The following is a 56,765-nucleotide window of genomic DNA, read 5'->3' as shown; positions in this document are numbered from 1 at the left end:
AGACCTTCGAGTCGACCTGCGCCGATCTGATCGCCGGCCAGGGCGGTCGGCTGATCAAGACGCTGGGCGACGAGATCCTGTTCGTCTCCGAGGATCCGGTCACCGCCGCCGAGATCGCGCTCAGCCTGGTGGAGACGCTCACCGAGGACGACTCCATCCCGGCGCTGCGGGTCGGCATGGCGTTCGGCACCGTCACCTCCCGGATGGGCGACGTCTTCGGCACCACGGTCAACCTGGCCAGTCGGCTCACCTCGATCGCGCAGCGGGACGCGGTGCTGATCGACGGCGAGTTCGCCGCCGCGCTGGAGCAGGCCGGGGCGGCCACCAGCGGCGCGACGGACGGCACCGGATCCGCCCAGTCGCAGCTGGCCGAGGCACTGGCGGCCGCCTCCGGGGCGCCGCTCGGCGTGGTCGGTCCGCAGCAGCCGGGTCCCGGCCGGACCCGCTTCCACCTGCAGGCGATGTGGCGCCGCCCGGTCCGCGGGCTCGGCCTGGTCGAGCCGTGGCTGCTGACCCGTTGGATCAGGTCGGCGGCGGGGTAGCGGCGCCGGGCCGCAACCGCTCTGGCAGTCTGCTGGATTTCGGGCCGATTTCGATCAATTCGCCCTACTCTGGTCCCGTGATGGCGGACCTGGAACACCCCGACAGTGCCCCCGCTCAGGTGACGGCGAGTGGGCTCGACCGGCGCCTGCAGGCGGTGGTGGAGCTGGCCCAGGACATGGCCGGGGCGCAGAGCGCGCTGGAGGCCGTGCGGGCCGCCGCCGTCCGGGCCACCGCTGCGCTGGACGCCACCATGGCCGCCGTCTCGGTCTGGGACCGCGAGTCGGGGCGGCTGCGGGTGCTGGTCAACCACGGCGCGCTGGCGGCCGGCGAGGAGGAGATCCCAGAGGACGAGTCCTATCCGGTCGCGGACTTCCCGGAGATCGTCACCTACCTCGACGAGCACTGGACGACCGGCCGGCTGCCCCGGGCCTGGGTGCAGACCGCCGAGACTGCTGAGACTCCCGAGGGGGCGCCCGTCGGGAAGGCCGGCTTCGGCGCCGACGCGCACCCGGCCGCCGCCGCGTTCGCCCGGGCCCGCGCCGCCGGGCTGCGCCGGCGCGGCCGCTCCTGCTGCCTGGTCGCGCCGATCGTGCTGCACGGGCAGGCCTGGGGCGAGCTGTACCTGGCGCGCACCGCCGAGCTGCCGGTCTTCACCGAGGCCGACACGCAGTACGCGACCCTGCTGGCCGCGCAGATCTCGGCCGGCCTGGCGCAGACCGAGCGGCTGGCCGACCTGCGCCGGCTGGCCTTCACCGATCCGCTGACCGGCCTGGCCAACCGGCGCGCGGTGGACGCCCAGCTGGAGGCCGCGCTGGCCGTCCACAACCAGGACGGCTCGGTGGTCTCGCTGGTCGTCTGCGATGTCAACGGCCTCAAGCGGATCAACGACCGGCACGGTCACGAGATGGGTGACCGGCTGCTGCAGCGGTTCGCCAACCAGCTCTCGATGGCCGGTGCCAAGTTGCCCGGCTCGCTCGCCGCCCGGCTCGGCGGGGACGAGTTCTGCCTGCTGGCGCAGGGCCAGAAGGCCGACGAGGTGGTCGCGGTGGCCGAGGAGCTGTGCACCCGCGCGCTGCAGCTGGCCGATGGCGAGGGGGTGGCCTGCGGGGTCGCCTCGACCGGGGACGCGATCGGCCCGGTCTCCACCCCCGACCGGCTGTTCCGGCTGGCCGACGCCGCGCAGTACCGGGCCAAGGCGGCGCGCGCCGCGCATCCGGTGGTGGCCGGGCGCAGCCACGGCCCGGGGCTGGCCCCCGACCCGACGGTGCTGCTGGCCGACTCGGCGGAGCAGCGGCGCACGGACGGGCGCTGGCGCCCGGGGGCCGGCCCGGTGCGCGGGCCGCACGGCGACCGGCGGCGGTTCCGCGGCGCCGCGCACAGCGCCGACCCGGGCCAGCTGCTCACCGCGGTGCTGGCCGCGCTGGACGAGGAGGGCGGGCCGCGCACCCTGCATCCGGCCGACACGCTGGGCCGGCTGGCCGCCGTCGCCGAGACGGCGGCCCGGCTGCTGGACGCGGTGGCCTGGTGGATCTCCTACGTACCGCCGGGCTCCCGGCGGATGCACACCGCCCAGCACGCGGTGTTCCGGCTGACCAGCGGCCCGGGCACCGAGGGCGAGCACTCGGTCTCCCCATCGGCGGCCCGGCGGGCGGAGAGCCAGGGGGTCCCCCCGGCCGGAGGTTGGGGGAGGGCCCGGATCGAGGCCCCGGACGCGGTCTTCGACCTGGACCACTACCCGCTCACCCGGCGGGCGGTGGGCGGCGGCAGCTTCGCGCTGCGCACCGGGGCGGCGGGCAACGACCCGGCGGAGGAGGCGGTGCTGGTGGTCGGCGGCTACCGGGGGATGGCGGCCGCGGGCGGGGCGAACGCGGCGGGCGGCTGGCTGGTGGAGCTGTTCGCCGACGACGCCACGCTGCCGCTGGGTCAGATCGCGCCCGCGCTGCGGGCGCTGGTGGCGGTGGCGCTGGCGGGGCCGTGTTCGCCGCCGCCGTCCTGACCGGGTCCGCGCGGACAGTCCTGACAACCCGGATCGTTGCACAAGACCCGGTTGTCATATCTTCATTCAGCTGATCTGATAGTGCATATGGATATGCACAGTGCTCCGGCCGCCGACGCGCCGCTTGTTCAGGTCGGCAAGGCCGACGTCACCGCCGAGGACGTGCTCGCCGTGGCACGCGGCAACGCCCGGATCGAGCTGGGCCCCGACGCCCTCGCCGAGATGGCCGCCTCCCGGGCCCGGATCGACGCGCTGGCCGCCGAGCCGCGCCCGGTCTACGGGGTCTCCACCGGCTTCGGCGCGCTCGCCGTCCGCCACATCAGCCCCGAGCTGCGGGCCCAGCTGCAGCGTTCGCTGGTCCGCTCGCACGCGGCCGGCATGGGCCCGGTGGTGGAGCGCGAGGTCACCCGCGCGCTGATGTTCCTGCGCCTGAAGACCCTGGCCTCCGGTCGCACCGGGGTGCGCCCGCTGGTCGCCGAGACCATGGCCGCGATCCTGAACGCCGGGATCACCCCGGTCGTCCACGAGTACGGCTCGCTCGGCTGTTCCGGCGACCTCGCCCCGCTGTCGCACTGCGCCCTGGTGCTGATGGGCGAGGGCCTGGCCTACGGCCCGGACGGCGCCGAGCGCCCGGCCGGCGAGCTGCTCGCCGAGGCTGGCATCACCCCGGTCGAGCTGCTGGAGAAGGAGGGCCTGGCCCTCATCAACGGCACCGACGGCATGCTCGGCATGCTGGTGATGGCGATCGCCGACCTCTCCCGGCTGTTCACCACCGCCGACATCACCGCCGCGATGACCATGGAGGCGCTGCTCGGCACCGAGAAGGTGCTGGCGCCCGAGCTGCACGCGCCGATCCGCCCGCACCCGGGCCAGGCGCTCAGCGCCGCCAACATGCTCGCCGTGGTGCAGGGCTCCGGGCTGACCGGCCACCACCAGGACGACGCCCCGCGGGTGCAGGACGCCTACTCGATCCGCTGCGCCCCGCAGGTGGCCGGCGCCGGCCGGGACACCCTGGCGCACGCCCGCACGGTGGCCGGGCGCGAGCTGGCCGCCTCGGTCGACAACCCGGTGGTGCTGCCCGACGGCCGGGTGGAGTCCAACGGCAACTTCCACGGCGCCCCGGTCGCCTATGTGCTGGACTTCCTGGCCATCGCCGCCGCCGACCTGGGCTCGATCGCCGAGCGCCGCACCGACCGGCTGCTGGACAAGGCCCGCTCGCACGGCCTGCCGGCCTTCCTGGCCGACGACCCGGGCGTGGACTCCGGTCTGATGATCGCCCAGTACACCCAGGCCGCGCTGGTCAGCGAGAACAAGCGGCTCGCCAACCCGGCCTCGGTGGACTCCATCCCGTCCTCGGCGATGCAGGAGGACCACGTCTCGATGGGCTGGTCCGCGGCCCGCAAGCTCCGCCAGGCGGTGGACAACCTGGGCCGGATCCTGGCCGTCGAGCTGACCGCCGCCGCCCGGGCGCTGGAGATCCGCACCACCGACTCCGACGCGCACCTCGCGCCCGGCACCGCCGCCGCGCTGGCCGCCGCCCGCGCGGCCGGGGTCGGCGGGGCCGGCCGGGACCGCTTCCTGGCGCCGGACCTGGCCGCCGCCGAGGCCCTGGTCGCCTCCGGCGAGCTGGTCCGCGCCGTCGAGACGGTCACCGGGCCGCTGGCCTGAGCCCCGGGCAGCCGCGCGGAACGGGAGCCGTTCAAGCCCACTCGCTCCGCGCGGCGCCGCCCCGGCGCTCCTCGCGCTCCAGCCGGTGGCCGAGCGAGGCCGCCAGGTTGACCCCGACGATCCCGGCCCAGGCGATCACCAGGCCCATGCCGTTCATCACGGCCATGCCGATCCCGGTCAGCGGGACCGCCAGCACCAGCGAGAAGTACGGCAGCTTGGAACCGCCGCCGGGCCGGAACCGGCGGCGCGGCTCCACATCGGCCGGCCTCTCGGCCAGCCGCTCGGCGACGCGCTGCTCGACCCGGGCGTCCAGCCGGGCGTCGACCCGGGCCAGGAACGAGTCGATCAGCTCGGACTCGTACTCCGGGCCCAGCTCGCGGCGGGCCTCCAGGGCGGCGTCGAGGTCACGGCGGACCTCGGAAGGCTGAGACTGCATGCCACCAGGCTGGCGTCCGGACAGCCGGGCGGTCCAGCCGGAACGGAGTCTCCCAGGGGTAAATCAGGGTCATCCCTGAGGGCACCCCGCCGTCGGGCTCGTCCCGGTATACGAGAACATCATTGCCGTCCGAGTATCCGCTCCTGCACAGTCGACCGGACACCCGCCGCCCGAAGGGACCCACACCATGACCGAGTCGTCCCTGGGCCCGTCCGCCCGACTCCTCGAACTGTTCGACGGCCACCGTCTGACGCCCACTCAGCGCCGGATCGCACACGCCCTGGTCCGGCACGCCGCCGAGGCGCCGTTCCTGTCCAGCGTGGAGGTGGCCGAGCTGGCCGGGGTCAGCCAGCCCTCGGTCACCCGGTTCGCGGTGGCGCTCGGCTACGACGGCTACCCGGCGCTGCGCCGGCGGCTGCGCGAGCTCGGCGGCGAGCCGGCCCCGCCGGAGACCCCCACGGAGGCGGTGCGCAACGAGCACCAGCAGGCGGTGCTCGCCGAGATCGCCCATCTGCGCCGGCTCGCCGAACTCCTCGCCGACCCGGAGCCGATCGTGCGCGCCGCCCGGCTGCTGGCCGCCTCCCGGCCGCTGCCGGTGCTCGGCCTGCGGGCCGCCTCCGCCCAGGCGCGCGGCTTCGCCTACTTCGCGGCCAAGGTGCACCCCGACATCCGGCTGCTCGACGAGGGCGGCTCGATGCTCGCCGACCGGATCGAGCAGGCCGTCGCGGCCGGCGCCAGCGCGCTGCTCTGCTTCGCGCTGCCCCGCTACCCGCGCGAGCTGATGGACGCGCTCGTGGTGGCCAGGGACTGCGGGCTGACCGTGCTCACCGTGGCCGACAGCGCCTTCGCGCCGGTGGCCAGGCTCTCCGACCTGATGCTGCCCGCCGAGGTGGGCACCGGCCTGGTCTTCGACACCGCCTGTGCGCCCATGGTGCTCGGGCGGGTGCTGCTGCAGACGATGTGCGACGAACTGCCGGGCGCCGAAGCCCGGTTGGAGGCGATCGAGCAGTCCGCGGCGGCCCGAGGACTGTTCCTGGAGTAAACCGGGCATCCCCTCGGGGGAACCAACGGGGGGTGTCGCCGTGCGGGTGATCCATGAAATGAGGCAGGTCGGCCGACTCGCCTCCGGCGCCCTGGAATGGGCCTGCCCCACCTGCGGCCGACGGGTCGCGCTGGCCGAGCCACCCGCGCCCGCGCTCACCGTGCTGGACCCGGGCGACGAGACCGCCGTCCACATCGGCCTGACCACCCCCGGCCGCGCCACCGCCAACCCCGGCGAGCCCTACGGCCTGGGCCCCGTCCAGGAGATCCCCCGCCCGCCCTCCCTCCCCATGCTCCCCGCCGACCCGCCCGACACGGCCGCCGCCGACCGCGCCTGGCTGGCCGAGATCGGCATCGACTGGGGTGGCGGGGAAGCGGCTTGACGGAGCGTCAGGATTCACGCCTGCCGGTTGGGGGAAAGCAGTCCTGATCGAATCCGCCAGACCCTGGCCGACCCCGGGCTGATTGGATATATTCAGACTGCTCAATCCTGAATGAATCCATCCGCAAGGAGGCCGCCATGGCGGAGCAGCAGATCAGCGGTGCGCGCGAGGTGCGTGCGGCGCGCGGGACGGGCCTGACCGCCCAGGGGTGGCAGCAGGAGGCCGCCCTGCGGATGCTCATGAACAACCTCGATCCCGAGGTCGCCGAGCACCCGTCGAAGCTCGTCGTCTACGGCGGCACCGGCAAGGCGGCGCGGGACTGGCGGTCCTTCGACGCGATGGTGAAGACCCTGCGCGGGCTGAAGCAGGACGAGACCATGCTGGTGCAGTCCGGCCGCCCGGTCGGCGTGATGCAGACCCACGAGTGGGCGCCGCGGGTGATCCTCGCCAACTCCAACCTGGTCGGCGACTGGGCCAACTGGGAGGAGTTCCGCCGCCTGGAGAGCCTCGGGCTCACCATGTACGGCCAGATGACCGCCGGCTCCTGGATCTACATCGGCACCCAGGGCATCCTGCAGGGCACCTACGAGACCTTCGCGGCCGTCGCCAACAAGCGCTTCAACGGGACCCTCGAAGGCACCATCACCCTCACCGCCGGCCTCGGCGGCATGGGCGGCGCCCAGCCGCTGGCCGTCACCATGAACGGCGGCGTGGCGATCTGCATCGACTGCGACCCGTCCCGGATCTCCCGCCGGATCGAGCACCGCTACCTGGACGTCGAGGCGAACAGCCTGGAGCACGCCCTGGAGCTGGCCACCGCCGCCCGGGACAAGAAGCAGCCGCTCTCCATCGGCCTGCTGGGCAACGCCGCCGAGCTGTTCCCGCAGCTGCTCGCGATGGACGCGCCGATCGACATCGTCACCGACCAGACCAGCGCCCACGACCCGCTGGCCTACCTGCCGCTCGGCGTCGCGTTCGACGACATGGCCGACTACGCGGCGAGCAAGCCGGCCGAGTTCACCCAGCGCTCGCGCGAGTCGATGGCCAAGCACGTGGAGGCGATGGTCGGCTTCATGGACCGCGGCGCCGAGGTCTTCGACTACGGCAACTCGATCCGCGGCGAGGCCCAACTGGCCGGCTACGACCGCGCGTTCGCCTTCCCCGGGTTCGTCCCGGCGTACATCCGCCCGCTGTTCTGCGAGGGCAAGGGCCCGTTCCGCTGGGCCGCGCTCTCCGGCGACCCGCAGGACATCCACAAGACCGACAAGGCCGTGCTCGACCTGTTCCCGGAGAACGAGTCGCTGCACCGCTGGATCAAGATGGCCCAGGAGAAGGTGCACTTCCAGGGCCTGCCGGCGCGGATCTGCTGGCTCGGCTACGGCGAGCGCGACAAGGCCGGCGAGCGGTTCAACGACATGGTGGCCGGCGGCGAGCTGTCCGCCCCGATCGTGATCGGCCGCGACCACCTGGACTGCGGCTCGGTCGCCTCCCCGTACCGCGAGACCGAGGCCATGCTGGACGGCTCCGACGCGATCGCCGACTGGCCGCTGCTCAACGCCATGGTCAACGTGGCCTCCGGCGCCTCCTGGGTGTCGATCCACCACGGCGGCGGCGTCGGCATCGGCCGCTCGATCCACGCCGGCCAGGTCACGGTGGCCGACGGCACCCCGCTGGCCGGCGAGAAGATCCGCCGGGTGCTCACCAACGACCCGGGCATGGGCGTGATCCGGCACGTGGACGCCGGCTACGACCGCGCGTCCGAGGTCGCCGCCGAGCGCGGCGTTCGCGTGCCGATGGGCGAGCTGTGACGCTGCCGAGCTTCGAGGAGATGTGGGCGGAGCTGCTCCCCGTGGGCCGCTCCGCCGCCTCCGGCGGCTACCGCCGGCACGCCTGGAACACCGCCGACGCCGAGTGCCGGGCCTGGTTCGAGCAGCAGGCCCGGGCCCGCGGCCTGCACTACGAGCTGGACCGCAACGGCAACCAGTGGGCCTGGCTGGGCGACCCGCAGGGCGAGGGGGCGATCGTCACCGGGTCCCACCTGGACTCGGTGCCGGACGGCGGCGCCTTCGACGGCCCGCTCGGCGTGGTCTCGTCGTTCGCCGCCCTGGACCGACTGCGCGAGCGCGAGGCGCGGTTCACCAAGCCGCTGGCGATCGTCAACTTCGGCGACGAGGAGGGCGCCCGGTTCGGGGTGGCCTGCGTCGGCTCCCGGCTGGCCGCCGGCGTGCTCACCCCCGAGCAGGCCTTCGAGCTGCGCGACGCCGACGGGGTCCGGCTGCCGGACGCCATGGAGCGGGCCGGTCAGGACCCCACCGCGATCGGCGCCGACCCGGCGCGGCTCGGTCGGATCGGCGCCTTCGTGGAGCTCCACGTCGAGCAGGGCCGCTACCTGGCCGAGGACCAGTCGGTCGGCGTCGCGTCCGCGATCTGGCCGCACGGCCGCTGGCGGTTCGACTTCCACGGCGAGGCCAACCACGCCGGTACCACCCGGCTGGACGACCGGCACGACCCGATGCTCACCTACGCCAACACGGTGCTCTCGGCCCGCAAGAAGGCCCGGCTGGCCGGCGCGCTGGCCACCTTCGGCAAGATCTCGGTGGAGCCCAACGGCACCAACGCGATCGCCTCCCTGGTGCGCGGCTGGCTGGACTCCCGGGCCGCCGACGAGGCCACCCTCACCGAGCTGGTCGAGCAGATCCACCAGGCGGCCGCCGAGCGCGGCGAGCGGGACGGGGTCAAGGTCGAGCTGGTCCGCGAGTCCTACACCCCCGTGGTGGAGTTCGACGGGCCGCTGCGCGACCGGCTGGCCCGCACCCTGCACGGCGCCCCGGTGCTGCCCACCGGCGCGGGACACGACGCCGGAATCCTGGCATCCGCCGTTCCGACCGCCATGCTGTTCGTACGTAACCCGAGCGGCGTGTCGCACTCGCCGGCCGAGCACGCCGAACTCGCCGACTGCCTGGCGGGTGTGTCGGCGCTGGCGGACGTACTGGAGGACCTGGCATGTCAGTAGTGAAGACGTACTGGGCCGAGCACGCCTGGCTGCCGCACGTCAACGGACCGGTGGTGGAGCCGGACGTGCTGGTCGAGGTGGCCGCCGACGGCCGGATCGCCCGGGTGGTGCCGGACAGCGGGCCCTGCCCGCCCGGCGCCGTCCGGCTGGCCGGCCTGCTGGTGCCCGGCCAGGCCAACGCCCACTCGCACGCCTTCCACCGGGCGCTGCGCGGCACCGTTCAGGTGGGCTCCGGCACCTTCTGGACCTGGCGCGACACCATGTACCGGTTCGCCGCCGCGCTCGACCCGGACAGCTACCTGGAGCTGGCCGCCGCGGTCTACGCCGAGATGGCGCTGGCCGGGATCACCGCCGTCGGCGAGTTCCACTACCTGCACCACGCCCCGGGCGGCGCCCGCTACGCCGACCCGAACGCGATGGGCGAGGCGCTGATCGAGGCCGCCGCCCGGGCCGGCATCCGGATCACCCTGCTGGACACCTGCTACCTCTCGGCCGGCTTCGGCGCCGAACTGACCAAGCCCCAGCTGCGGTTCGGCGACGGCGACGCGAACGCCTGGGCCGAGCGGGCCACCGCGCTGAAGCCCCGGGAGCACGCCCGGATCGGCGCGGCCATCCACTCGGTGCGCGCCGTGCCGGCCGAGCAGCTGGGCACCGTCGCGCACTGGGCCGCGATGCGCAAGGCCCCGCTGCACGTCCACCTGTCCGAGCAGACCGCCGAGAACGACGCCTGCCTCACCGCGCACGGCGTCACCCCGACCCGGCTGCTCGCCGACCACGGGGTGCTCGGCCCGCGCACCAGCGCGGTGCACGCCACCCACCTCTCCGAGGAGGACATCAAGCTGCTGTCCGACTCCTCCACGGTGATCTGCATGTGCCCGACCACCGAGCGGGACCTCGCCGACGGCATCGGCCCGGCCCGCCAACTGGCCAGCGCCGGCTGCCCGGTGACCCTGGGTAGTGACAGCCACGCGGTGATCGACCCGTTCGAGGAGGCCCGGGCGCTGGAGCTCAACGAGCGGCTGCGCAGCCGCACCCGCGGGCACTGGACCGCCAACGCGCTGCTGCGGGCCGGCACCGAGGACGGGCACGCCTCGCTCGGCTGGCCCGAGGCCGGGCGGATCGAGGCCGGGGCGCTGGCCGACTTCACGGTGCTCGCACTGGACTCGGTGCGCACCACCGGCCCCACCCCGCGGCTCGGCGTCGAGACCGCCGTGTTCGCCGCCACGGCCTCCGACGTGCGGCATGTGGTGGTCGGCGGCCGGCAGATCGTCATCGACGGGGTGCACGCCCTGGTGCCCGACGTCGCGTCGGCACTGCAGACCTCCATCTCCGCCCTGAAGGTGTCATGACCAGCACGCTCATCACCAACATCGGCACCCTGGTCACCAACGACCCGTCACATCCCGGGCTGCTCGGCCTCGTCGAGGACGCCGCCGTGGTGCTGGACGGCTCGGTGGTCACCTGGACCGGACCCGCCGCGGACGCGCCCGCCGCCGACCAGCGGTTCGACGCGGCCGGCCGGGCCCTGCTGCCCGGCTTCGTGGACTCGCACGCCCACCTGGTCTTCGCCGGGGACCGCACCGCCGAGTTCAACGCCCGGATGTCCGGCCAGGCCTACACCGCGGGCGGCATCCGCACCACGGTGGCCGCCACCCGGGCGGCGACCGACGCCGAACTGGACGCCAACGTGGCCCGGTTCGTTGCCGAGGCGCTGCGCCAGGGCACCACCACCGTGGAGTGCAAGTCGGGTTACGGCCTGACCGTGGCCGACGAGGCCCGGGCGCTGCGGATCGCCGGGGCGCACACCCCGGAGACCACCTACCTCGGCGCCCACGTGGTGGCACCGGAGTTCGCCGACGACCCGGCGGGCTACGTCGACCTGGTCACCGGGGAGATGCTGGACGCCTGCGCCCCGCACGCCCGCTGGGTGGACGTCTTCTGCGAGCGCGGCGCCTTCGACGGCGACCAGGCGCGGGCGGTCCTGACCGCCGGGATGGAGCGCGGGCTGATCCCCCGGGTGCACGCCAACCAGCTCACCCACGGGCCGGGCGTGCAGCTGGCGGTGGAGCTGGGCGCCGCCTCGGCGGACCACTGCACGCACCTGACGGACGCGGACGTCGCCGCACTGGCCGACTCGACCACGGTGGCCACGCTGCTGCCCGGTGCCGAGTTCTCCACCCGGGCGCCCTACCCCGACGCCCGCCGGCTGCTCGACGCCGGTGCCACCGTGGCGCTGTCCACCGACTGCAACCCGGGCTCCAGCTTCACCAGCTCGATGGCCTTCTGCATCGCGGTGGCCGTGCGCGAGATGGGCATGACCCCGGACGAGGCCGTGCACGCCGCCACCGCCGGCGGCGCCCGCGCCCTGCGCCGCACCGACGTCGGCCGGATCGCCCCCGGCGCCCGCGCCGACCTGCTGCTCCTGGACGCCCCCTCCCCGGTCCACCTCGCCTACCGCCCCGGCGTCCCCCTCACCGCCGCCGTCTGGCGCGCGGGGGTCCGGGAGGTGTGACCCACCAGCGCAACGGCCGAGGGCCGGCACTCCTTGCTGGAGTGCCGGCCCTCGGCCGTGTGGCGGCGCGGTGCGTCAGTGCACGTCGCCCATGAGCCGGATGACCTTCTTGCGGTACATCACCAGGGCCACACCGGCGATCAGGGCGGCGACGCCCTGGATCGCGAAGTACCAGGTGGAGCCGGTGGCGTCGCCGAGGCCCAGCTGGAGGATGGCGGCCACGCAGTCACCGGCGGTGACGGCGAGGAACCAGACACCCATCATCTGGCTGGCGTACTTGGCCGGGGCCAGCTTGGTGGTGACGGAGAGGCCGACCGGGGAGAGGGTCAGCTCACCGACGGTCTGGACCAGGTAGACCAGGGCCAGCCAGAGCGGCGAGACCTTGACGCCACCGGTGGCGGCGGCCATCGCCAGCATCATCACGATGAACGAGGCGCCGATCATCAGCAGGCCGACGGCGAACTTCATCGTGGTGCTGGGGTTCTTGGCCCGGCGGGACAGCCAGACCCAGAGCCAGGCGAAGACCGGGGCCAGCGCCATGATGTACAGCGGGTTCAGCGACTGGAACCAGCTGGACGGGAAGTGGTAGCCGAGGATCGACAGGTTGGTGCTGTCGTCGGCGAAGACGCTCAGCGTGGAGCCGGACTGGTCGTAGATCATCCAGAACACGGCGGCGACCACGAAGAACCAGATGTAGCCGCTGATCTTCGACTGCTCGGCGGAGGTCAGGTCCTTGTCCCGCTTGAAGCGGGCGAAGACGGCCACCGGGATCGCGATGCCGGCGATGGACAGCGGCCAGACCGCCCAGTTGATGGTGAAGTGGCCGGTCGCCACGACGACGCCGTAGAAGACCGCGGCCAGCAGCAGCCAGAAGGCGCCCTTGCGCAGCAGCGCGCTCTTCTCGGCGGCGGTGATCGGCGAGCCGATCTCGTCGCTCTTCGCGCTCAGGTGGCGGCTGCCCAGCAGGTACTGGCCCAGGCCCAGCGCCATGCCGATACCGGCCAGGGCGAAGCCCAGGTGCCAGTTGACGCTCTGGCCGACGGTGCCGATGACCAGCGGGGCGGCGAAGGCACCGAGGTTGATGCCCATGTAGAAGATGGTGAAGCCGCCGTCCCGGCGCGGGTCGTTGGGCCCGTCGTAGAGGTGGCCGACCATGGTGGAGATGTTGGCCTTCAGCAGGCCGGAGCCGACCGCGATGAAGACCAGGCCGACGAAGAAGCTGGCCTCGACCGGAACGGCCAGCAGGAAGTGGCCGATCATGATGATCGTGCCGCCCAGCGCCACGGTCTTGCGGGCGCCGAGGAGGCGGTCGGCGATCCAGCCGCCCGGCAGGGCGAGCAGGTACACCATGGCGTTGTAGACGCTGTAGATCGCGGTCGCCAGGGCGACCTTCATTCCCAGGCCGCCGTGGTTGGTGCCGGCGACCATGTAGAGCACCAGCAGGGCTCGCATGCCGTAGAAGCTGAAGCGCTCCCAGGTCTCGGTCATGAAGAGTGTGGCGAGTCCTCGGGGGTGCCCGAAGAAGGTCTTGCCGCCAGAAGGAGCGCCCGGCTTGAGGCCGGCGTCCAGGGTGGTGGTTGACGCCATCAGTGGTTGTTCCTTGCCTGACTGTATGGAACGCCCCCGCCCTGGGGGGATGGTGGGCGGGGGCGTGCTCACACGGTGTAGTCCTGCTCGCTGCTCGGGCAGGGGCACCGCGGTGCGTACCGCGGGGACTTAGCCACTGTACGTCGCGTTATTCCACGACATGACGGTACAAAAGACACCGGGTGAATAACAGAAAGATCAAGGCGGGCCCGACTGGGTGCTGAAATCGATGGTAATGCAGCAAGAGATCCTTCGAAGACAAGGTCGAATCGGAGGATCTGTGCCCGCTGCGGGTGTGGCGCCGAAGGCCGGCCGTTATCTGATCTTGGTTTGGCGGCTACGCGCTGTGAACTAGTTCACAGGTATCCCCGGCCGCTTATACGTATGAGCGGACGCGTCGCCCTGGTGTCGCCCTCGCGCCGTTCGAGCGACGCGCGCCGGGCGCGTGCGCCGTCCTCCGGGCGGTCGGGGACTGATCGCAGGGCCGTGGGCCGACTAACATCGCCCCCATGACCTGTGTGCTGCTCGCTGAGGACGATCCGGCAATCTCCGAACCGCTGGCCCGTGCGCTGCGTCGCGAGGGCTACGAGGTACTGGTCCGCGAGGACGGCCCGACCGCCCTGGAAGCGGGACTGGAGGAGGAGGTCGACCTGATCGTCCTCGACCTCGGCCTGCCCGAGATGGACGGCCTGGAGGTCTGCCGCCGACTGCGGGCGGACGGCCGCAGCTGCCCGGTGCTGGTGCTCACCGCCCGGGCCGACGAGGTGGACACCGTGGTCGGCCTGGACGCCGGTGCCGACGACTACGTGACCAAGCCGTTCCGGCTGGCCGAGTTGCTGGCCCGGGTGCGGGCCCTGCTGCGGCGCGGCAACGTCGACTCGCTCTCCACCGGCGCCCACGGCGTGCGGATCGACATCGAGTCGCACCGCGCCTGGGTCGGTGAGGAGGAGCTCACCCTCTCCGCCAAGGAGTTCGAGCTGCTGCGGGTGCTGGTGCGGGACGCCGGCCGGGTGGTGACCCGGGAGGACATCATGCGCCAGGTCTGGGACACCACCTGGTGGACCTCGACCAAGACGCTGGACATGCACATCTCCTGGCTGCGCAAGAAGCTCGGCGACGACGCCACCAACCCGCGCTACATCGCCACCGTGCGCGGCGTCGGCTTCCGGTTCGAGAAGAACTGATCCGAGGAGAGCTGACTCGAGAAGAACTGACTCGAGGAGAGCTGACTCGAGGAGAGCGGACGCACCACTGGAGCCGGCGCGTCCGCACCGCGCCGGACCGTCGACAGGGAAGCAGGACCCACCCGCTGTGAAGCGCCGCATGATCAACTCGCTCCTTGGCGTGGTCCTGGTGGTGGTCACGGTGTTCTGCGTGCCGCTCGCCCTGGTCGAGAAGCAGACCATCACCAGCACCGCGCAGAACCGGGTGGACGCGGCCGCGGTGCGGCTGCTCGGCCTGGTGGAGACCCGGCTGGCGGCCGGCGAACCGGTCACCGGTGAGCGGATCGGTACCGGCGTGGTGGAGGGCGACTACGCCGAGATCACCGTGCCGGGCCAACCACCGGTGGCCATCGGCGACCAGCCGACCGGCGGCCGGCCGCTGCGCGCCACCGAGACCGGCCCGCACGGTGAGACGGTGACGGTGGAGCAGTCCCGCCACGACGTGGACCGCGACACCGCCAACATGCTGCTGCTGATCGGGCTGGTGGCGCTGCTGGCGGTGGCGGCCGCGGTGGCGCTGGCGCTCTGGCAGGCCCGCCGGCTGACCCGCCCGCTGATCGACCTGGCCGAGACCGCCGAGCGGCTCGGCTCCGGCGACCCGCGCCCGCGCGACCGCCGCTACGGGGTGGCCGAACTGGACCGGGTGGCCGAGGTGTTGGACGGCAGCGCCGAGCGGATCGGCCGGATGCTCACCGCCGAGCGGCGCCTCGCCTCCGACGCCTCGCACCAACTGCGCACCCCGCTGACCGCGCTGTCGATGCGCCTGGAGGAGATCACCGCACTGGCCCACCAGCCGGAGACGGTGCGCGAGGAGGCCACCATCGCGCTGCAGCAGGTGGAGCGGCTGACCGACGTGGTGCAGCGGCTGCTCACCAACCAGCGCGACACCCACGGCCCGTCGTCCGCCGGCTTCGACCTCGACGAGGTGGTCAAGCAGCAGGCCGAGGAGTGGTCGGCGTCACTGCGCGGCACCGGGCGGCGGCTGGTCACCGAGGGGCTGAGCCACGTGCACGCGATGGGCACCCCGGGCACGGTCTCCCAGGTGCTGGCCACCCTGATCGAGAACTCGCTGATGCACGGCGGCGGCACGGTCACCCTGCGGGTGCGGCCCTCGGGCAGCTCGGTGGTGGTGGAGGTGCAGGACGAAGGCCAGGGCGTGCCGGCCGAGCTGGGCAACCGGGTCTTCGAAAGGGCCGTCAGCGGGCGCAACTCCACCGGCATCGGCCTGGCGGTGGCCCGCGATCTGGCGGAGGCGGACGGCGGGCGGCTGGAGCTGCTCTCGCTCAAGCCGCCGGTCTTCGCGCTCTTCCTGCCGCGCAGCAGCGCGGTGGTGGAGCCGGACTGAATCAGCTGTTGCTGTACTCCGGACCGAATCAGCTGTTGCTGTACTGCTGCACCGGCTGGTCGGCGAGGATCCGCTCGGCCTGGGCGACCACGGTCGGCTCGGCCAGCTCGGGCATCGTCTTGAACACCCAGGTGCGGTAGGAGAAGAAGCGGAACAGCGTGGCGATCCCGGTGCCGATCACCTTGGAGCCGTTGTAGGCGAGGGTGCCGGTCATGGCCAGCGAGTAGGTGGTGAACCAGACGGTGCCGTTCTCGATCAGCAGGCCGATGGCGCTGAACACCAGGAAGAGGGTGATCTCCCGGCGGCGCGAGGCGGCGTCGCTGTCCCGGTAGACCCAGTAGCGGTAGCCGACGTAGTTGGCCACGATCGCCACGATGGTGCCGATAACCGAGCAGCGCACCGGCGCCCAGTGGGTGGCGTGCAGCACGGCGTTGGAGACACCGAAGTTCACGGCGATGCCGCCCAGGCCCACTATCGCGAACTGGAGAACCTCTCCGGAGACGCCGCGCAGCCGCTGGACGGGGGAGGGGCGTCGATGTGCACCGGTCTTGGTCATCCGAGGAGGTCTCCTGATTCCTGACACTGGGCCATCCAGGCTACCGGCTCGTCATGAGAGCTCTAGCGTGCGAGATGGCCACGGGCGCCCCTGCCGCACCCCCGCGCCCGCCGGTGCACCCGCCCCGACCGGCCCGGATATCCTGGCACTGTGACTTTTCCGGGCAGCGCGAAATTTCCAGTGGTGGGCATGGTCGGCGGCGGCCAGCTGTCCCGCATGACACATGACGCCGGCATCCCGCTCGGCATCCGCTTCAAGCTCCTCGCCGACACCCCGCAGGACTCCGCGGCCCAGGTGGTCGCCGAGACCGTCCTCGGGGACTACCGCGACCTGGAGACGCTGCGGGCCTTCGCGGCCGGCTGCGACGTGATCACCTTCGACCACGAGCACGTGCCCATCGAGCACCTGAAGGCCCTGCAGGCCGACGGCGTGGTGGTCCGCCCCGGCCCCCACGCGCTGGTCAACGCCCAGGACAAGGGCGTGATGCGGGCCAAGCTGGACTCCATCGGGGTGCCCTGCCCGCGGCACCGCCTGGTCGCCGACCCGGCCGACGTCACCGCGTTCGCGGGCGAGGGCTCCGGATACCCGGTGGTGCTGAAGACCGTCCGCGGCGGCTATGACGGCAAGGGCGTCTGGGTGGTGGCCGACGAGCAGCAGGCGCAGGCCCCGTTCCTGGCCGGCGTGCCGGTGCTCGCCGAGGAGAAGGTCGACTTCGTGCGCGAGCTGGCCGCCGATGTGGTGCGCTCGCCCAGCGGCCAGGCGGTCGCCTACCCGGTGGTGGAGAGCCTCCAGGAGGACGGTGTCTGCGCCGAGGTCACCGCGCCGGCTCCGGAGCTGGATGCGGCGCTGGCGATCGAGGCCCAGGAACTGGCCCTGCGGATCGCCGGCGAGCTGGACATCACCGGCCACCTGGCGGTCGAGCTGTTCCAGACCCGGGACGGCCGGATCCTGGTCAACGAGCTCGCCATGCGCCCGCACAACTCCGGCCACTGGTCGATCGACGGCGCGGTCACCTCGCAGTTCGAGAACCACCTGCGCGCGGTGCTGGACCTGCCGCTCGGCGACCCGCGCCCGCGCGCCCGGTGGACCGTGATGGTCAATGTGCTCGGCGGCGACTACCCCGACATGTACCACGCCTTCCTGCACTGCATGGCCCGCGACCCGGGCCTGCGGATCCACATGTACGGCAAGGACGTGAAGCCCGGCCGCAAGGTGGGCCACGTCACCGTCTTCGGGGACGACCTCGACGACGTGCGCGAGCGGGCGCGGCACGCGGCCGCCTACCTGAGAGGCACCATCACCGAATGACGAACAGCGCCACTCCCCTCGTCGGCATCGCCATGGGCTCCGACTCCGACTGGTCGGTGATGGAGGCCGCCGCCCAGGCGCTCGACGAGTTCGAGGTGCCCTACGAGGTCAACGTGCTCTCCGCGCACCGGATGCCGCGCGAGATGATCGCCTACGGCGAGCAGGCGCACACCCGCGGCCTCAAGGCGATCATCGCCGGGGCCGGTGGCGCCGCCCACCTGCCGGGCATGCTGGCCTCGGTCACCCCGCTGCCGGTGATCGGCGTCCCGGTGCCGCTGCGCTACCTGGACGGCATGGACAGCCTGCTCTCCATCGTGCAGATGCCGGCCGGGGTGCCGGTGGCGACCGTCTCGGTGGCCGGGGCCCGCAACGCCGGCCTGCTGGCGGTGCGCATGGTCGCCGCCTTCGACCCGGAGCTGACCGAGAAGATGGTCGACTTCCAGCACGACCTGAACGCCCAGGCCACCGAGAAGGGCAAGAAGTTGCGTGCCAAGGTGGCGGGTTCCACCTCCTTCGGCTTCGCCAAGTAGTTCCATGGGGAGATGACTCCTCCCGAACAGCTTTCCAGGGCGCGTGCCCTGTTGGCCGCCGCGCCCGTGGTGGACGGTCACAACGACCTGCCGTGGGCGATGCGCGAGCAGGCCGGCTACGACCTGGACGCCATCGATCTGGCGGCCGACCAGCGGCACCGCCTGCACACCGACCTCGACCGGCTGACCGCCGGCGGGGTCGGTGCGCAGTTCTGGTCCGTCTACGTGCCTTGCGAGCTGACCGGCGATCAGGCGGTCAGCGCAACCCTGGAGCAGGTCGACTTCGTGCGTGCCCTGGCGGGCCGGTTCCCGGACCGGCTGCGGCTGGCGCTGACCGCCGACCAGGTCGAGGCGGCCCGGGCGGACGGGCGGATCGCCTCGCTGATGGGCGCCGAGGGCGGGCACAGCATCAACTCCTCGCTGGCTACCCTGCGGGCGCTCTACGAGCTCGGGGTGCGTTACATGACCCTCACCCACAACTCGAACACGCCGTGGGCCGACTCGGCGACCGACGAGCCGTCAGCCGGCGGGCTGACCAGGTTCGGCGAGGAGGTGGTCCGCGAGATGAACCGGCTCGGCATGCTGGTCGACCTCTCGCACACCTCGCCCGACACCATGCGCGCCGCCCTGCGGGTCACCGAGGCACCGGTGATCTTCTCGCACTCCTCCTCCCGCGCGGTCAGCGACCACCCGCGCAACATCCCGGACGACGTGCTGGCCCAGCTGCGGGCCAACGGGGGCGTGGCGATGGCCATCTTCGTGCCCAAGTTCATCGACGCCCGGGCCGGGGAGTGGACCGCCAAGGCCGCCGCGGAGCTGGAGGCCCACGGGTTCCACCCGCTGGACCACACTCCGGAGGCGATGGAGGTGCTGCACGCCTTCGAGGGGCGCGAGCCCCGCCCGGTCACCACGGCGGCCACCGTCGCCGACCACCTGGACCACATGCGCGAGGTGGCCGGCATCGACCACCTGGGCATCGGCGGCGACTTCGACGGCACCGCCTACACCCCGGCCGGTCTGGACGACGTCTCCGGCTACCCCAACCTGATCGCCGAACTGCTCGACCGCGGCTGGTCCGAGGCCGACCTCGCCAAGCTGACCTGGCAGAACGCCCTGCGGGTGCTGCGCGCTGCCGAGGACACGGCCCGCCACCTGCGGACCACCCGGCGGCCCTCCATCGCCACCCGGGCCGAGCTGGACGGCTGATCGCGCCGAGCCGCACGGCTGATCGCCGAGCCCGGACGGCTGAGCCGACCCGCCGTCAGCCGGCCGCCCGGGCGGGGGCGCGGGTGGTCAGCCGAGCAGCGGGATCTCGATGGCCGGGCACTTGTCCATCACCATGTCCAGGCCGGCCGCCGTGGTGCGTTCGAAGGCCGCCTCGTCTATCACGTCGAGCTGGAACCAGACCGCCTTGGCGCCGGCCGCCACCGCCTCGTCGGCCACCTGACCGGCCAGCTCGCTGTTGACGAACACATCGACCACGTCGACGGGGAACGGCACGGCGGCCAGCGACGGATACCCCTGCTCGCCGTGCACCGTCTCCGCCTTGGGGTGGATCGGCACGATCCGCTTGCCGAAGCGCTGCAGCACCTTGGCGACCCCGAAGGCGGCTCGCCGTTCGTTGTTGGACAGCCCGACGATCGCCCAGGTGTCGCCGCTCTGGGTGAGGATCCTGCGGACGGTCGCCGAGTCCCGGAAGTCAGTCATGACCACTGGAACCGCCCCCGCCCGTGGCGCATTCCGGGTCCGGCATCAACCGAATGGTTGATGCCGGGGCCCTACGTCCGGCTGATGTCCGGCATCCATCGTTTCGACGGTCCGAAGCCAACCCGATGATTGATCCCCCCGAGGGGGTCCGCGCGAGAGATTGGAGGCACGGCGAGAACGCCGCAGACGATCCGAAAGGGGGGCCGGTCATGGCCGTCATCGAAGTCGAGCACCTGCACAAGCGGTACGGGCAGGTCACCGCGGTGCGGGACGTTTCGTTCCAGGTCGAGCAGGGCGAGATCTTCGGCATCCTCGGCCCCAACGGCGCGGGCAAGACCACCACGGTGGAGTGCCTGTCGGGGCTGCGGCAGGCGGACGGCGGGCGGGTCTCGGTGCTCGGCCTCGACCCGGTCCGGCAGCGGGACGAGCTGCGCCAGGTGCTGGGGGTCCAGCTGCAGGCGAGCGGGCTGCCGGACAAGCTCCGGGTCCGCGAGGCGCTGGAGCTCTACGCCTCGTTCTACCGGCAGCCGGCCGACCCGGTGGAGCTGATGGACCGGCTGGGCCTGGCCGAGAAGGCCGATGCCCGCTACAAGAAGCTCTCCGGCGGCCAGCAGCAGCGGCTGGCGATCGCGCTGGCGATGATCGGCCGGCCGCGCGCGGTGGTGCTGGACGAGCTGACCACCGGCCTCGATCCGCATGCCCGCCGCACCACGTGGGAGTTGGTCGAGCAGGTCCGCGACACCGGGGTCACGGTGCTGCTGGTCACCCACTTCATGGAGGAGGCCGAGCGGCTCTGCGACCGGGTGGCGCTGATCGACCGCGGCGAGGTGGTCGCGGTGGACACGCCCGCCGGTCTGGCCGCCCGGGCCGGGCAGCGGCAGCGGATGCGCTTCAGGCCGTCCGCCCCGCTGCCCGAGGAGGCGCTGCGCGCGCTGCCCGAGGTGGCCGAACTCACCTGGCACGGACCAGTGGTGGAGATCAGCGGCACCGGCAACCTGGTGCACGCGGTCACCGCCCAGCTGGCCCGCGCCCAGATCATCGCGGCCGACCTGCGGGTCGACCAGGCCAGCCTGGACGACGCCTTCATCGCCCTGACCGGCCACACCGACGCCGACTGACGCGCCGCCACCCCGCGCCGCCACCCCATCCCTCTCCTGACGAAGGGCCAGCCCGCCATGTCCGCTGTTCTCCACTTCCCCCGCCGGGGCCTGCGCACCCTGACCGTCACCCAGGCCAAGCTGCTGCTGCGGGAGCCGGCCGCGCTGGCCTGGCTCGGCCTGCCGGTGCTGCTGGTGGTGATCTTCGGCAACATCCCGGCCTTCCAGACCCCGGCCGCCACCCTGGGCGGCAAGCGGGTGATCGACGTCTACGTGCCCACCCTGGCCGCGATGGTGCCGCTCTTCCTGGCCTGCACCGCGCTGCCGATGACCATGGCCGGCTGGCGGGAGAAGGACGTGCTGCGCCGGCTCTCGGTCAGCCCGGTGCCCGCGGCCGGGATGCTGGCCGCGCTGGTGGCCGTGATCGCCGGGCTGGCTGCCGCCGGGGTGGCCGTGGTCGTGGCGATCGGCGCGCTCGCCTTCGACGTCTCCACCCCGGCCAACCCCGGCGCGGTGCTCGTCACCTTGCTGTTCGGCAGCGCGGCGGTGCTCGCACTCGGGCTGCTGATCGCCGCCCGGGCCCGCACCGGCGCGGCGGCCAGCGGGCTCGGGGTGCCGCTGATGGTGCTCAACTTCTTCGCCACCGGTCTCTACGTCCCGATCGCACAGCTGCCCCGGGTGCTGCAGCGGATCTGCGAGTTCATCCCGTTCGGGGCGGTGACGGCGGCCTGGTCCGGCCACGGGCAGCTGTGGCAGCACCTGCTGGTGCTGGCCGGCTACACGGTGGTGGCGGGGCTGCTCGCGGCCCGGACCTTCCGGTGGGAGTGAGGGCGGTGGCACCGGGCGAGGACCGGCCCGTCATCATGGCCGATGTGACGACGGACGCACCGATTTCCGCTACGGAGGGCCGCCTCGGCCGGCTCCAGGGCTGGATACCCCAGGTGGGCTTGCTTCTCTCCGCAGGGCTGGCCCTGGGCCTGGGCCCGGACGGCACCGGCTACCAGGTGCTGGTGCCGGTCCTGGCCGTGGCCGCCGCCGCCTGGTACGCGCTGATGGCGGTCGACCCGCAGGAGGCCGAGTGGCGGCGGGTCAAGGCGGTGGTCTTCTATGTCGGCCTGCTGGTGCTGATCGGCGCGCTGGTGGCGGTCAGCCCGTACTTCGGCTTCTTCGGCTTCACCGGCTACCTGAAGGTGGCGGTGCTGCCGAGGCGGCTCTGGTGGCCCGGGATCACGGTCACGGCCGCGCTGATGGCCACCTGTCAGCTGGGCGGCGTGTGGAACGTGCACGGCGAGCTGGTCGGCATCTACCTCGGCCTGGTGGTGGTCAATGTGCTGCTCGCCGGCACGGTCACCTTCCGGTCCATCGAGGAGGACCAGCGCAGTCGCCAGCGGGCCCTGCACATCGACGAGTTGGCGGAGGCCAACCGGCGGCTGCGGGAGACCATGGCGGAGAACGCCGGGCTGCACGCGCAGTTGGTGACGCAGGCCCGCGAGGCGGGGGTGCTGGACGAGCGGCAGCGGATGGCCGGGGAGATCCACGACACCATCGCCCAGGGGCTGACCGGGATCGTCCGCCAACTGGAGGCCGCCGAGCGGTTCGACGCCGATCCCGAGCGGCGGCTCCACCATGTGGCCACCGCCCGCCAGCTGGCCAGGGAGAGCCTGGCGGAGGCCCGCCGCTCGGTCCAGGCGCTGCGGCCCGGCCCGCTGGCCGACGCCCAACTGCCGGATGCCGTCCAGGACTTGGCGGAGCGCTGGGAGCGCAGTTCAGGAGTCGCAGCCGGGGTGACGGTGACCGGCACGGCGTTCCCGCTGCCGCCCGCGCTGGAGGTGGTGCTGTTCCGCGCGGCCCAGGAGGGGTTGGCCAACATCGCCAAGCACGCCCGGGCCTCCCGGGTCGGACTGACCCTCAGCTACACCCACGAGGTGGTGCTGCTGGACGTGTTGGACGACGGCGTGGGCTTCGAGCCGCCCGACGAGACGGCGAGCGGCGAAAGCTACGGCCTGACGGCGATGCGGCAGCGGCTGCTGCAGGTCGGCGGCAGCCTGGTGATCGAGAGTGCCCCGGGCGAGGGCACCGCGCTCAGCATCAGTGTGCCCGCCCTGCGGGTCCCGGGTGCCGTCGGGCTGTTGGAGAATGCACCGTGACCATTCGCCTGCTGATCGTCGACGACCATCCCATCGTGCGTGACGGACTGCGCGGTGTCTTCGAGGGGGATCCCGACTTCGAGGTCGTCGGTGAGGCGGGGAACGGTGCCGAGGGGGTCGACCGGGCGCTGGCGCTGGCACCGGACGTGGTGCTGATGGACCTGCGGATGCCCGAGGTCGGCGGCGTCGAGGCGATCCGGCGGCTGCGTGACCGGGCGCCGGCGGTGCGGGTGCTGGTGCTGACCACCTATGACAGCGACGCCGACGTGCTGCCGGCGGTCGAGGCCGGCGCCACCGGGTACCTGCTCAAGGACGCGCCGCGCGAGGAGTTGGTCCGTGCGGTGCGGGCGGCCCGGGCAGGGCAGGCGGTGCTGGCGCCGACGGTGGCGCAGAAGCTCATGGGGCGGATGCGCGAGCCCGCTCCCAGCCCGGCCGCCGAGGTGCTGACCGAGCGCGAGCTGGAGGTGCTGAGGCTGGTGGCGGCCGGCAGCACCAACAAGGAGTCGGCGCGCCGGTTGTTCATCAGCGAGGCCACCGTCAAGACCCATCTGCTGCACCTGTACGCCAAGCTCGGTGTGCGGGACCGCGCGGCGGCCGTCGCCGAGGGCTACGAGCGCGGGCTGCTCGGCTGACGCGCGGTCACTCGCTGAACGGGCGCCCCATCGCGCGGTAGCGCCAGCCGGCCGCCCGCCAGCGCTTGCCGTCCAGCACATTGCGTCCGTCCAGCAGCCGCCGGCGGGCGACCACCTCGCCGAGCACCGCCGGGTCCAGCTCGCGGAACTCCTGCCACTCCGTCAGGTGCAGCACCACATGGGCGCCGACGACGGCCTCGATGGGGGAGTCGGCGTAGCTGAGCGAGGGGAACATCTTGCGGGCGTTGTCCATGGCGCGCGGGTCGTAGACCGTCACCTGGGCGCCCTGCAGCTGGATCTGGGCGGCCACATTGAGCGCGGGGGAGTCCCGGATGTCGTCCGAGTCCGGCTTGAACGCGGCGCCGAGCACCGCGACCCGCCGGTCCAGGAAGCCGCCGTCGCACTGCTCGCGGGCCAGCTCGACCATCCGGGAGCGGCGGCGCATGTTGATCGAGTCGACCTCGCGCAGGAAGGTCAGCGCCTGGTCGGCGCCGAGCTCGCCGGCCCGGGCCATGAACGCCCGGATGTCCTTGGGCAGGCAGCCGCCGCCGAAGCCGAGGCCGGCGTTGAGGAACCGGCCGCCGATCCGCTCGTCGTAGGAGAGCGCCTTGCTGAGCAGCGTTACGTCCGCGCCGGAGGCCTCGCAGACCTCGGCCATCGCGTTGATGAAGGAGATCTTGGTGGCCAGGAAGGAGTTGGCGGCGGCCTTGACCATTTCGGCGGTCGGGTAGTCGGTGACCACCAGCGGCACGCCTTCTGCCAGCGGCGTCGCGTAGACCTGGCGGAGCAGCTCCTCGGCCCGGCCGCCCTCGCGCACCCCGATCACGATCCGGTCCGGGTGCAGGGTGTCACCCAACGCGAAGCCCTCGCGCAGGAACTCCGGGTTCCAGGCCAGCTCGACGCCGTCGCCGGCCGGGGCCAGCGCCGCCAGCCGCTCGGCCAGCCGCCGGGCGCTGCCGACCGGCACCGTGGACTTGCCGACCACCAGGGCCGGGCGGGTCAGCTGCGGGGCCAGGGCGTCCACGGCCGCGTCCACATGGGACATGTCGGCGGCGAACTCGCCCCGGCGCTGCGGAGTGTTGACGCAGATGAAGTGAACGTCGGCGAACTCGCCCACCTCCTGCCAGGAGGAGGTGAAGCGCAGCCGCCCGGTCGAACCGGGGTGCCCGGCGACGTGCTTGACCAGCAGCTCGCTCAGTCCGGGCTCGTACATCGGGACCCGGCCGGCCGCCAGGGAGGCCAGCTTCTCCTGGTCCACATCGAGTCCGAGCACCTCGAAGCCCAGCTCCGCGAGGCAGGCGGCGTGGGTGGCGCCGAGGTAGCCGGTGCCGATGACCGAGATGCGCAGGGCCACGGGGTTCCCCTTTACGGGCCGCCGGGGTATGACCGGCACGGGCGGGACGAGGTGCAGCCACCGATGGTATCGGCTGGTGCCATGTCACCCACGTCACGTCCCCGCTACGCAGGGGTAAGGCCTAGAATGTGGACTTACTTAACAGTAACTAACGTTCATACGCAGAGGGGCGCACACCATGGCGAGCAGTGCCGATTTCGACCTCTTCCAGATCTCGGAGGAGCACCAGATGCTCCGTGAGACGGTCCGCGCGCTCGCCGAGGCCAAGATCGCCCCGTTCGCGGCCGACGTCGACGAGCAGGGCCGGTTCCCGCAGGAGGCCCGGGACGCGCTGGAGGCGAACGACCTGCACGCCGTCCACGTCCCGGAGGAGTACGGCGGCGCCGGCGCCGACGCGCTCGCCACCGTCCTCGTGATCGAGGAGGTCGCCCGGGTGTGCGCCTCCTCCTCGCTGATCCCGGCGGTCAACAAGCTCGGCTCGCTGCCGGTGCAGCTGTCCGGCTCCGAGGAGCTGAAGGCCAAGTACCTGGGCGCGCTGGCCCGCGGCGAGGGCATGTTCTCCTACTGCCTCTCCGAGCCGGACGCCGGTTCGGACGCGGCCGGCATGAAGACCCGCGCGGTGCGTGACGGCGACTACTGGGTGCTCAACGGCGTCAAGCGCTGGATCACCAATGCGGGCGTCTCCGAGTTCTACACCGTGATGGCCGTCACCGACCCGGAGAAGCGCTCCAAGGGCATCTCCGCGTTCGTGGTCGAGAAGGGCGACGAGGGCGTCTCGTTCGGCGCCCCCGAGAAGAAGCTCGGCATCAAGGGCTCCCCGACCCGCGAGGTCTACCTCGACAACGTCCGGATCCCGGCCGACCGCATGATCGGCGCGGAGGGCACCGGCTTCGCCACCGCGATGAAGACCCTGGACCACACCCGGATCACCATCGCCGCCCAGGCCCTCGGCATCGCCCAGGGCGCTCTCGACTACGCCGCCGGCTACGTCAAGGAGCGCAAGCAGTTCGGCAAGCCGATCGGCGACTTCCAGGGCATCCAGTTCATGCTGGCCGACATGGCGATGAAGCTGGAGGCGGCCCGCCAGCTCACCTACGCCGCCGCCGCCAAGTCGCAGCGGGTCGACGCCGACCTGACCTTCTTCGGCGCCGCCGCCAAGTGCTTCGCCTCCGACGTCGCCATGGAGATCACCACCGACGCCGTCCAGCTGCTCGGCGGCTACGGCTACACCCGTGACTACCCGGTCGAGCGGATGATGCGCGACGCCAAGATCACCCAGATCTACGAGGGCACCAACCAGGTGCAGCGGATCGTGATGGCCCGCAACCTGCCGAGCGCCTGACGTTCGCCGAGCAGAGCTGACACGGCCGGCGGCCGGCGGATCCCGATGATCCGCCGGCCGCCGGCCGTTTTCCGCTGTCACTCGCCGTTTCCGCTGTCACGGCCTCCTGGGGGCCGCGCCCGGCCGCGACAACTGCGCGGAGCTGTCCGGAGCCTGTCACAGGCGCGCAACAGGGGTAACCGAGGGCGGGGCGTGTTGCGTAGACATAAGTGATCGTCCGTGACGACCGGTCAGGACCCGGTCGCCGACCCCAGGGGGAACCAGCCATGAAGGCCACTCGCATCGCCGCCGCCGTCGTTGTCGCCGCCGCCGCACTGGCACTGACCGCCTGCGGCCCGGACGACACCAGCACCTCGGCCGGGTCCTCGCCCAGCGCCGCCGCCTCCAGCGGCGCGAGCACGCCGACTGCGGCCCCGAGCCCGGCGCCGTCGACCAGTGCCAAGCCGACCGCCGCGAGCCCGGCCAAGCCGACCGGTGCGGCCAAGCCGACCGCCACCAAGTCGTCCGGTACCACCCCGAGTTCGGACTGCACGCAGCTGGCGATGAAGAACTTCAGCGGTCAGGTGGTGGAGGCCACCGACAACGGCTACCTGACCCACATCTGGATGAAGGCCAAGCCCGCCAAGTTCGTCTGCGGTCCCGACATCCCGGACGACGGCTACTTCGAGGGCTACGGCACCCCCGCGCTCTACTCGTTCAGCAACGACGTCAAGACCTTCCTGCTGAACGGCGCCAAGCCGGTTTCGGTCGACCTGGACACCTTCATGAAGCACCAGGACGCCTGCCTGCACAGCCCGTCCAGCGTGACGGCGCCGTACTCCTGCTACGGCAACAAGTACGTCGTCACGCTCACCGGCCAGAACGAGGTCACCAGCATCACCGAGCTCTACCACCCGTAACCCCGACGCCGGGCATCCGGAAATGACCACGGGGGGATGAGATCGACCGGCGAGGGAGAGCAATGAAGATCCGTGCCGTTCCACTGGGCCGGGGGCTGGCAGCCGCCGGGGTGACCGTGGGGCTGGTGCTGGGCGCCGCAGCCTGCAACGACGACAACAGCGGCTCCAGCGCGGCCGGTTCGTCCGGCTCGACGGCCGCGTCCGGCCCGGCCGCGCCCTCGAACGCCGCGCCCTCCGCCGGGCAGACCGGGAAGGGCGGCGGCAGTGGGACCGGTGGCGGGAGCGGCAGTTCGAAGCCGTCGAGCGCAGCGGCCGCCGGATCCCGTTGCCACACCGACGAGTTGAAGGCCGATGTGCAGCTCCAGCCGGACTTCCCCGGCCAGGCGATGGTGATGCTGGTCAACAAGGGCACCCGCACCTGCACCGTGAACGGCTACCTCGGCTACGGCGGACTGGCGGCCGACAACAGCAGGGTGGACCTCACCACCAAGCGGGTGGCGCACCCCGGGGCGCCGATCGAGGTGACCCTGCAGCCGGGCACCACCGCCTTCTCCGGGCTGAAGTGGAGCGCGTGCGACAAGGCCGACGCGAGCTGCAAGGTGGTGACGGGTCTGGTGGTGACGCCGCCGGACGAGACCACCCAGCTGACTGCGAAGGTGATCGGCGACGATGGCCAGACGGTGCAGCAACTGACGGTCTCTGCAGTGGGGTTGACGGTCGGTTCGCTGCAGCCTGGCAACGAGGGCGTGGTCTTCGGCTGACGGCCGGCCGGCGCGCCTCGGCCGGTGCGCCTCGGTGCGGCGGCCCGTCAGGCCACGCGGTAACCCGCCAGGAACAGGTCCACGCCCGAGGTGATCACCCGGGTCAACTCCGCGTCGTCGACCTCGGCGTCGGGCGCGAAGGTGTGGACCAGCTGCGGGACGCCCACCGTGGCGGCGACCAGCTGCTGCACGGCCAGCTTGGGATCCGGCGCCCGCAGCGCGCCGCGGCGGTCCAGCTCGGCGAACGCCTCGACCAGCGGGCCGTTGTTCATGTCGTAGTTGATCCGGTACCAGAGCTGCCCCAGCTGCGGGAAGCGGTCGATCTCGCCGATCACCAGCCGGCGCAGCGACATGATGTCCGGTCGGAGCAGGATCCGCGCCCAGTCCAGCATCAGCGTGATCAGCGCGCCGCGCAGGTCCTCGGCCTCGGCGATGGTGGAGTTGAACGGCTCGAGGTCCGCGTAGGTGGTGGGCAGGATCCCGCCGATCACCGCCAGGAAGAGCCGTTCCTTGCTGCCGAAGTGCTTGTAGATGGTGGCCTTGGACACACCGGAGCGCGCGGTGATGGCATCCATCGACGCGGCCGAGTACCCCTCGCGCAGGAACTCGACCAGGGCGGCGTTGATGATCGCCCGCCGCTTGCGCTGGGCGGCGTCCACCGGCTCCGGGATGATCGGGATTCCGTACTCGTCGGTCGGCCCGGCGCTGTTGGAGGCGGCCATGGGGATCCTTCGGCTGGTGGTGGGGGCGTCACAGTATATGAACTGAACGGTTCGGTGTGTTAAACGGATGACCACCCGCCGAAGGATCAATGGGCGGGTTCAGACGGCCGCGCGGGCCGCCTGACCGGTCAACGCCAAGCCGTCCGAGCGCCGGCCCACCAGACGGGCCGGCACCCCGGCCCAGATCTCGTTCGGGCCGGTGGAGCAGGTCAGCACCGCGTTGGCGCCGACCACGGTGCCGGCGCCCACGGTGAGCACCCCCCGCTTGCAGATGATCTTCGCGCCGGCGCACACCACCACGCCGTCCTCCAGTACCACCCGCTCCATCGCGCTGTGCTGCTGCGGCACCCAGGGGTCGGCCCGGCCGATGGTGACACCGTTGTAGAGGGTGACGCCGGCGCCGAGGGTGGTGTACGGGTGCAGCACGGTGCCGAAGCCGCGGTGGTACACCCGCAGACCGGGCCCGATCTCGGCGGCCGGCGGGACCTCCACGCCGTAGAGCGCGAGCAACTCCCGCAGCAGGCGGCCGAATACCGGATGGCGGCGGCGGTAGATCAACGAAGTCACCAGTGACATGGGCACATTGTGGCCAGGGGCACCGGGCGGCGGCCCCGACTCGCGCGCAGGATCACCGGGACGGTTGCGAGCGGGGCCCCTGGGTTGACGCGCTGGTCAGAGCGCCGGCAGCGCGGTGTCGTTCTCGATGGCGTCGAAGACCTGCTTGGACTTCGCCGGATCCCACTTGACCGCCGACTGGCCGTCAGGCGTGTGGTAGTTCGGGTTGGAGATCGGGATGGTGATGCTCTTGCCGTCGCCTCCGCTCACCGAGCGCATCGCCTCGGAGAGCGAGCCCAGGTCGGTCAGGCCGGTGCTCTTGTCCACGATCAGGGTGTCCAGGCCGGAGCCGATCAGCGGGTAGAGGGTGAACGGATCCAGCAGGGTGCTCGGCGTGGCCGCCTGGTGGGCCAGTGCGGAGAGGAACTTCTGCTGGTTGCGCATCCGGCCCAGGTCCTGGTCGGCCATCTGGTGGCGCTGGCGGACGAACGCGAGCGACTGCTGCCCGTTGAGGGTCTGGCAGCCGGCCTTGAGGTTGAGCCCGGAGTCCTGGTCCTGGATGTCCTTGTCGATGCACATGTGCACACCGCCCACGGCGTCCACGATGCCGACGAAGCCCGCGAAGCCGACCTCGGCGTAGTGGTCGATGTGGATGCCGGTGTTCTTCTCCACCGTCTCGGCCAGCAGTTGGCCGCCGCCGTTGTTGAAGGCTGAGTTGATCTTGCTGGTGGTGGCCGGGATGGTCCGGCCGGTGCCCGCGGTGTCCAGGTGCTGCGGGATCGGCACCCAGGAGTCGCGCGGGATGCTCATCAGGGTGTTCCCGTGGGCACCGATGTGCAGGATCATCATCGAGTCGCTGCGCTTGCCGTCGTCGGAGCCGGTGTGCAGCTGCTGCTTCTGGGTGTCGCTGAGACCGTTGCGGCTGTCGGAGCCGACGATCAGCCAGTTGGTGCCCTTGCCGGCGGCGGGGCGGCCCGGGTAGTCGGACAGGACGTTCTGCTGGTTCAGCTTGGAGTCGGCCCAGGCGTAGGTGCCGCCCGCGGTGGCGAGCAGGGCGCCGACCAGGCCGAGCGCGACGTAGGCCGCGATCCGCTTGCGCGACCGGCGCCGGCGCACCGGCTGCCGCGGCGCGCCGCCGGGCGAGAGCGCCGTCGCGGGCGCCCCGGTCGGGCCGCCGGGCGGCCGGGCACCCGGTAGCGGCCGTGAACCGGGTATCGATTGCTGGGGCTGCGGTGCGGCGCCCGGTCCGCGCGGGTTGAGCGAAGGCGGCAGCGGCGGCTCGGCGCCGCCGGTCGCACCTTCCGGTCCAGGTCGGCGGCCGCTGCCCGGTCCGCCCTGCTGCCAGTTGTCCATGGCTCCGAGCATGCCCGAGCCGTCCGCGAATGCACCCCCGGACGGTGCTCACCTGCGGTCTTGTTGCAGAGTTGTCGCAGCCGTGGGACGGTCCTGCCGCTTGGCCACCGAACTCGATCACCGAGTGCGGCGCATGCTGATCGGCCGCTCGCCGACCGCCGCCGAGCCGCCCCTGCTACTTGAGGCGGAGGCACCCTTAGGGGTACCCGCATCCCGTCCCGTACGAGGGGTCGCGCCAGGTTCCTACCGGCGGATGACGAGTTGCTCATGTGGACCGCCTAGCTTTGGTATATCTGCTCGGTTCCTCTGCTCAGGGGGCCGGGCCCGGGGGAACAACGACCGAGGAGTACACCGTGACGACGGCATCCGCAGCCGTACAGACATCCGACAACCCTGGCGGCCCGTCCGCCAACGCCGCGGCGGCGCGGCAGGTCACCAAGGCGTACGGCGCGGGCGAGACCCGGGTCACGGCGCTCAACGCGGTCGATGTGGACATCCAGCGCGGCCGGTTCACCGCGATCATGGGCCCGTCCGGGTCCGGCAAGTCGACCCTGATGCACTGCCTGGCGGGTCTGGACACGGTGACCGACGGGCGGATCTGGATCGGTGACACCGAGATCACCGGGCTGAAGGACAAGCAGCTGACCAAGCTGCGCCGGGACAAGATCGGGTTCATCTTCCAGTCGTTCAACCTGCTGCCCACGCTGAACGCGCTCGAGAACATCACGCTGCCGATGGACATAGCCGGCCGCAAGCCCGACCAGGGCTGGCTGGACCAGGTGGTGGACACCGTCGGCCTGGCCGACCGGCTCAAGCACCGGCCGACCCAGCTCTCGGGCGGCCAGCAGCAGCGCGTCGCGGTCGCGCGTGCACTGGCGGCCCGGCCGGAGATCATCTTCGGCGACGAGCCGACCGGCAACCTGGACTCCCGCTCCGGCGCCGAGGTGCTGACCTTCCTGCGCCGCTCGGTCGACGAGCTCTCCCAGACCATCGTGATGGTCACCCACGACCCGGTCGCCGCGAGCTACGCGGACCGGGTGCTCTTCCTGGCCGACGGCGTGATCGTGGACGAGATGCACGCGCCGACCGCCGACTCCGTCCTCGAGCGCATGCGCCGTTTCGACGGCAAGCGCACCAGCTGAGCCGGGGCCGAGACCGTGATACTCAAGACCTCACTTCGCAACTTCCTGTCCCACAAGGGGCGGATGGTGCTGTCGCTGATCGCGGTGGTGCTGTCGGTGGCGTTCGTCTCCGGCACCCTGGTCTTCTCCAACACCGCCACCAGTACCTTCAACAAGCTCTTCGCCGCGACCGCCTCCGACCTGGCCGTCACCCCGGCGCCGCCGAGCGGCGACGACTCCGGCCAGGCCCAGGACGCCTCCGGCCGGACCCCGACCATCCCGGCCTCCGTCGTGCAGCAGGTGGCGGCACTGCCGGGCGTCAAGACGGCTGAAGCCACCGTCAGCACCACCACCGCCACCCTGGTCAACCCCAAGACCAACAAGGCGGTCGGCCCGACCACCGGCGCCCCGACCATCGTCGGCGCCTGGGTGGACGGCCCGCGCACCCCGATGAAGGTCACCTCCGGCAACGCGCCGACCGGCCCCGGCCAGATGATGCTGGACGCGGACACCGCCAAGAACGCCAAGCTCAACATCGGCGACCCGATCCGGGTGATCGGCGAGCGGGGCACCTTCGACTACACGATCTCGGGCATCGCCACCTTCACCGGCACCAACCCGGGCGCCGCGCTGGCCTTCACCGACCTGCCCACCGCCCAGCAGAACCTGCTCGGCAGCACCAAGGTGCTCACCGGCGTGGACGCCTACGGCGACGGCAGCAAGACCAACGACCAGCTGAAGACCGAGGCCACCGCGGCCCTGGGCAGCGCCTACCAGGTGAAGACCAGCGCCGAGCAGCAGGCCGACAACGCCAAGGGCGTCGGCTCGTTCCTCAACTTCATGAAGTACGTGATGCTCGGCTTCGCCGGCATCTCGCTGCTGGTCGGCGGCTTCCTGATCATCAACACCTTCTCCATGCTGGTCGCCCAGCGCACCCGGGAGCTCGGCCTGCTGCGGGCGCTCGGCGGCAGCCGGCGCCAGGTGAACCGCTCGGTGCTCATCGAGGCGCTGCTGCTCGGCGTGCTCGGCTCGACCATCGGCATGCTGGCCGGTCTCGGCCTGGCGCTGCTGCTGATCCAGCTGATGAAGGGCGCCGGGATGACGCTCAGCAGCTCGCTGGACATCACCGCCGCGGTGCCGATCGCCTCCTACGCGGTGGGCATCATCATCACCATGCTGGCCGCCTGGATCCCGGCCCGCCGGGCCGGCAAGGTCTCCCCGATGGCCGCGCTGAGCGACCACGGCACCCCGGCCGAGGCGAGCACCAACAAGGTGCGGATCATCCTCGGCCTGCTGGTCACACTCGGCGGCGCCGCGCTGCTGGCGGTCGGCGGCACCAGCAAGAGCCTCGGCCAGGCCGGCTCCGACCTGGGGCTCGGCGTGGTGCTGACGCTGGTCGGCTTCGTGGTGCTCGGCCCGCTGCTGGCCGGGGTCGTGGTCAGGGTGCTGGGTGCCGCGCTGCCGGCCCTGTTCGGTCCGTCCGGCAAGCTGGCCCAGCGCAACGCGCTGCGCAACCCGCGCCGCACCGGTGCCACCGCGGCCGCGCTGATGATCGGCCTGGCGCTGGTCACCGGTGCCTCGGTGGTCACCAACTCGATGGTCGCCTCGACCAGCGAGCAGATCGACAAGCAGGTCGGCGCCGACTACATCGTCACCGTCAACCACGGCGGGCTGACCCCGCCGATGGTCGACGCGGCGAAGAACACCGCCGGCATCGGCCACGTCACCGAGCAGCGCGAGCTGATGTCCAACCTCACCCTGCCCGACGGCTCGGTGGTCAAGCACCAGTTCGTCTCCGCGGTCTCGTCGACCTTCACCCAGGACTTCGCCGTGCCGGTCTCGACCGGCAGCGGGGACGGCCTGGTGAACGGCGGGATCTCGGTCGACCAGAACTTCGCCAAGGACCACAAGCTCAGCGTCGGCGACAAGATCACCGTCGACTACGGCTCCGGCCGCACCCAGCAGCTGCCGATCGGCCTGGTCACCACCACCGGCAACGCGATCTTCGACCACCACCTGTTCGCCACCATCGACACGGTGGCCAAGGCGGTGCCGAAGGACCAGCAGCCGCTGGACGTGGTGGTCTTCGGCCGGGCCGCGAGCGGCGCGGACAAGGCGAAGACCCTCACCGCCCTGCAGAACTCCTTCAACGCCTACCCGCAGGTGTCGGTGCAGGACCAGGCCGGCTACAAGAAGATCGTGCAGCAGCAGGTGGACAGCCTGCTGACGCTGATCTACGGCCTGCTGGGCCTGGCGATCATCGTCGCGGTGCTCGGCGTGGTGAACACCCTGGCGCTGTCGGTGGTGGAACGGACCCGGGAGATCGGCCTGCTGCGGGCGATCGGCCTGTCGCGCCGTCAGCTGCGCCGGATGATCCGGCTGGAGTCCGTGGTGATCGCGGTCTTCGGCGCGCTGCTCGGCGCGGGCCTGGGCCTGGCCTGGGGCATCACCGCCCAGCAGGTGCTCAAGGCCCAGGGGCTGAACGTGCTGTCGGTGCCGGTCGGCACCATCGTCGGGGTGCTGATCGCCTCGGCCGTGGTCGGCCTGCTGGCCGCGCTGCTGCCGGCCTTCCGCGCCGGCCGGATGAACGTGCTGGCGGCGATCGCCAGCGGCTGACCGGTCGTCAGGCTACTCGGGCCGGACGCCTCCACAGGGGAGGGGCGTCCGGCCCGACGCGTTCAGCGGGGCTTAAGGCGGGTCCGGTACCGTTGGCCGGGATGAACACCATGGCTGCTGAGGAGCTGCCGGCGGTCTCCGTGATCATGCCGGTGCTGAACGAGGAACGACACCTTCGCACGGCTGTGCGGCGAATCCTGGAGCAGGAGTACGCCGGGGCCATGGAGGTGGTGATCGCGCTGGGTCCGTCCACCGACCGCACCGACGCGATCGCCGCCGAGCTGGCCGCCGAGGACCCGCGGGTGCGGACCGTGCCGAACCCCAGCGGGCGCACCCCCGCTGCGCTGAACGCGGCGATCAGGGCCTCCAGCAACCCGATCGTGGTGCGGGTGGACGGCCACGGCCTGCTCACGCCCGGATACGTCGCCACCGCCGTGCGCCTGCTCGGCGAGATGGAGGCGGCCAACGTCGGCGGCATCATGCAGGCCGAGGGCGAGACCGAGTGGGAGAAGGCGGTCGCCGCGGCGATGACCGCCAAGATAGGTGTCGGCAACGCGGCCTTCCACACCGGCGGCCTGGCCGGCCCGGCGGAGACCGTCTACCTCGGAGTGTTCCGCCGCGAGGTGCTGGAGAAGCTCGGCGGCTACAACGAGGAGTTCATCCGCGCCCAGGACTGGGAGCTGAACTACCGGATCCGCCAGGACGGCGGCCTGATCTGGTTCACCCCGCAGCTGCGGGTCACCTACCGGCCCCGCCCCAGCGTGCGGGCGCTCGCCAAGCAGTACAAGGACTACGGGCGCTGGCGCCGGGTGGTGACGCGCTACCACCGCGGCTCGGTCAACCTGCGCTACCTCGCCCCGCCGACCGCGCTGATCGCGGTGCTGCTCGGCCTGGCGCTCGGTGCGGCGGTGCATCCGCTGTTCTTCGTGCTGCCCGGCGGCTATGCGGCCGCGATCCTGGCCGGCTCGCTCAAGGAGGGGCGCGGCCTGTCGCTGCGGGCCCGGCTGCAGCTGCCGGTCGCGCTGGCCACCATGCACTTCAGCTGGGGCTTCGGCTTCCTCACCTCGCCGCGCAAGCTGGCCGCCAAGGTGATCGCCAGCACCACCCCGACCGCGGCGCGCGAGTCGGTGCACTGAGCCGCCGCGGCCGGCGGCTCACTGGGCGAGCGTGCCGGTCCAGCCCTGGACGCAGCTGTGGTCGTCGCCGTTGCGCACCGTGACGCCGCCGGGGCCGGTGGGCGCGGGCGACGCCGAGGCCGACGGGGACGGCGAGCCGTCGTCCGCCTGCACGGCCGACGCCGTGGCGGTCGCCGACGGCGAGCCGCTCGCGGCCGGTGAGCCGGTGGGCGAGCCGGTGGGTGAGTCGGTGGGCGAGCCGGTGGGTGTGTCAGCGGGCGAGCCGGTCGCCGAGGCGGTCGGCGCGGGGGTCTGGGTCAGCGGCCGGCCCTCCCGGATCAGCTGGAACAGCTGGTCCGCGGCGGGCTGGGTGAACGCCGCCTTCTCACGCAGCTCCGGATCGGGATCGTCCGCGGTGTAGTGCATCTCGGGCTGGACGAACTGCACCGCGTCCGGCTTGATGCCGCTGAGCTGGTTGGCCAGCCCGACCAGCTTGGTGGTGCCGGCGATCGCGTCGTCCACGGTGATCGAGCGGGTCGCCGTCTCGACTACAGGGAAGGCCGTGGTCGGGTCCAGCAGGGTGCCGGCGCCGGTCACCTTGCGCACCAGCGCGGCCAAGTAGGCCCGCTGCATGGTGAACCGGCCCAGCGAACTGCCGTCCTGCACCGCCATCCGGGTCCGCACGAAGGCCAACCCCTCGTCGCCGTTGAGCAGTTGGGGCCCGGCCGGCAGGTCGAGGTGGGACTCCCGGTCGTGGATCGGCGTGCACAGGTCGACCGGGACCCCGCCGACCGCGTTGGTCAGGTCCTTGACGCCCTGGAAGTCGACCAGCGCGTAGTGGTCGATCTTCAGCTGGGTGATCGACTCCACGGTGCTGGTGACGCAGCCCGGGCCGCCGCGCCCCAGCGCCTCGTTGAGCGGCTGGTGCTCGGCGGCGGGGAAGTCCTCGCCGGTCTTGGGGTCCTTGCACTCGGGCAGGTCGACCAGGGTGTCCCGGGGCAGGTTGACCGCCACCGCGGAGTTCCGGTCCGGCGCGATGTGCAGCAGCAGGTTGACGTCGTTGTTGCCGGGTCCGGTGTTGTCCACGTCGCCGTAGGCACCGCCCAGGTCGGCCCGGCTGTCGGTGCCGATGACCAGGATGTTCATCGCGGTCCGGCCCGCCTGGTCGGTCGGACCGGGCGGAGGCGGCGGCAGGGCGACGGCGGCCCGCAGCGGTGCGTGCCGGATGTTGTGGTCCAGGTGCCGCAGGTAGAGGTAGCCGGCCGTGCCGGTGGCCAGCACCAGCACGGCCAGGGTGAGCGAGATCCGCTTCAGCCAGCGCCGGGTGCGACTGCTCCCGGTGCCGTCGCGCCGCGGGCTGGTCATGGCTCGTTTCCCCCCAACTGATGGTGGGGGGAATGTACCGCCTGGCCCGGACGTGCTGTCGAATCGGTTACACCATCAGAACATTTGACCGAGGGGTGTCACGTACTGCGTTCAGCCGAGCCGGTGGGTGACCCGCTCCGCCTCGATCCGGCGCTGCCACTGATCCTCCGTCAGGCCCTCGGAGTTGCGGCAGAGCACCACCGAACCGCCGGCCGCCAGCGGTGCCAGCAGGCCCGCCTCCAGGCCGGCCCAGTCGTCGTAGGAGAGGGTGCTGAGAACACGCGATCCGCGCTCCAGGCCGAGCCGGGCGGCGCCCTCGCGGGCCAGCTGCACGGTCTGCGCGCCGGTCAGCTTCAGCGGCAGCCCGTCCACGGAGCTCTCCAGCGCCGGCGAGTCGGCGACCACCGGGGAGTACGGGGCGAACCGGTCGCCCTGGCCCGGCACCTCGGCCGCGTAGTCCAGGAACCCCTCCGGCCGCTGCGGGAACCGGCCGCCCAGCGGGCGCAGCGCCAGCGCCACCCGCTCGCCGCCGCAGGCCTCGGCGGCGGCCAGGCCGTCCGGACCGCTGACCACCAGCTGGGCCTCGGCCGGATCCCCGGCCGGTACCGCCGTGACGCCCACCGACCAGCAGGCCAGCAGCCAGACGGCGCTCTGCCAGTGGGCCGGCAGCAGCAGCGCCGCCCGGTCCTCGGGGGCGGCGTTCAGCTCGTCCTGCAGCAGATTGGCGGTCTTGGCGACCCAGTTGTCGAAGGTCTTGACCGAGAGTTCGACTCTCTCGCCCGACCGGTCGTCGTAGAAGGTGATCAACGGGCGGGCGGGATCCTCACCGAGGGCGGCTCGCAGCAGCTCGGCGGGGGCGTGGGCGTCGGCAGCGAAAGGCGCAGTCATGGTGCCGTCCAGCCTACGACCTGGCGCCGCCGCCGGGGGAGGGGGCTTGCTGGGCGTGATTGCCGCGCCGACCTTGTCGAATACCCGTCAGAAAGCGGCGGGCGGCCCGGTGGCAGACTGGCCGATATGGGCAGATCATCCGTTTTATGCCGAACCGATTCACGCCACTTTCCGCGCTGTCGACCCGTTCCGCGCTGACCCGCTCCGCCACGCTGCTCGGCGCCGGGTGCGCCCTCTCGCTGCTGACCCAGGCCACGGCCGTCCCCGCCGTCCCCGTCACCCAGGCGGGCGCCCGTACCGCGACCATCGCGCTCGGCGCCCTGCCCGGCGGCCGGGCCGGTGGGCGGACGGTGCGGGGCCTGACCGCCCGCGGCACCACGAACTACTCGCTGCTCGGCGTCAGCTGGGACGATCCGGAGGCCCAGCTGGCCGGCACCGCCCAGGTCCGCACCCGCTCGGCCGGCCGCTGGAGCGGCTGGCAGGACCTGGTCGCCGACTCCGAGGACCGCCCGGACCGGGCGGAGGCCGACGGCCCGGGCACCCGCGGAGCCACCGCGCCGCGCTGGGTCGGGCCGAGCGACGGCGTCGAGGTCCGCGTCACCGGCGACGGGCCGCTGCCGCGCGGCCTGCGGGTCGACCTGGTCGACCCCGGCACGGGCAAGCCCGGGGCCGACGTCCCGACCATGCCGTCCGACGAGGCGTCAGCCTCCGCACCCGACGCGGCCCATCGGCTGGCCCGGCCCACCCGGGCCCACCAGGCGCCCCGGCCCGGCATCGTCACCCGGGCCGGCTGGGGAGCCGACGAGTCGCTGCGCCATCCGGGTTTCACCTACACCGGGGCCGTTCGGGTGGTCTTCGTGCACCACACCGACACCGCCAACGACTACAGCTGCTCGGACAGCCCCAAGGTGATCCGCGCGATCTACCAGTACCACGTGCAGACCAACGGCTGGAACGACATCGGCTACAACTTCCTGGTCGACCGCTGCGGCACCATTTACGAGGGCCGGGCCGGCGGGGTGGCCCAGCCGGTGCTCGGCGCCCACACGCTGGGGTTCAACGCCAACAGCACCGGCGTCGCCGCCCTCGGCACCTTCAGCAACGACGTGCCGCCGCAGGCCCAGGTGGACGGCGTCACCAAGATCGCCGCCTGGAAGCTCGGCCTCACCGGCCAGGACGCGCTCGGCACCGCCGAGCTGACCTCCGCCAACGACGGCAGCCGCTACCCGGCGGGTGACAGCCACTCCTTCAACACCATCTCCGGCCACCGGGACGCCTTCGCCACCGACTGCCCCGGCGGTGAGCTGTACAACCGGCTGCCGGCGATGCGCCTGTGGGCGGCACACCTGCAGGGCCGTCGGTAGCCGGCCGTCGCCGGGGAACGTCGGTGGTGGGAGCCAGACTGGACGGGTGACCGATCTCCCCCGGGAGCGGGTCTGGCTCCCCGGCCACCCGCTCGACCTGCACCGCACCCTGGCCCCGCTGAACCGCGGCCCCGGCGACCCGGCCTGCCGGTTCACCCCGGACGGGGCCGTCTGGCGCGCCTCACGCACGCCCGCCGGGCCGGGCACCCTGCGGGTCGAGGCCGGCCGCGGCGAGGTGCGGGCGCAGGCCTGGGGGCCGGGGGCCGGCTGGCTGCTCGACCGGCTGCCGGAACTGCTCGGCGACACCGACGACCCGGCCGGCCTGCGGCTGCCGCCCGGCCCGCTGCGCGAGGCCCAGCGGACCAACCCCGGACTGCGGCTGTGCCGCACCGGGCTGGTGCTGGAGTCGCTGATCCCGGCGATCCTGGAGCAGAAGGTCACCTCCGACGAGGCCTACCGCGCCTGGCGGCTGCTGCTGCGCGATTTCGGCACGCCGGCGCCCGGGCCGACCGACCGGATGCGGGTGCCGCCGTCGGCCCGGGAGTGGGCGCTGATCCCGTCCTGGGAGTGGCACAAGGCGGGCGTCGACCCCAAGCGGTCGGCCACCATCCAGCGGGCGGTGCGGCTGGCGCCCCGGTTGGAGCAGGCCTCCGCCATGACCCACGCCGACGCCTACACCCGGCTCACCGCGGTGCCCGGCATCGGAGAGTGGACCGCCGCCGAGACCCTGCAGCGCAGCAACGGCGACCCGGACGCGGTCTCGGTCGGCGACTTCCACCTCGCCGACTACGTCGGCTGGGCGATGGTCGGCCGCCCCCGCTCCACCGACGCCGAACTCCTCACGCTGCTCGCCCCCTACACCCCGCACCGCCACCGGGTCTGCCGCCTGGTCGCCCTCAGCGGCCTGCGGCCACCGAAGTACGGCCCCCGCCTGGCACCCAACGACCACCGGGGGCGGTGAACCGTGCGTACGCTGTGGCGCATGGCTCACACGGCGGAGCACGAGACCGACGAGCGCGCCGCGCGCGAGGCCGAGCCGCACCGCGATGAGCCGACCATCGGCATGGCGGAGCTGCTCGTCGAGCTGCTCACCGATGCGGGACGAGCGGTCGTCAGGCCTGGCATGCCGGGTCCCGACCGGCCGGGGCATGAGACATCGTCGGAGGGAGCACCGAGGTGACCACCGGGCTGCCGCAGTGGATGCACCCACCGCGCGACAGCGGCTGGGAGGCAGACGATCTGGACTTGCTGCCGCCGGACGCCCCGAGCACATCGAGCTGCTCGACGGAGCGCTGATCTTCAACACGTCGCCGCAACGCAGCTGGCACGATCGGGTGATCCGTCGCCTCACCGCCGCACTGGAGGCCGCGGCCCCCGCAGGGTGGACGGTCGCGGCGCAGATGACCGTGAAACTCGACCGCCGCAGCCGCCCAGAACCGGACGTCATCGCGGCCGCGGTGCCGTATGACGCGGACCTGGTCCGCTGATCCCCTACCGCACCACCACGAACCCCTCCACCTCCCGCTCCGGGCGGTCCTGGGGGACGGTTGCCGGGCGGCCCACGGCGATGGCGCCCATCGGGTCCCAGTCGTCGGGCAGGCGCAGTGCCTCTCGCACCACGTCCCGGCAGAACATCGTGGACGACACCCACGCCGTTCCGTAGCCCTCGCCGCTCAGCGTCACCAGCAGGTTCTGCACGGCGGCGCCGGCGGCGACGGTGAACATCTCGCGCTCGGCGGCGGCCCGGCGGGCGTCGGGGTAGTGGTGCGAGCCGGCCGTCACCAGGCACGGCACCACCAGGTACGGGGCGCGGCGCAGCACGTCGCCGCGCGCGGTCCGGCGGGCGATCCGCTCCTCGTCCCAGCCGTCCAGCTCGCGCAGGTCGCGGCGCCAGGCGGCGAGCATCGCGTCCAGCAGCCCGGTGCGGGCGCCCTCGGACTCCAGCAGCACGAACCGCCAGGGCGTGGTGTGGTGCGGCGCGGGCGCGGTGACCGCGGCGGCCACCGCGCGCCGGACGGCGTCGCCGTGCACCGGTTCGTCGCTGAACTCCCGTACCGTGCGGCGCATGGTGACGGCGGTTCGGATCGCCTCCGAGGTGCCGAGCCGGAACAGGTCGTCCTGCAGGTCCCGGACCAGCGGCCGGACCCCGTCCCCGTCCTCCGCCGTGACGGCGTCGGGCAGGCCGCGCACCACCGCGACCGGGGTGCCGGTGGCCTTGCCCTTCACCAGGTCGCCGGCGGCGGCGATCTCGTCGGCGGTGGCGGTGACGGTCATGTGCAGCTCGTTGCCGTGGCTGTCGACCCGTCCGCGGTGGTCCTCCAGCACCGCCACGCCGGCCGCGCCGATCGCGACGTCGGTGAGCCCGCTGCGCCAGGCCCGGCCGAAGGTGTCGGTGATCAGCACGCCGAGCCGACGGCCGGTCAGCTCCTGGAGCCGGGCCCGGATCGCGCGCGCCGAGGCGTCCGGGTCGAGCGGCAGCAGCAGGATGGTGCCGGGCGCGGTGTTGGAGGCGTCCACGCCGGCGGCGGCCATCACCAGGCCGTTGCGGTTCTGCACGATCCGCAGCCGGCCGCGCCGGGCGACCACGCGCACCGCCTCGGCGTCGATCGCGGCCTCGCGGTCCTCGGCCTGGACTATCCGCCCCTCGGCCTTGCTGACGATCTTCGAGGTGACCACCACGACGTCGCCGTCGCGCAGCTCCACGGCCTTGGCGATCAAGGCGCCCAGGTCGGTGTCCGGCTCGACCTCGGGCAGGCCGAGAACGGGCAGCACTTCCAATGCCGGCGGCTCGGTCATCGGCGCACCTGCTCGGCCAGCTCCAGCGCTGCCCGGGCCATCGCGGCGGTGGCGGCCGGGTCGGTCATCAGCAGCGGCACCGCCCGGCAGGCGATCCCGGCGGCGGTCACCGACTCGACCGCGTCCGCGTCGACCTCGTCCACCAGCCAGCCGTCCAGCAGTTGGGACCCGTAGTGCCGGGCCACCGCGGCGGCGGAGGCCTCGACGCCGACCGCGGCCAGCACCTTGTCCGCCATGCCGCGCACCGGGGCGCCGCCGATGATCGGGGAGAGCCCGACCACCGGAGCGGCGGCCGCTGCCACCGCCTCCCGGATGCCGGGGACGGCCAGGATGGTGCCGATGCTCACCACCGGGTTGGACGGCGGGAAGAGGATCACGTCGGCGGCGGCGATCGCCTCCAGCACGCCGGGGGCCGGCTTCGCGGTGTCCGCGCCGACCGGGATGATCGCCTCGGCGTCCACCGCCGCGTGCAGCTTGACCCAGTACTCCTGGAAGTGGATCGCCCGACTGCCGCCTCCCGCGGCTGAGCCGCTGGTGTCGCCAGTGGTGATCCGGACGTGGGTCTCGACCCGGTCGTCGCTCATCGGCAGCAGCCGCACCCCGGGCTGCCAGCGGTCGCAGAGCGCCTCGGTGACCGCGCTCAGCGGATAGCCGGCGCCGAGCATCTGGGTGCGCACGATGTGGGTGGCGAAGTCCTTGTCGCCCAGCCCGAACCAGGACGGTCCGACGCCGTAGGCGGCGAGCTCGTCCTTGACCGCGAAGGTCTCCTCGGCCCGGCCCCAGCCCTGTTCCTCGTGGATGCCACCGCCGAGGGTGTACATCACGGTGTCCAGATCCGGACAGACCTTCAGCCCGAAGAGGTGGATGTCGTCTCCGGTGTTGCCGATGACGGTGATCTCGTCGTCGGGAGCCACCACGTCCTTGAGACCGCGCAGGAAGCGTGCGCCCCCGATGCCGCCGGCCAGTGCCACGATACGCATGCGTTCATCCTGCCAGCCCGGCCGGGGGCGCAGGACCGTTACCGCGGCAACTCCCGGGCCGGCTGCGGCGCCTCGGCGTACTGGTTCATCTCGGTCAGGCCGGGGGTGTAGAGGTGGATGCTGACGGCGGGCTCCAGGGTCGCGTTGACCACCTCGTGCAGGTAGCCGGCCGAGAAGACCCGGCGCCGGCCCGGGCGCAGGGTGCGGCTGCCGGTGCCGCCGTTGCCCTGCGAGTGCTCCACCAGCTCGCCCTGAACCACCGTCAGCACGCCGGTGGCGGCACCGTGGTCGTGCAGTCCGCTGCTCTGGCCGGGCAGCCAGCTGAGCAGCCAGACCTCGTAGCCGGGGCCGGTCTCCAGTCGCGCGTACCAGCGGGTCAGCGCGTCGTAGCGGACCAGCGGGGCCCAGCGGTCCCGGTCGGCGGCGATCTCGCGGACCAGCCGGGCGTAGCCGGCCACCGTGGTCGGGTGGGCGGGCAGGTCGGTGCGGGCCAGGTGCGGGAAGGCCAGCGGGTCGCCGGCGATGCTGACGTCGCTCAGGCCGTCGGCCCAGGCGCGCACCGGGGCGGCGGCGGGACGGCGGGTGGGCTGCCCAAGGGCGGGAGCAACGGCCGGCCGGGTGTGGTCGTGGTGGCGCATCTGGAGTCCTCGCGGGTGTCGACGGGGTGGGCCGGCATCCGCGGGCGGGTGTCACGGGCGGCCTCGTGGTCCTGGGCGGGCGCGTCGAGGCCGGGGGAGAGAACTCCCGGGAAGTCCAGAGAGGGGGCCGACGCGCCTAGCGACAACAGGAGCAGCGACGGCAACACAGAGCGCTCGCGGCACGCCGGAGCAGCACGTGGCGGCTCGGCTGGGCGATGGACTCTGACATGCATCCCAGGAGACAGGGTCGGTGGGTGCGGTGTCAAGCCGGGGCGTACCGCCAACAGGGGGATAATCAGGACATTCAGTTGGATCGAGTGATAAGTCATCCTCTAGGTTTCGATGTGCTGAAAGCCGGGAAGGCAGGCCGTTGACCTGGTTGATCCCGTGTCAGCGGGCAGCCGGTCCGTCCGTGCACGATCGGGCGCGCCGTCAGATGCGGTGCTGCTCGCGGACACTGTCGCGGCCGTCGGCGCCGTCGGCAACCGGAGCGGCACGCGGGCGCGTCTGGTGATGTGGACGGTGTGTCAGGGGTCGTACCCGTCGCATCGGCTGCGAGCTGCGGAAAGTCCGTTCTGTCCGGATATGTACACTATTTGTAATGGCTTGGTTCCGGGGAGTGAATTCGCGACCCAATACCAGAGCTCGGCTTGACTGAGCCAGAGTGACGCACATGTAATTTCAGTCGTGTCGTCCGGCTGAGCCAGCCGGCGGCAACTTGCACGGGGACGCCAAGAGGGGCAGAGGAGGCGCGCCAATGAGCGAGCTCTTTGAGCTGTTGATCGGTGAGGGCATCGACGAGGAAGAGGAGCTCGGCTGGCAGGAGCGCGCCCTGTGCGCGCAGACCGATCCAGAGTCCTTCTTCCCGGAGAAGGGCGGCTCCACCCGCGAGGCCAAGAAGGTGTGCCTGGCCTGCGAGGTCCGCTCCGAATGCCTTGAGTACGCCCTCGCCAACGACGAGCGATTCGGTATCTGGGGCGGCCTGTCTGAGCGCGAACGCCGTCGGCTCAAGAAGAGCGCCGTCTGACCGTCCGATCGGTCATCCGCATTCCCCCTCCGCAGAATCCGTCCGGCCCGCACCCATAGGGCCTTCGCTCATAGAGCCTTCATCGCAGTCTGGCAAGCGCCTCGCCACGAATGGCGGGGCGCTTTTGCAATTTCGTGCGCCCCCACCCGCGACGTGGCCTCAGCCCCCACCGGTGGGCAGGGCGCTCATCGGAAGCCGTTAGTGTGGTGCGCCACCTGCCGTCCACTCGGAACCGGGGCCCGCGCACTCGATGACTGCCTACAGCCACCAGCACGGCTATCCAGACCAGCCGTCGTCCGGCCCGCTGCCCCACGGCGGCTCCACCCGGCCGCCCGCCTACCCGCGCCACCTGGTGACCGCCGTCGTCGTCAGCCACGACGGTGCCCGCTGGCTGCCGCAGGCGCTTGCCGGACTGCTCGGCCAGGACCGGCAGGTGCAGCGCATCCTCGCCGTGGACACCGGCAGCACCGACACCTCACCGCAACTGCTGCGCGACACCCTCGGCGACTGGCTGCCCGAGTCCGGCCCGATCGTGCTCGGCCGCCGGGCCGGCTTCGGCACCGCCGTCGCCGAGGCGGTCTTCAACAGCCCGCCGCTGCGCCCCGAGGACCTGCCCTACAGCCTCGACCCGTCCGGCTACGACCCGGTGACCGGCGGCTGGGACGACTTCGGCGACCCGCTCGCCTCCGAGGACGACTTCAACGCCGGCAGCCGCCGCGAGACCCAGCCGATCGAGTGGCTCTGGCTGCTGCACGACGACTGCGAACCGCAGACCGACGCGCTGCGCCGACTGCTCCAGGTCGCCGACAGCACGCCGTCCGCCGGTGTCGTCGGCCCCAAGCTGCGCAGCTGGTACGACCGGCGCCAGCTCCTCGAGGTCGGCATCACCATCGCCCACTCCGGCCGCCGCTGGACCGGCCTGGACCGCCGCGAGCAGGACCAGGGCCAGCACGACCAGGTCCGCCCGGTGCTCGCCGTCTCCACCGCCGGCATGCTGGTCCGGCGCGACGTCTTCGAACAACTCGGTGGCTTCGACCGGGCGTTGCCGCTGATGCGCGACGACGCCGACTTCTGCTGGCGGGTCAACGCCGCCGGGCACCGGGTGGTGATCGCCCCCGACGCCGTGCTGCGGCACGCCGAGGCGGCCAGCCGCGAGCGGCGCGCGATCGACTGCGCCGCCGACCACCCGCACCGGGTCGACAAGGCCGGCGCCGTCTACACGCTGCTCGCCAACTCCCGCCGCCTGCTCTTCCCGTACGTCCTGCTGCGGCTGGTGCTCGGCACCTTGCTGCGGGTGCTGGCCAACCTGGTCGGCAAGGACCCGCGCCAGGCCTACGACGAGATCGCCGGCCTGAACCACGAACTAATCCGGCTGCCCCGCCTGCTGGCGGCCCGCAAGCGCCGGGCCCGGACCCGCTCGCTGGACGCGCTGGACGACCGCAGCCTGTTCCCGCCGCCCGGCGCCACCGCCCGCCTCGCCATCGAGGGCATGATCGCCTCGCTCGGCATCGGCGGCACCGGCGACGAGGTCGGCCGGCACGGCAGCGCGCTGGAGGCCTCCGGCGGCGACGACGACAACGAGGTGCTGGAGGTCGAGCAGTTCGCGCTGCTCAAGAAGCTGGCCCGGCGGCCCGCCCCGGTGCTGTTCGCCGCGCTGCTGCTGCTCACCCTGATCGCCGCCCGCGACCTGCTCGGCAGCGGCTCGCTGTTCGGCGGCGCGCTGCTGCCCGCAGCTGACGGCGCGTCCGGCCTGTGGAACATGTACGCCGGCAGCTGGCACGGCATCGGTTCCGGCTCCACCGCCACCGCGCCGCCGTACCTGGCGGTGCTCTCGGTGCTCTCCTGGCTGCTCTTCGACAACGCCGACCTCGCGGTCACCCTGCTGCTGGTGCTCTCGGTGCCGCTGGCCGCGGTCAGCGCCTACCTGGTCTCCCGCCCGCTGCTCGGCTCCAAGCTGGTGCGGGCCTGGGCCAGCGCCAGCTACGCGCTGCTGCCCGCCGCCACCGGGGCGATCGCCCAGGGCCGGATCGGCACCGCCGTGCTGGTGGTGCTGCTGCCGCCGCTGGCCCGCGCCGCCGCCATCGCCGCCGGCCTCGGCATCCGCCGGGAGACCGCCGCGCGCGGTGTCCGGCCCGGCTGGCGGTCCACCTGGATGACCGTCACCCTGCTCACCGTCTGCACCGCCTTCGTGCCGCTGATGTGGGCGATCGCCGTGCCGCTGACGCTGGCCATACTGGCCGTCGCGATAGTGCGCGGCGGTGCCTACGGCAGCGGGCCGGCCGTGCTGCGCTCACTGGGCCTGCGGGTGGCGGTCATCCTGGTGCTGCCGGTCGTGGTGCTCGCGCCGTGGTCGCTGGGGCTGCTCAGCCATCCGTCCCGGCTGCTGCTGGAGGCCGGCCTGCCCGGCTTCAACGGCCACCAGGCCGGGCCGATCGGACTGCTGCTGGCCAACCCGGGCGGGGCCGGGGTGCCGCCGATCTGGCTGTCGGCCGGCGTGCTGCTGGCCGCGTTCGCCGCGCTGCTGCGCGCCGACCGGCGCCGTGCGGTGCTGGCCGCCTGGGGCGCCGCCGGGGCCGGCCTGGTCTTCGCCGTGGTGGTGGCCGGCACCAGCATCACCCCGGCCTCCGGTGGCCTGCCGGTCGCCGCCTGGGCCGGCCCGGCCACCCTGCTGGCCGGCATCGCCCTGCTGGCCGCGGCCGCGATCGGCGCCGACGGGGCCAACGCCCGAGTGGCCGGCATCGCCTTCGGCTGGCGCCAGCCGGTGGCCGCGCTGGTGGTGGCCGCCGCGGTGCTGGCGCCGGTCGGCACCGCCCTGTGGTGGGCCGTCACCGGCTCGTCCGGCCCGCTGCACCGCGGCGCGGCCGGCCAGCTGCCGGCCTTCGTGGCCGCCGAGTCCGCCACCGGTGACCACCCGCGCGCCCTGGTGCTCTCCGGTGACGCCCAGGCCAGTTCGGTCCGGTTCGCGATCGTCCGCGGCTCCGGCCTGACGCTCGGCCAGGCCGAGGGCACCGTCGACCCGGGCGGCACCACCGGCGACGGGCCGGCCAAGCTGGTCGGCAGCCTGCTGGCCGGCTCCGGGGCCGACCAGGCGAGCGCGCTGGCCGGCTACGGCGTGGGCTACGTGGTGGTCCAGGACCCGATGATTGCCAAGGTCGGCGAGGTGCTCGACACCACCCCCGGGCTGAGCCCGGTGAGCCGGGACAGCGGCACCGCGATCTGGCAGGTGACCGGCGTGCCGGTGGCCCGCGCGGTGATCACTGCCCCGAACGCCGCCCCGGTCAAGGTGGCGTCCGGCGACGAGACCGTGAACACCACCGTCCCGGCCGGCCCCAACGGGCGGGTGCTGCGGCTGGCCGAGCAGGCCGACTCCGGCTGGCAGGCCACCCTGAACGGCACCCGCCTCACCCCGGTCACCCTGGACGGCTGGGCCCAGGGCTTCCAGCTGCCGGCCGGCGGCGGCACCCTCGCCGTCACCCGGGCCACACCGCTGGCGCACGTCGGCTGGACCGCGGCCCAGCTGCTGCTCGGCCTGGTGCTGCTGGTGCTGGCGCTGCCCGGCCGCCGCTCCACCAAGGACGACGACCTGCCCGAGGAGGTGGTGGCCGCCGCCGCGCTGGCCGCCCAGACCCTGGCCCCGCCGGCGCCCGGCAGCCGCCGGGCCCGCCGGATGGCCGAACGCGGCGAGAGCGAGGGCGGCGGCGAGCCCGTCGACCCCGACGACGGCGTCTACGGCAGCCCGGCCGGCCACCCGGCCGGCATCCCGGCCCAGCAGGCCGGGGAGCCCTACCCGACGGCCGAGCCGGTCGCGGCCCAGCCGGACCCGTACGCCGGGCAGCCCTACCAGCCGGCCGACTACCAGCAGGCCGACCCGTACGGCTACGACCCGTACGCGGCCCAGCAGCCGTACCAGGCCTACGCCCAGCCGTACCAGGCCGAGGGCTATCCCGCCGAGGCGTACCCCGCGGAGCAGTTCCCCGAGGGCGGCTACCAGGCCGACCCGTACGCCCAGGCCTACCCCGCCGAGTACGGCTACGGCGGCTACCCGCAGCAGGGCTACCAGACCGACGGCCAGCAGCAGCCCTGGCTGCCCGGCCAGGCCCAGCCCGAGGACCCCGCCTACGGCGGCCACCCGCGCCACGACGGAGCTGACCCGCGATGAAGATGCCCGCCATCAACCTGAACCGCCCGGCGGACGGTGCGTCAGGCGGCGGCGGCCGCACCGGCCGCTCGCTGCTGGCCTGCGTCGCCGTGCTCGCCGCGGTGCTCGGTGTCGCCGAGCTGCGCCAGCCGGCCGCGCCCAGCGCCCGGCCCGCCGGCAGCGCGGCCGCCGCCCAGGTCGAGCGCACCGCGGTGGTCTGCCCGCAGCCGATGCAGGGGCTGACCGGCACCACCCAGATCACCGCGATAACCCCCGCCGACGCCACCGGCACCGGGACCGGCAGCGCGACGGTGAGTGCCGCCGCCGCGCCGGCCGACGGGTCGTCGGGCTCGCCGGCGCCGTCGGGCTCACCGTCCGGGTCCGCCGCGCCCTCGGGCTCCCCGAGCCCGTCGGGTTCGTCCTCGCCGAGCGGCTCCCCGGCCGCCGGCCAGAGCGGCAGCGCCATGATCACCCTGGCCAAGCCCGGCGTCCCGGTCAGCGCCACCGCCGCCACCGGGGACACCGCACCCGGCAGCACCGCGGTCGCCACCGGCGCGCTGGCCCCCGGCTTCACGGTCACCCAGACCACCACCGTCACCGACCAGCGCGGCGAGGGCATGTCCGGGGTCACCTGCGCCCCGTCCGGCACCCACTTCTGGTTCGCCGGCGCCAGCACGGCCGGCAACCGCAAGGACTACCTCAGCCTGACCGACGCCGAGAACACCGCCGCCGTGGTCGACATCAAGCTCTACGGCGACCAGGGCCCGATCGACACCGGTGACGCCGGCAGCGGCATCGCCGTCGCCCCCGGCACCTCGCAGAGCGTGCTGCTCACCACCCTGACCACCAGCCAGACCGCCGACCTGGCGGTCGAGGTGCGGGTCCGCAGCGGCCGGGTCGGTGCGTACCTGCACGCGTCCGACGGCTCGGCCGGCTCGGACTGGATCCCGGCCTCGGCGGATCCGGCGTCCACCGTGGTGGTGCCCGGCCTGCCCGGCGACCTCTCGGCGGCCCACCTGGTGGTGGCGGCGCCCGGCAGCGACGACGACGCCGACCTGAAGATCCAGCTCTCCGGCCAGAACGGCTGGTTCTCCCCGGTCCTGGCCAACGGCCAGGGGACCGTCCACGTCAAGGCCGGCATGGTCACCGCCCTCGACCTCGGCCAGCTGAACCGCCAGCAGATCTCGGCGGTGCGGCTGACGCCCAGCGACCCGAGCCACCCCACCCCGGTGATCGCCACCGTCCGGATCGACCGCAGCAGCAACGGCAAGTCCGACTCGGCCTGGATCAGCGGCGCCGGACCGGTCGGCAAGCGCGCCACCGTGGCCGACTCCCGGGCCGGCGGTGTGTCCACCCTGCTGCTCACCGCCACGGGTGACGCCGCCACGGTCCGGGTGACGGCCTCGGCGAGCACCGGCGGCGGCACGCCGACCAGCAAGGACGTGCAGATCCCGGCCGGCGGCACGGTCGGCCTGGCGTCCCCCGAGCCGGCCGGCGGCAACGGCAGCTTCGGCCTGACCGTGGAGACCACCTCGGGCTCCGGGGTGGTCGCGGCCCGGATGCTGGCGGTGAACACCGACAACGTTCCGATGTTCACCATCCAGGCGCTGCAGGACGACCACAGCTTCGTGCAGGTGCCGCAGACCCAGCAGGACCCGGGCGTACTGCTGCACTGAGCAGGCGCCCGGTCGGCCCCCGCGCGACGACTGCGGTCAGTCCTCGTCGTACCGGGGGTCGATGGCGTCCGGTGAGAGCCCGAGCAGCTCCGCGACCTGCTCGATCAGGATCTCGTGCACCAGCGCCGCCCGGTCCTCGCGGGACTTGGCCCGGATCTCCACCGGGCGGCGGTAGATCGTGATCCGGCTCTTGGCGCCCTGGCGGGCCGTCACCACCCGGCCCAGCGGCACCCCGTCCTGGTCCGGCCCGGGCGTGCCGCCGGTCTCCTCGGGCACCTCGGCGACCTCGAACTCGACGTCGATCAGCTGGGGCCAGCGGCGCTCCAGCCGCTCCACCGACTCGCGGATGTAGTCCTCGAACAGCTCGGACCGGGTCAGCGAGATCGGCACCTGCGGCGGGGCCAGCGGGCCGCGCAGGCCACGGCCGTGCCGGTCGCGGCGCCGGGGGCGCGGCGACCCGGACGCGGCGGGCGCAGCGGGCGGTTGCGGTACGGAGCTGTCCATATCAATGACGAGCGTAGTCCTTGGAGGCTGGGAATTGGACCACATGAGCACCGATCGGGGCACGCTCCCATGCGACACGAACCGGCCGCGACCGGCCGGTCTTAGCCAGTCGGCCGAACGTGCGGTACCGTCCACCCCTGTGAGCCCTGTACGTCGTTGTTCGCGGACCGCGTGCGGCCGTCCGGCCGTGGCGACGCTGACGTACGTGTACGCCGACTCCACGGCGGTGCTGGGCCCGCTCGCCACCTACGCCGAGCCGCACTGCTACGACCTGTGCGCCGAGCACGCCGAGCGGCTCACCGCGCCGCGCGGCTGGGAGGTGGTCCGGCTCGCCACCGAAGGCGGACCGGTGCGCCGCTCCAGCGACGACCTGGAGGCGCTGGCCAACGCCGTGCGGGAGGCGGCCCGGCCGCAGGAGCGCGGGCCCCGCCCGGTCCGCGGTTCCGAGGGCGATCCGGTGGAGGCCGGCCGCCGCGGGCACCTGCGGGTGCTGCGCTCGCCGGAGAACTAGAAGCCCCCGCCGATCAAGCACAGTACCGGTGGGCGACCGCCGAGCGTTCCGATCCGGTCACGATCACCGGGTACGCTGCTGCCCTCTCGCGGGTGCACCCTCAGCGGTTCGCGCACCCGAGCCGACGTATCGTGACCGTGGGCCATCGGGGCCCAGATGACACACACAAGGTGGATCCGCAGTGCGCGACCTCAAGCAGCTCGTGAAGGCGTACGACGTCCGAGGCGTCGTCCCGGACCAGTGGGACGAGACCCTCTCCCGTGCCTTCGGCGCCGCATTCGTGCAGGTCACCGGCGCCACGGCGATCGTGGTCGGCCACGACATGCGCCCCTCCTCGCCGAGCCTGACGCGGGCCTTCGCCGAGGGTGCCGCCGCCCGCGGCGCCGACGTCACCGAGATCGGGCTGTGCTCCACCGACCAGCTCTACTACGCGAGCGGCAAGCTCGACCTGCCCGGTGCGATGTTCACCGCCAGCCACAACCCGGCGCAGTACAACGGCATCAAGATGTGCCGGGCCGGCGCCGCCCCGGTCGGTGAGGACACCGGCCTGGCCGACATCCGCGAGCTGGTGCAGTCCTGGATCAACGACGACGACACCGTGACCGTCCCGACCGTCGACGTGAAGCCCGGCGTGCTCACCCAGCAGGACACCCTGCAGGGCTACACCGACCACCTGCGCGGCCTGGTCGACCTGACCGGCATCCGCCCGCTCAAGGTCGTGGTCGACGCGGGCAACGGCATGGGCGGCCACACCGTGCCGACCGTCTTCGCCGGCCTGCCGCTCGACGTCGTCCCGATGTACTTCGAGCTGGACGGCACCTTCCCGAACCACGAGGCCAACCCGCTCGACCCGAAGAACCTGGTCGACCTGCAGGCCAAGGTCAAGGAGGTCGGCGCCGACATCGGCCTGGCCTTCGACGGCGACGCCGACCGCTGCTTCGTGATCGACGAGCGCGGCGAGCCGGTCTCCCCGTCCGCCATCACCGCCCTGGTCGCGGTGCGCGAGCTGGCCCGGGCCAAGGCCGCCGGCGAGGAGAACGCCACCATCATCCACAACCTGATCACCTCGTGGACGGTGCCCGAGGTGGTCGCCGAGCACGGCGGCAAGGCGGTCCGCACCCGGGTCGGCCACTCCTTCATCAAGCAGCGGATGGCCGAGACCGACGCCGTCTTCGGCGGCGAGCACTCCGCGCACTACTACTTCCGCGACTTCTGGCGCGCCGACACCGGCATGCTCGCCGCGCTGCACGTGCTCGCCGCGCTCGGCGGCCAGCCGGGCACGCTGTCCGCGCTGACCGAGGAGTACGACCGCTACGCCGCCTCCGGCGAGATCAACAGCGAGGTCGCCGACCAGGCCGCCAAGACCGCCGAGGTCAAGGCCGCCTACGGGTCGCTGGAGGGCGTCAGCGTGGACGAGCTGGACGGCCTGACCATCGCCGGCGCCGACTGGTGGTTCAACCTGCGCGCCTCCAACACCGAGCCGCTGCTGCGCCTCAACGTCGAGGCCAAGGACCCGGCCAAGATGGCCGAGCTGCGCGACGCGGTGCTGGCGATCGTCCGCGCCTGATCGTCGGGGGCGGCGCGCCCCGGCCGGTAGGCTGACCACCGGCCGGGGCGCGCCGCGTCCTGCCGCGAAGCGACGAACCCACGGAGCAGCACCCCATGACGCTCGAACCGTTCCTGCTGGAGATCCTGGTCTGCCCGCAGTGCCACGCCAAGCTGGTCGAGGGCGGCACCGCCGACGCCCCGGAGCTGGTCTGCACCGGCAGCGACTGCGGCCTGCGCTACGAGGTGCGCGACGGCATCCCGGTGCTGCTGGTGGACGAGGCCCGCCGCCCCGCCTGATCCTGCTCGTCTGCCCCCGCGCCACCGGAGGTCTAGCCGCATGCTCGACGACAGCCTGCTCGACGATCCGGCCGCCCTCCAGCGCGCCGACCAGGACCACGCCCTGCTCGCCCTGGCCGCCTCCGGCGCCCGGGTCCGCACCGCGCTGCGGCTGGCCGAGGCCGCGGGAGTGAGCTCGCTGCGGCCGGAGGGCCGGCCGCGCGCCGTCCTGGTCGCCGGAGCCGGCAGCGTGCTGATGGTGGGCCAGGCGCTGGCCGCCCTGGTCGGCAGCGCCACCCTGGTGCATCCGCTGGCCGCCGTCGACGTGCTGCCCAGCGATCCGTTCAGCGCCGGGCTGAGCTGGCAACTGCCGGGCTGGGCCGGACCGCTGGACCTGGTGGTGGTGGCCGGTGCGGAGGGCGTCGAGGAGGGCCTGATCCGGCTCGCCGAGCAGGCCTACGCACGCGGCTGCGCGATCACCGTGATCGCCCCCGAGGGCCGTCCACTGGCCGAGGCCGCCGCCCAGGTGCGCGCCCTGCCGCTGCCCTATGCGGTCGCCAACCTGGAGGAGCCCGCGGCGGCCCCGGCCGAACCCGACCTGCCGCCCGAGGACCCGGGCGCCTTCTGGGCCTTCCTCACCCCGCTGCTGGCCCTCGCCGAGCGGATCGGCGTGCTGCGCCTGGGACCCGGGGAACTGCCCGCGCTGGCCGACCTGTTGGACGAGCTGGCGGTCCGGCACCGCCCCGACGCGCCCGCCTACCGCAACCCCGCCAAGGGCCTGGCCGCCCAACTGGCCGGCACCGTACCGCTGCTGTGGAGCGACGGGGAGCCCGCCGGGGTGGCCGCCGAGCGGCTGGCCGCGATGCTCGCCGACCGGGCCGGGCGCCCGGCCGTGACCGGACGGCTGCCGCAGGCGCTCAGCACCCACCGCGGCATGTTCAGCGGCCAACTCGGCGCCGGCGGAGACCCCGAGGACTTCTTCCGGGACCGGGTCGAGGCGCCGGAGCCGCTCAGCCTGGAACTCCTGCTGCTGCGGCACACCCCGCGACCGGCCGAGCAGGCGGACGGCGACGGCGGCGAACCTGAGACGCCCGCCGAGCCCGGGCCGGCCGGGCACGCGGTCCGCCGGGCGCGGCGGCTGGCCGAGGCCCACGAGGTGCGGCTGACCGAGCTGACCGCCGAACGCCCCGAGCCGCTGGCCGCCCTGGCGGAGCTGGTCTCGCTCGGTGATTTTGCGGCCGTCTACCTGGGCCTGGCCACCCGGTCGGGGCACTGATCCGAGTCGGCTAGGGTCGGCAAAGCGTTGAACAGCGAGACAGCCTCGACAAGCAACCCGGCCGACTCGACCGCCGACACCTAGGAGCAAGGCCCCCGCATGGACCGCCTCGTCAACACCGTCCGCCCCTACGCCTGGGGTTCGACCACCGCGATCCCCGCGCTGCTCGGCGTGCAGCCCACCGGCGAGCCGCAGGCCGAACTCTGGCTGGGCGCGCACCCCGGGGACTCCTCCCGGCTGGACCGCGGCGCCGGGCCGGTCGAGCTCGCCACGGTGATCGCCGCCGACCCGGCCGCCGAGCTGGGCGCGGAGTCGGTCGAGAAGTTCGGTCCGGCCCTGCCGTTCCTGCTCAAGGTGCTCGCCGCCGAGATCCCGCTCTCGCTCCAGGTGCACCCCAGCCGGGCCCAGGCCCAGGCGGGCTTCGCCGCCGAGGACGCGGCCGGGGTGCCGGTCGAGGCCGGCCACCGCAACTACAAGGACGCCAACCACAAGCCCGAACTGATCTGCGCGCTGGACGAGTTCGACGGCATGTGCGGCTTTCGCGACCCGCTGGCCACCGCCGCGCTGATGGAGGAGCTGGCGGTGCCCGGGCTGGCTCCGCTGATCGACCTGCTGCGCACCAAGCCCGCCGAGCAGGCACTGCGCGAGGCGCTGGCCACCGTGCTCTCCACCGACCCCGCGGTGGTCGCGGCCACCATCACCGAGCTGGCCGCGGCGCTGGACCGGCAGCTGGTCGTGCACCCCGACTCGCCGCACGCGCTGGAGTGGGCCGGCTACGCCTATGCCGCCCGCCACTTCCCCGGCGACGCCGGGGTGCTGGCCGCGCTGCTGCTCAACGTGGTCCGGCTGCAGCCGGGCGAGGCGCTCTACCTCGGCGCCGGGGTGCCGCACGCCTACCTGCGCGGCACCGGCGTGGAGATCATGGCCAACTCGGACAACGTGCTGCGCTGCGGCCTCACCCCCAAGCACATCGACGTCCCCGAGCTGCTGAAGGTCGTGGTCTTCGGCGCCGGCGACCCCGGCGTGCTGCGCCCGGTGGCCGACGCCGACGGCGAGGAGCTCTTCCCGGTCCCGATCGACGAGTTCCGGCTCAGCCGCTTCCGGCTCACCGAGGGCACCGGGCGGACCGTGGACGGCCGCGCGGCGCAGATCCTGCTCTGCACCGACGGCACCGTCACCCTGACCGACGCCACCGGCCGGGCCCTCCAGCTGAGCCGCGGTCAGTCCGTCTACCTGCCGGCCACCGGCCAGGCCACCGCGCTGACCGGGCAGGGCACCCTGTTCCGCGCCACCGTCACGCTCTGACCGCGCACAGTGCGGGCGGATCCGGCGCAAAACCCGTGATCCGCCCGCGCCGGCGGGCCCGGGCGGTGTAGATTCGTGGACGGTGTCAAACGTCGCTGCTGATGGCGGTCGATCCGATCAGGGTCGAGGGAGAGAGGTCCTCCGACGGATTGTGCCGCGCAGCGGAGCGCCCCGTCGGGCCGCCCCGCCGTCCAGCACACCCGTTCCCACCGACCGAACGCAGCGAGGAGCAACCCCGCATGTCGAACACCACCGGCGACTTCAAGGTAGCCGACCTCTCCCTGGCCCCCTTCGGCCGCAAGGAGATCCAGCTCGCCGAGCACGAGATGCCCGGCCTGATGTCGATCCGCAAGGAGTACGCCGCCGGCCAGCCGCTGGCCGGCGCCCGGATCACCGGCTCGCTGCACATGACCGTGCAGACCGCCGTGCTGATCGAGACCCTGGTGGCGCTCGGCGCCGAGGTCCGCTGGTGCTCCTGCAACATCTTCTCCACCCAGGACCACGCCGCCGCCGCCATCGCGGTCGGCCCCGAGGGCACCCCGGAGAACCCCCAGGGCATCCCGGTCTTCGCCTGGAAGGGCGAGACCCTGGAGGAGTACTGGTGGTGCACCGAGCAGGCGCTGACCTGGCCGAACGGCCAGACCCCGAACATGATCCTGGACGACGGCGGTGACGCCACCCTGCTGATCCACAAGGGCGTCGAGTTCGAGAAGGCCGGCGCCGCGCCGGACCCGTCGACCGCCGACAACGACGAGTTCCGGATCATCCTGGAGCTGCTCAACCGCACCCTGGCCGAGTCCCCGCGCAAGTGGACCGAGGTCGCCGCGACCATCAAGGGCGTGACCGAGGAGACCACGACCGGTGTGCACCGGCTGTACGAGATGCACCGGGACGGCAAGCTGCTGTTCCCG

Annotated in this window: 50 protein-coding genes and 1 pseudogene (1 of these 51 running past the window's edge); 37 read left to right on the top strand and 14 right to left on the bottom strand. The window is 72.9% G+C overall.

All coding sequences use genetic code 11. The annotated features are described in order from the left end of the window. From P3T35_RS13550 to hutH, 3 genes and pseudogenes are all read left to right on the top strand, one after another. Positions 1-542 carry the end of an adenylate/guanylate cyclase domain-containing protein gene (locus tag P3T35_RS13550; protein WP_280706057.1) on the top strand. The gene continues 631 nt to the left of window position 1, outside the view, so only the last 542 of its 1,173 coding nucleotides appear in the window; the start codon falls outside the window, past its left edge; it ends in the stop codon at positions 540-542. Positions 543-718: 176 nt separating this feature from the next. Beyond that, a pseudogene (locus tag P3T35_RS13545) lies at positions 719-1,870 on the top strand (sensor domain-containing diguanylate cyclase); the annotation flags it as partial. A gap of 762 nt (positions 1,871-2,632) precedes the next feature. Further along, positions 2,633-4,207 carry a histidine ammonia-lyase gene (hutH, locus tag P3T35_RS13540; protein ID WP_101381516.1) on the top strand — a complete coding sequence of 525 codons (1,575 nt, stop codon included), beginning with the start codon at positions 2,633-2,635 and terminating at the stop codon, positions 4,205-4,207. A gap of 31 nt (positions 4,208-4,238) precedes the next feature. Here the strand turns inward: hutH and P3T35_RS13535 are convergent, their stop codons facing one another. Beyond that, positions 4,239-4,643 carry a hypothetical protein gene (locus P3T35_RS13535; protein WP_101381517.1) on the bottom strand — a complete coding sequence of 135 codons (405 nt, stop codon included), beginning with the start codon at positions 4,641-4,643 and terminating at the stop codon, positions 4,239-4,241. A gap of 187 nt (positions 4,644-4,830) precedes the next feature. Here P3T35_RS13535 and P3T35_RS13530 point away from each other — a divergent pair, with 187 nt between their 5' ends. The 6 genes from P3T35_RS13530 (at position 4,831) to hutI (ending at position 11,592) form a co-directional block, all read left to right on the top strand. Then, a complete protein-coding gene (locus P3T35_RS13530; protein WP_101381518.1) occupies positions 4,831-5,685 on the top strand; it encodes a MurR/RpiR family transcriptional regulator in 855 nt (284 codons plus the stop codon). Positions 5,686-5,743: 58 nt separating this feature from the next. Beyond that, entirely contained in the window at positions 5,744-6,067 is a 324-nt protein-coding gene (locus P3T35_RS13525; protein ID WP_101381519.1) for a hypothetical protein, read from the top strand. Positions 6,068-6,219: 152 nt separating this feature from the next. Next, complete coding sequence (hutU, locus tag P3T35_RS13520) at positions 6,220-7,875, top strand: urocanate hydratase (protein WP_101385154.1); 1,656 nt, start codon at positions 6,220-6,222, stop codon at positions 7,873-7,875. Positions 7,876-7,895: 20 nt separating this feature from the next. Then, positions 7,896-9,080 (top strand): allantoate amidohydrolase, encoded by a 1,185-nt coding sequence (locus P3T35_RS13515; RefSeq protein WP_101385155.1) that lies wholly within the window; start codon positions 7,896-7,898, stop codon positions 9,078-9,080. Further along, positions 9,071-10,429, top strand: coding sequence for a formimidoylglutamate deiminase (locus P3T35_RS13510; RefSeq protein ID WP_101381520.1), 1,359 nt, complete (start codon positions 9,071-9,073; stop codon positions 10,427-10,429). The genes P3T35_RS13515 and P3T35_RS13510 overlap by 10 nt, the downstream gene beginning before the upstream one ends. Next, a complete protein-coding gene (gene hutI, locus P3T35_RS13505) occupies positions 10,426-11,592 on the top strand; it encodes an imidazolonepropionase (RefSeq protein WP_101381521.1) in 1,167 nt (388 codons plus the stop codon). The genes P3T35_RS13510 and hutI overlap by 4 nt, the downstream gene beginning before the upstream one ends. A gap of 75 nt (positions 11,593-11,667) precedes the next feature. Here hutI and P3T35_RS13500 read toward each other — a convergent pair whose 3' ends face one another. Then, a complete protein-coding gene (locus P3T35_RS13500) occupies positions 11,668-13,179 on the bottom strand; it encodes an oligopeptide:H+ symporter (protein ID WP_101381522.1) in 1,512 nt (503 codons plus the stop codon). A 509-nt stretch (positions 13,180-13,688) separates the two neighbouring features. Between P3T35_RS13500 and P3T35_RS13495 the strand changes: the two genes are divergently transcribed. Together P3T35_RS13495 and P3T35_RS13490 are read left to right on the top strand one after the other, a co-directional pair. Further along, a complete protein-coding gene (locus P3T35_RS13495; protein ID WP_101381523.1) occupies positions 13,689-14,363 on the top strand; it encodes a response regulator transcription factor in 675 nt (224 codons plus the stop codon). Between the two features lie 127 nt (positions 14,364-14,490). After that, positions 14,491-15,747 (top strand): ATP-binding protein, encoded by a 1,257-nt coding sequence (locus P3T35_RS13490; protein WP_101381524.1) that lies wholly within the window; start codon positions 14,491-14,493, stop codon positions 15,745-15,747. Positions 15,748-15,775: 28 nt separating this feature from the next. On the opposite strand, the gene P3T35_RS13485 is transcribed toward P3T35_RS13490, so the two are convergent. Continuing rightward, positions 15,776-16,303 (bottom strand): GtrA family protein, encoded by a 528-nt coding sequence (locus P3T35_RS13485; protein ID WP_101381525.1) that lies wholly within the window; start codon positions 16,301-16,303, stop codon positions 15,776-15,778. Between the two features lie 150 nt (positions 16,304-16,453). On the opposite strand from P3T35_RS13485, the gene P3T35_RS13480 reads away from it, so the two are divergent. The 3 genes from P3T35_RS13480 to P3T35_RS13470 are packed head-to-tail and all read left to right on the top strand — an operon-like array spanning position 16,454 to position 19,347. After that, the gene (locus P3T35_RS13480) at positions 16,454-17,611 is read left to right on the top strand and encodes a 5-(carboxyamino)imidazole ribonucleotide synthase (RefSeq protein ID WP_280706045.1); all 1,158 of its coding nucleotides are present in this window, start codon (positions 16,454-16,456) and stop codon (positions 17,609-17,611) included. Then, a complete protein-coding gene (gene purE / locus P3T35_RS13475; RefSeq protein ID WP_101381527.1) occupies positions 17,608-18,141 on the top strand; it encodes a 5-(carboxyamino)imidazole ribonucleotide mutase in 534 nt (177 codons plus the stop codon). Before P3T35_RS13480 ends, purE begins: the two co-directional genes overlap by 4 nt. Positions 18,142-18,153: 12 nt before the next feature. Then, positions 18,154-19,347 (top strand): dipeptidase, encoded by a 1,194-nt coding sequence (locus P3T35_RS13470; RefSeq protein ID WP_101381528.1) that lies wholly within the window; start codon positions 18,154-18,156, stop codon positions 19,345-19,347. 87 nt (positions 19,348-19,434) lie between these two features. Here P3T35_RS13470 and P3T35_RS13465 read toward each other — a convergent pair whose 3' ends face one another. Next, on the bottom strand, positions 19,435-19,848 hold the full coding sequence (locus P3T35_RS13465; protein ID WP_101381529.1) for a CoA-binding protein: 414 nt from the start codon (positions 19,846-19,848) through the stop codon (positions 19,435-19,437). Between the two features lie 209 nt (positions 19,849-20,057). Between P3T35_RS13465 and P3T35_RS13460 the strand changes: the two genes are divergently transcribed. The 4 genes from P3T35_RS13460 to P3T35_RS13445 are packed head-to-tail and all read left to right on the top strand — an operon-like array spanning position 20,058 to position 23,724. Continuing rightward, positions 20,058-20,966: an ABC transporter ATP-binding protein gene (locus P3T35_RS13460; protein ID WP_101381530.1), complete on the top strand. Its 909-nt coding sequence runs from the start codon at positions 20,058-20,060 to the stop codon at positions 20,964-20,966. 57 nt (positions 20,967-21,023) lie between these two features. Further along, positions 21,024-21,773: an ABC transporter permease gene (locus tag P3T35_RS13455; protein ID WP_101381531.1), complete on the top strand. Its 750-nt coding sequence runs from the start codon at positions 21,024-21,026 to the stop codon at positions 21,771-21,773. A 44-nt stretch (positions 21,774-21,817) separates the two neighbouring features. Then, complete coding sequence (locus P3T35_RS13450; RefSeq protein WP_280706044.1) at positions 21,818-23,092, top strand: sensor histidine kinase; 1,275 nt, start codon at positions 21,818-21,820, stop codon at positions 23,090-23,092. Then, entirely contained in the window at positions 23,089-23,724 is a 636-nt protein-coding gene (locus P3T35_RS13445; RefSeq protein ID WP_101381532.1) for a response regulator transcription factor, read from the top strand. The genes P3T35_RS13450 and P3T35_RS13445 overlap by 4 nt, the downstream gene beginning before the upstream one ends. A 7-nt stretch (positions 23,725-23,731) precedes the next feature. Here P3T35_RS13445 and P3T35_RS13440 read toward each other — a convergent pair whose 3' ends face one another. Continuing rightward, positions 23,732-25,078, bottom strand: a complete 1,347-nt coding sequence (locus tag P3T35_RS13440; RefSeq protein ID WP_101381533.1) for a UDP-glucose/GDP-mannose dehydrogenase family protein — start codon at positions 25,076-25,078, stop codon at positions 23,732-23,734. 178 nt (positions 25,079-25,256) lie between these two features. On the opposite strand from P3T35_RS13440, the gene P3T35_RS13435 reads away from it, so the two are divergent. The 3 genes from P3T35_RS13435 to P3T35_RS13425 all read left to right on the top strand — a co-directional run bounded on the left by P3T35_RS13435 (position 25,257) and on the right by P3T35_RS13425 (position 28,080). Further along, complete coding sequence (locus P3T35_RS13435) at positions 25,257-26,420, top strand: acyl-CoA dehydrogenase family protein (RefSeq protein WP_101381534.1); 1,164 nt, start codon at positions 25,257-25,259, stop codon at positions 26,418-26,420. Between the two features lie 266 nt (positions 26,421-26,686). Beyond that, complete coding sequence (locus P3T35_RS13430; protein WP_101381535.1) at positions 26,687-27,319, top strand: hypothetical protein; 633 nt, start codon at positions 26,687-26,689, stop codon at positions 27,317-27,319. Positions 27,320-27,381: 62 nt separating this feature from the next. Beyond that, complete coding sequence (locus P3T35_RS13425) at positions 27,382-28,080, top strand: DUF4232 domain-containing protein (RefSeq protein WP_101381536.1); 699 nt, start codon at positions 27,382-27,384, stop codon at positions 28,078-28,080. Between the two features lie 47 nt (positions 28,081-28,127). On the opposite strand, the gene P3T35_RS13420 is transcribed toward P3T35_RS13425, so the two are convergent. The 3 genes from P3T35_RS13420 to P3T35_RS13410 all read right to left on the bottom strand — a co-directional run bounded on the left by P3T35_RS13420 (position 28,128) and on the right by P3T35_RS13410 (position 30,710). Further along, complete coding sequence (locus P3T35_RS13420) at positions 28,128-28,802, bottom strand: TetR/AcrR family transcriptional regulator (RefSeq protein WP_101381537.1); 675 nt, start codon at positions 28,800-28,802, stop codon at positions 28,128-28,130. 99 nt (positions 28,803-28,901) lie between these two features. After that, positions 28,902-29,378 (bottom strand): hypothetical protein, encoded by a 477-nt coding sequence (locus P3T35_RS13415; protein ID WP_101381538.1) that lies wholly within the window; start codon positions 29,376-29,378, stop codon positions 28,902-28,904. Between the two features lie 96 nt (positions 29,379-29,474). Continuing rightward, on the bottom strand, positions 29,475-30,710 hold the full coding sequence (locus P3T35_RS13410) for an LCP family protein (protein WP_101385157.1): 1,236 nt from the start codon (positions 30,708-30,710) through the stop codon (positions 29,475-29,477). 353 nt (positions 30,711-31,063) lie between these two features. Here P3T35_RS13410 and P3T35_RS13405 point away from each other — a divergent pair, with 353 nt between their 5' ends. From P3T35_RS13405 to P3T35_RS13395, 3 genes are all read left to right on the top strand, one after another. Continuing rightward, positions 31,064-31,852: an ABC transporter ATP-binding protein gene (locus P3T35_RS13405; RefSeq protein WP_101381539.1), complete on the top strand. Its 789-nt coding sequence runs from the start codon at positions 31,064-31,066 to the stop codon at positions 31,850-31,852. 63 nt (positions 31,853-31,915) lie between these two features. Next, the gene (locus tag P3T35_RS13400) at positions 31,916-34,447 is read left to right on the top strand and encodes an FtsX-like permease family protein (protein WP_101385158.1); all 2,532 of its coding nucleotides are present in this window, start codon (positions 31,916-31,918) and stop codon (positions 34,445-34,447) included. A gap of 110 nt (positions 34,448-34,557) precedes the next feature. After that, on the top strand, positions 34,558-35,583 hold the full coding sequence (locus P3T35_RS13395) for a glycosyltransferase family 2 protein (protein WP_101381540.1): 1,026 nt from the start codon (positions 34,558-34,560) through the stop codon (positions 35,581-35,583). A gap of 18 nt (positions 35,584-35,601) precedes the next feature. Here P3T35_RS13395 and P3T35_RS13390 read toward each other — a convergent pair whose 3' ends face one another. Both P3T35_RS13390 and P3T35_RS13385 read right to left on the bottom strand, forming a co-directional pair. After that, the gene (locus P3T35_RS13390; protein ID WP_101381541.1) at positions 35,602-36,927 is read right to left on the bottom strand and encodes an LCP family protein; all 1,326 of its coding nucleotides are present in this window, start codon (positions 36,925-36,927) and stop codon (positions 35,602-35,604) included. A 111-nt stretch (positions 36,928-37,038) separates the two neighbouring features. Continuing rightward, complete coding sequence (locus tag P3T35_RS13385) at positions 37,039-37,815, bottom strand: TIGR03089 family protein (RefSeq protein ID WP_101381542.1); 777 nt, start codon at positions 37,813-37,815, stop codon at positions 37,039-37,041. A gap of 146 nt (positions 37,816-37,961) precedes the next feature. On the opposite strand from P3T35_RS13385, the gene P3T35_RS13380 reads away from it, so the two are divergent. Genes P3T35_RS13380 through P3T35_RS13365 form a run of 4 tightly spaced genes read left to right on the top strand, consistent with a single transcriptional unit; the run spans position 37,962 to position 40,666 of the window. Continuing rightward, positions 37,962-39,179: an N-acetylmuramoyl-L-alanine amidase gene (locus P3T35_RS13380; protein ID WP_101381543.1), complete on the top strand. Its 1,218-nt coding sequence runs from the start codon at positions 37,962-37,964 to the stop codon at positions 39,177-39,179. A 46-nt stretch (positions 39,180-39,225) separates the two neighbouring features. Next, the gene (locus tag P3T35_RS13375) at positions 39,226-40,140 is read left to right on the top strand and encodes a DNA-3-methyladenine glycosylase (RefSeq protein WP_101381544.1); all 915 of its coding nucleotides are present in this window, start codon (positions 39,226-39,228) and stop codon (positions 40,138-40,140) included. Between the two features lie 21 nt (positions 40,141-40,161). After that, positions 40,162-40,359, top strand: a complete 198-nt coding sequence (locus tag P3T35_RS13370) for a hypothetical protein (protein WP_101381545.1) — start codon at positions 40,162-40,164, stop codon at positions 40,357-40,359. Between the two features lie 16 nt (positions 40,360-40,375). Continuing rightward, a complete protein-coding gene (locus tag P3T35_RS13365; protein WP_280706034.1) occupies positions 40,376-40,666 on the top strand; it encodes a Uma2 family endonuclease in 291 nt (96 codons plus the stop codon). 4 nt (positions 40,667-40,670) lie between these two features. Here the strand turns inward: P3T35_RS13365 and P3T35_RS13360 are convergent, their stop codons facing one another. Genes P3T35_RS13360 through P3T35_RS13350 form a run of 3 tightly spaced genes read right to left on the bottom strand, consistent with a single transcriptional unit; the run spans position 40,671 to position 43,593 of the window. Further along, positions 40,671-41,975, bottom strand: a complete 1,305-nt coding sequence (locus P3T35_RS13360; RefSeq protein ID WP_101381546.1) for a coenzyme F420-0:L-glutamate ligase — start codon at positions 41,973-41,975, stop codon at positions 40,671-40,673. Then, positions 41,972-42,955, bottom strand: coding sequence for a 2-phospho-L-lactate transferase (gene cofD, locus P3T35_RS13355; RefSeq protein WP_101381547.1), 984 nt, complete (start codon positions 42,953-42,955; stop codon positions 41,972-41,974). Before cofD ends, P3T35_RS13360 begins: the two co-directional genes overlap by 4 nt. 38 nt (positions 42,956-42,993) lie before the next feature. Beyond that, on the bottom strand, positions 42,994-43,593 hold the full coding sequence (locus P3T35_RS13350) for a cysteine dioxygenase family protein (protein ID WP_101381548.1): 600 nt from the start codon (positions 43,591-43,593) through the stop codon (positions 42,994-42,996). Positions 43,594-44,350: 757 nt separating this feature from the next. Between P3T35_RS13350 and P3T35_RS13345 the strand changes: the two genes are divergently transcribed. From P3T35_RS13345 to P3T35_RS13335, 3 genes are all read left to right on the top strand, one after another. After that, a complete protein-coding gene (locus tag P3T35_RS13345; RefSeq protein WP_101381549.1) occupies positions 44,351-44,620 on the top strand; it encodes a WhiB family transcriptional regulator in 270 nt (89 codons plus the stop codon). Positions 44,621-44,870: 250 nt separating this feature from the next. Beyond that, positions 44,871-48,779, top strand: a complete 3,909-nt coding sequence (locus P3T35_RS13340; RefSeq protein ID WP_101381550.1) for a glycosyltransferase — start codon at positions 44,871-44,873, stop codon at positions 48,777-48,779. Beyond that, positions 48,776-50,434, top strand: a complete 1,659-nt coding sequence (locus P3T35_RS13335) for a DUF5719 family protein (RefSeq protein WP_101381551.1) — start codon at positions 48,776-48,778, stop codon at positions 50,432-50,434. Before P3T35_RS13340 ends, P3T35_RS13335 begins: the two co-directional genes overlap by 4 nt. 36 nt (positions 50,435-50,470) lie before the next feature. Here the strand turns inward: P3T35_RS13335 and P3T35_RS13330 are convergent, their stop codons facing one another. Beyond that, the gene (locus tag P3T35_RS13330) at positions 50,471-50,938 is read right to left on the bottom strand and encodes a metallopeptidase family protein (protein WP_101381552.1); all 468 of its coding nucleotides are present in this window, start codon (positions 50,936-50,938) and stop codon (positions 50,471-50,473) included. Between the two features lie 139 nt (positions 50,939-51,077). Here P3T35_RS13330 and P3T35_RS13325 point away from each other — a divergent pair, with 139 nt between their 5' ends. From P3T35_RS13325 to P3T35_RS13300, 6 genes are all read left to right on the top strand, one after another. Next, on the top strand, positions 51,078-51,449 hold the full coding sequence (locus tag P3T35_RS13325) for a DUF3499 domain-containing protein (RefSeq protein WP_280706031.1): 372 nt from the start codon (positions 51,078-51,080) through the stop codon (positions 51,447-51,449). A gap of 181 nt (positions 51,450-51,630) precedes the next feature. Then, positions 51,631-53,016, top strand: a complete 1,386-nt coding sequence (locus P3T35_RS13320; protein WP_101381554.1) for a phosphomannomutase/phosphoglucomutase — start codon at positions 51,631-51,633, stop codon at positions 53,014-53,016. Between the two features lie 95 nt (positions 53,017-53,111). Beyond that, positions 53,112-53,294 carry a Trm112 family protein gene (locus tag P3T35_RS13315; RefSeq protein WP_101381555.1) on the top strand — a complete coding sequence of 61 codons (183 nt, stop codon included), beginning with the start codon at positions 53,112-53,114 and terminating at the stop codon, positions 53,292-53,294. A 40-nt stretch (positions 53,295-53,334) separates the two neighbouring features. Then, a complete protein-coding gene (locus tag P3T35_RS13310) occupies positions 53,335-54,549 on the top strand; it encodes an SIS domain-containing protein (protein ID WP_101381556.1) in 1,215 nt (404 codons plus the stop codon). Between the two features lie 99 nt (positions 54,550-54,648). After that, positions 54,649-55,854: a mannose-6-phosphate isomerase, class I gene (manA, locus tag P3T35_RS13305; RefSeq protein WP_101381557.1), complete on the top strand. Its 1,206-nt coding sequence runs from the start codon at positions 54,649-54,651 to the stop codon at positions 55,852-55,854. Positions 55,855-56,093: 239 nt separating this feature from the next. After that, positions 56,094-56,765: adenosylhomocysteinase (locus tag P3T35_RS13300; RefSeq protein WP_280706028.1), on the top strand; the 672-nt coding region annotated here is incomplete at its 3' end.

This window comes from Kitasatospora sp. GP30 (assembly GCF_029892145.1).
Taxonomy (GTDB): domain Bacteria; phylum Actinomycetota; class Actinomycetes; order Streptomycetales; family Streptomycetaceae; genus Kitasatospora; species Kitasatospora acidiphila.
Note: the sequence above shows the minus strand (reverse complement) of the source record. Positions and strands in the feature narration are given on the sequence as shown.

Excerpts from the sequence above, each read along its gene's own strand:
- hutH (WP_101381516.1), top strand. The coding sequence starts at position 2,633 with ATGCACAGTGCTCCGGCCGCCGACGCGCCGCTTGTTCAGGTCGGCAAG.
- P3T35_RS13535 (WP_101381517.1), bottom strand. The coding sequence starts at position 4,643 with ATGCAGTCTCAGCCTTCCGAGGTCCGCCGTGACCTCGACGCCGCCCTG.
- P3T35_RS13530 (WP_101381518.1), top strand. The coding sequence starts at position 4,831 with ATGACCGAGTCGTCCCTGGGCCCGTCCGCCCGACTCCTCGAACTGTTC.
- P3T35_RS13525 (WP_101381519.1), top strand. The coding sequence starts at position 5,744 with ATGAGGCAGGTCGGCCGACTCGCCTCCGGCGCCCTGGAATGGGCCTGC.
- P3T35_RS13515 (WP_101385155.1), top strand. The coding sequence starts at position 7,896 with ATGTGGGCGGAGCTGCTCCCCGTGGGCCGCTCCGCCGCCTCCGGCGGC.
- P3T35_RS13510 (WP_101381520.1), top strand. The coding sequence starts at position 9,071 with ATGTCAGTAGTGAAGACGTACTGGGCCGAGCACGCCTGGCTGCCGCAC.
- hutI (WP_101381521.1), top strand. The coding sequence starts at position 10,426 with ATGACCAGCACGCTCATCACCAACATCGGCACCCTGGTCACCAACGAC.
- P3T35_RS13500 (WP_101381522.1), bottom strand. The coding sequence starts at position 13,179 with ATGGCGTCAACCACCACCCTGGACGCCGGCCTCAAGCCGGGCGCTCCT.
- P3T35_RS13495 (WP_101381523.1), top strand. The coding sequence starts at position 13,689 with ATGACCTGTGTGCTGCTCGCTGAGGACGATCCGGCAATCTCCGAACCG.
- P3T35_RS13485 (WP_101381525.1), bottom strand. The coding sequence starts at position 16,303 with ATGACCAAGACCGGTGCACATCGACGCCCCTCCCCCGTCCAGCGGCTG.
- purE (WP_101381527.1), top strand. The coding sequence starts at position 17,608 with ATGACGAACAGCGCCACTCCCCTCGTCGGCATCGCCATGGGCTCCGAC.
- P3T35_RS13470 (WP_101381528.1), top strand. The coding sequence starts at position 18,154 with ATGACTCCTCCCGAACAGCTTTCCAGGGCGCGTGCCCTGTTGGCCGCC.
- P3T35_RS13465 (WP_101381529.1), bottom strand. The coding sequence starts at position 19,848 with ATGACTGACTTCCGGGACTCGGCGACCGTCCGCAGGATCCTCACCCAG.
- P3T35_RS13460 (WP_101381530.1), top strand. The coding sequence starts at position 20,058 with ATGGCCGTCATCGAAGTCGAGCACCTGCACAAGCGGTACGGGCAGGTC.
- P3T35_RS13455 (WP_101381531.1), top strand. The coding sequence starts at position 21,024 with ATGTCCGCTGTTCTCCACTTCCCCCGCCGGGGCCTGCGCACCCTGACC.
- P3T35_RS13435 (WP_101381534.1), top strand. The coding sequence starts at position 25,257 with ATGGCGAGCAGTGCCGATTTCGACCTCTTCCAGATCTCGGAGGAGCAC.
- P3T35_RS13430 (WP_101381535.1), top strand. The coding sequence starts at position 26,687 with ATGAAGGCCACTCGCATCGCCGCCGCCGTCGTTGTCGCCGCCGCCGCA.
- P3T35_RS13425 (WP_101381536.1), top strand. The coding sequence starts at position 27,382 with ATGAAGATCCGTGCCGTTCCACTGGGCCGGGGGCTGGCAGCCGCCGGG.
- P3T35_RS13420 (WP_101381537.1), bottom strand. The coding sequence starts at position 28,802 with ATGGCCGCCTCCAACAGCGCCGGGCCGACCGACGAGTACGGAATCCCG.
- P3T35_RS13415 (WP_101381538.1), bottom strand. The coding sequence starts at position 29,378 with ATGTCACTGGTGACTTCGTTGATCTACCGCCGCCGCCATCCGGTATTC.
- P3T35_RS13410 (WP_101385157.1), bottom strand. The coding sequence starts at position 30,710 with ATGGACAACTGGCAGCAGGGCGGACCGGGCAGCGGCCGCCGACCTGGA.
- P3T35_RS13400 (WP_101385158.1), top strand. The coding sequence starts at position 31,916 with ATGGTGCTGTCGCTGATCGCGGTGGTGCTGTCGGTGGCGTTCGTCTCC.
- P3T35_RS13395 (WP_101381540.1), top strand. The coding sequence starts at position 34,558 with ATGGCTGCTGAGGAGCTGCCGGCGGTCTCCGTGATCATGCCGGTGCTG.
- P3T35_RS13390 (WP_101381541.1), bottom strand. The coding sequence starts at position 36,927 with ATGACCAGCCCGCGGCGCGACGGCACCGGGAGCAGTCGCACCCGGCGC.
- P3T35_RS13385 (WP_101381542.1), bottom strand. The coding sequence starts at position 37,815 with ATGACTGCGCCTTTCGCTGCCGACGCCCACGCCCCCGCCGAGCTGCTG.
- P3T35_RS13380 (WP_101381543.1), top strand. The coding sequence starts at position 37,962 with ATGCCGAACCGATTCACGCCACTTTCCGCGCTGTCGACCCGTTCCGCG.
- P3T35_RS13370 (WP_101381545.1), top strand. The coding sequence starts at position 40,162 with ATGGCTCACACGGCGGAGCACGAGACCGACGAGCGCGCCGCGCGCGAG.
- P3T35_RS13360 (WP_101381546.1), bottom strand. The coding sequence starts at position 41,975 with ATGACCGAGCCGCCGGCATTGGAAGTGCTGCCCGTTCTCGGCCTGCCC.
- cofD (WP_101381547.1), bottom strand. The coding sequence starts at position 42,955 with ATGCGTATCGTGGCACTGGCCGGCGGCATCGGGGGCGCACGCTTCCTG.
- P3T35_RS13350 (WP_101381548.1), bottom strand. The coding sequence starts at position 43,593 with ATGCGCCACCACGACCACACCCGGCCGGCCGTTGCTCCCGCCCTTGGG.
- P3T35_RS13345 (WP_101381549.1), top strand. The coding sequence starts at position 44,351 with ATGAGCGAGCTCTTTGAGCTGTTGATCGGTGAGGGCATCGACGAGGAA.
- P3T35_RS13340 (WP_101381550.1), top strand. The coding sequence starts at position 44,871 with ATGACTGCCTACAGCCACCAGCACGGCTATCCAGACCAGCCGTCGTCC.
- P3T35_RS13335 (WP_101381551.1), top strand. The coding sequence starts at position 48,776 with ATGAAGATGCCCGCCATCAACCTGAACCGCCCGGCGGACGGTGCGTCA.
- P3T35_RS13330 (WP_101381552.1), bottom strand. The coding sequence starts at position 50,938 with ATGGACAGCTCCGTACCGCAACCGCCCGCTGCGCCCGCCGCGTCCGGG.
- P3T35_RS13315 (WP_101381555.1), top strand. The coding sequence starts at position 53,112 with ATGACGCTCGAACCGTTCCTGCTGGAGATCCTGGTCTGCCCGCAGTGC.
- P3T35_RS13310 (WP_101381556.1), top strand. The coding sequence starts at position 53,335 with ATGCTCGACGACAGCCTGCTCGACGATCCGGCCGCCCTCCAGCGCGCC.
- manA (WP_101381557.1), top strand. The coding sequence starts at position 54,649 with ATGGACCGCCTCGTCAACACCGTCCGCCCCTACGCCTGGGGTTCGACC.